The 57,671-nt window shown below is 71.5% G+C and carries 37 protein-coding genes and 2 pseudogenes (2 of these 39 only partly in view); 23 read left to right on the forward strand and 16 right to left on the reverse strand.

The features are described from left to right. The 6 genes and pseudogenes from ACF062_RS24940 to pulA form a co-directional block, all read left to right on the forward strand. On the forward strand, positions 1 to 269 hold the end of the coding sequence (locus ACF062_RS24940; RefSeq protein ID WP_392141361.1) for a carbohydrate ABC transporter permease. The gene continues 760 nt to the left of window position 1, outside the view; 269 of the gene's 1,029 nt are visible here — the last part of the coding sequence; its start codon lies off the left edge, out of view; the stop codon is at positions 267 to 269. 5 nt (positions 270 to 274) lie between these two features. Beyond that, complete coding sequence (locus ACF062_RS24945; RefSeq protein WP_392141363.1) at positions 275 to 1,153, forward strand: sugar ABC transporter permease; 879 nt, start codon at positions 275 to 277, stop codon at positions 1,151 to 1,153. 103 nt (positions 1,154 to 1,256) lie between these two features. Continuing rightward, positions 1,257 to 2,963 (forward strand): glycoside hydrolase family 13 protein, encoded by a 1,707-nt coding sequence (locus tag ACF062_RS24950; protein ID WP_392141365.1) that lies wholly within the window; start codon positions 1,257 to 1,259, stop codon positions 2,961 to 2,963. Then, a complete protein-coding gene (locus ACF062_RS24955; RefSeq protein ID WP_356572845.1) occupies positions 2,951 to 4,018 on the forward strand; it encodes a LacI family DNA-binding transcriptional regulator in 1,068 nt (355 codons plus the stop codon). The genes ACF062_RS24950 and ACF062_RS24955 overlap by 13 nt, the downstream gene beginning before the upstream one ends. A 332-nt stretch (positions 4,019 to 4,350) precedes the next feature. Beyond that, positions 4,351 to 5,748 (forward strand): annotated as a pseudogene (locus ACF062_RS24960) (alpha-amylase family protein); the annotation flags it as partial. A 101-nt stretch (positions 5,749 to 5,849) separates the two neighbouring features. After that, positions 5,850 to 8,558: a pullulanase-type alpha-1,6-glucosidase gene (gene pulA, locus ACF062_RS24965; RefSeq protein ID WP_392141367.1), complete on the forward strand. Its 2,709-nt coding sequence runs from the start codon at positions 5,850 to 5,852 to the stop codon at positions 8,556 to 8,558. A 15-nt stretch (positions 8,559 to 8,573) separates the two neighbouring features. Here the strand turns inward: pulA and ACF062_RS24970 are convergent, their stop codons facing one another. From ACF062_RS24970 to ACF062_RS24985, 4 genes are all read right to left on the reverse strand, one after another. Further along, positions 8,574 to 10,430 (reverse strand): helix-turn-helix domain-containing protein, encoded by a 1,857-nt coding sequence (locus tag ACF062_RS24970; protein ID WP_392142010.1) that lies wholly within the window; start codon positions 10,428 to 10,430, stop codon positions 8,574 to 8,576. An 80-nt stretch (positions 10,431 to 10,510) separates the two neighbouring features. Then, the gene (locus tag ACF062_RS24975) at positions 10,511 to 11,911 is read right to left on the reverse strand and encodes an MFS transporter (RefSeq protein ID WP_392141369.1); all 1,401 of its coding nucleotides are present in this window, start codon (positions 11,909 to 11,911) and stop codon (positions 10,511 to 10,513) included. Positions 11,912 to 12,028: 117 nt separating this feature from the next. Further along, a complete protein-coding gene (locus ACF062_RS24980; RefSeq protein WP_392141370.1) occupies positions 12,029 to 12,841 on the reverse strand; it encodes a 3-hydroxybutyrate dehydrogenase in 813 nt (270 codons plus the stop codon). A 106-nt stretch (positions 12,842 to 12,947) separates the two neighbouring features. Further along, positions 12,948 to 14,339: a 3-hydroxybutyrate oligomer hydrolase family protein gene (locus ACF062_RS24985; RefSeq protein WP_392141372.1), complete on the reverse strand. Its 1,392-nt coding sequence runs from the start codon at positions 14,337 to 14,339 to the stop codon at positions 12,948 to 12,950. A 459-nt stretch (positions 14,340 to 14,798) separates the two neighbouring features. On the opposite strand from ACF062_RS24985, the gene ACF062_RS24990 reads away from it, so the two are divergent. From ACF062_RS24990 to ACF062_RS25000, 3 genes are all read left to right on the forward strand, one after another. After that, positions 14,799 to 15,581, forward strand: coding sequence for a CoA transferase subunit A (locus tag ACF062_RS24990; RefSeq protein WP_392141374.1), 783 nt, complete (start codon positions 14,799 to 14,801; stop codon positions 15,579 to 15,581). Position 15,582: 1 nt separating this feature from the next. After that, positions 15,583 to 16,242 (forward strand): 3-oxoacid CoA-transferase subunit B, encoded by a 660-nt coding sequence (locus ACF062_RS24995; RefSeq protein WP_392141375.1) that lies wholly within the window; start codon positions 15,583 to 15,585, stop codon positions 16,240 to 16,242. A gap of 188 nt (positions 16,243 to 16,430) precedes the next feature. After that, positions 16,431 to 17,750, forward strand: coding sequence for an alpha/beta hydrolase family esterase (locus ACF062_RS25000; protein WP_392141377.1), 1,320 nt, complete (start codon positions 16,431 to 16,433; stop codon positions 17,748 to 17,750). Between the two features lie 13 nt (positions 17,751 to 17,763). Here ACF062_RS25000 and ACF062_RS25005 read toward each other — a convergent pair whose 3' ends face one another. Genes ACF062_RS25005 through ACF062_RS25015 form a run of 3 tightly spaced genes read right to left on the reverse strand, consistent with a single transcriptional unit; the run spans position 17,764 to position 22,283 of the window. Further along, the gene (locus ACF062_RS25005; protein WP_392141379.1) at positions 17,764 to 19,224 is read right to left on the reverse strand and encodes an APC family permease; all 1,461 of its coding nucleotides are present in this window, start codon (positions 19,222 to 19,224) and stop codon (positions 17,764 to 17,766) included. Next, positions 19,221 to 20,789: a GMC family oxidoreductase gene (locus tag ACF062_RS25010; protein ID WP_392141381.1), complete on the reverse strand. Its 1,569-nt coding sequence runs from the start codon at positions 20,787 to 20,789 to the stop codon at positions 19,221 to 19,223. Before ACF062_RS25010 ends, ACF062_RS25005 begins: the two co-directional genes overlap by 4 nt. Before the next feature lie 27 nt (positions 20,790 to 20,816). Then, on the reverse strand, positions 20,817 to 22,283 hold the full coding sequence (locus ACF062_RS25015; protein WP_392141382.1) for an aldehyde dehydrogenase family protein: 1,467 nt from the start codon (positions 22,281 to 22,283) through the stop codon (positions 20,817 to 20,819). Positions 22,284 to 22,606: 323 nt separating this feature from the next. On the opposite strand from ACF062_RS25015, the gene ACF062_RS25020 reads away from it, so the two are divergent. Further along, positions 22,607 to 22,849: a DUF6480 family protein gene (locus ACF062_RS25020; RefSeq protein ID WP_356572825.1), complete on the forward strand. Its 243-nt coding sequence runs from the start codon at positions 22,607 to 22,609 to the stop codon at positions 22,847 to 22,849. 81 nt (positions 22,850 to 22,930) lie between these two features. Here ACF062_RS25020 and ACF062_RS25025 read toward each other — a convergent pair whose 3' ends face one another. Further along, positions 22,931 to 23,803 carry an esterase/lipase family protein gene (locus ACF062_RS25025; protein ID WP_392141384.1) on the reverse strand — a complete coding sequence of 291 codons (873 nt, stop codon included), beginning with the start codon at positions 23,801 to 23,803 and terminating at the stop codon, positions 22,931 to 22,933. 507 nt (positions 23,804 to 24,310) lie between these two features. Here ACF062_RS25025 and ctaD point away from each other — a divergent pair. Both ctaD and ACF062_RS25035 read left to right on the forward strand, forming a co-directional pair. Next, on the forward strand, positions 24,311 to 25,945 hold the full coding sequence (gene ctaD, locus ACF062_RS25030) for a cytochrome c oxidase subunit I (protein ID WP_392142012.1): 1,635 nt from the start codon (positions 24,311 to 24,313) through the stop codon (positions 25,943 to 25,945). 66 nt (positions 25,946 to 26,011) lie between these two features. Continuing rightward, positions 26,012 to 26,701, forward strand: a complete 690-nt coding sequence (locus ACF062_RS25035; RefSeq protein ID WP_392141386.1) for a PepSY domain-containing protein — start codon at positions 26,012 to 26,014, stop codon at positions 26,699 to 26,701. Between the two features lie 138 nt (positions 26,702 to 26,839). Here ACF062_RS25035 and ACF062_RS25040 read toward each other — a convergent pair whose 3' ends face one another. The 3 genes and pseudogenes from ACF062_RS25040 to ACF062_RS25050 form a co-directional block, all read right to left on the reverse strand. Beyond that, positions 26,840 to 27,457 carry a hypothetical protein gene (locus tag ACF062_RS25040; RefSeq protein ID WP_392141388.1) on the reverse strand — a complete coding sequence of 206 codons (618 nt, stop codon included), beginning with the start codon at positions 27,455 to 27,457 and terminating at the stop codon, positions 26,840 to 26,842. 136 nt (positions 27,458 to 27,593) lie between these two features. Further along, positions 27,594 to 27,839, reverse strand: a pseudogene (locus ACF062_RS25045) (MMPL family transporter); the annotation flags it as partial. A 160-nt stretch (positions 27,840 to 27,999) separates the two neighbouring features. Next, the gene (locus ACF062_RS25050) at positions 28,000 to 29,043 is read right to left on the reverse strand and encodes a sulfotransferase (RefSeq protein WP_392141390.1); all 1,044 of its coding nucleotides are present in this window, start codon (positions 29,041 to 29,043) and stop codon (positions 28,000 to 28,002) included. Positions 29,044 to 29,194: 151 nt separating this feature from the next. Between ACF062_RS25050 and ACF062_RS25055 the strand changes: the two genes are divergently transcribed. Together ACF062_RS25055 and ACF062_RS25060 are read left to right on the forward strand one after the other, a co-directional pair. Beyond that, a complete protein-coding gene (locus ACF062_RS25055) occupies positions 29,195 to 29,890 on the forward strand; it encodes a HEAT repeat domain-containing protein (RefSeq protein ID WP_392141392.1) in 696 nt (231 codons plus the stop codon). Positions 29,891 to 29,893: 3 nt separating this feature from the next. Further along, complete coding sequence (locus tag ACF062_RS25060) at positions 29,894 to 30,904, forward strand: HEAT repeat domain-containing protein (RefSeq protein WP_392141394.1); 1,011 nt, start codon at positions 29,894 to 29,896, stop codon at positions 30,902 to 30,904. 21 nt (positions 30,905 to 30,925) lie between these two features. Here the strand turns inward: ACF062_RS25060 and ACF062_RS25065 are convergent, their stop codons facing one another. After that, complete coding sequence (locus tag ACF062_RS25065) at positions 30,926 to 31,651, reverse strand: nucleotidyltransferase domain-containing protein (RefSeq protein ID WP_392141396.1); 726 nt, start codon at positions 31,649 to 31,651, stop codon at positions 30,926 to 30,928. A 112-nt stretch (positions 31,652 to 31,763) separates the two neighbouring features. Here ACF062_RS25065 and ACF062_RS25070 point away from each other — a divergent pair, with 112 nt between their 5' ends. After that, complete coding sequence (locus tag ACF062_RS25070) at positions 31,764 to 33,119, forward strand: ankyrin repeat domain-containing protein (protein WP_392141398.1); 1,356 nt, start codon at positions 31,764 to 31,766, stop codon at positions 33,117 to 33,119. Positions 33,120 to 33,130: 11 nt separating this feature from the next. On the opposite strand, the gene ACF062_RS25075 is transcribed toward ACF062_RS25070, so the two are convergent. Further along, on the reverse strand, positions 33,131 to 33,898 hold the full coding sequence (locus ACF062_RS25075; RefSeq protein WP_392141400.1) for an NPP1 family protein: 768 nt from the start codon (positions 33,896 to 33,898) through the stop codon (positions 33,131 to 33,133). A 126-nt stretch (positions 33,899 to 34,024) separates the two neighbouring features. Continuing rightward, complete coding sequence (locus ACF062_RS25080) at positions 34,025 to 34,972, reverse strand: methionyl-tRNA formyltransferase (RefSeq protein ID WP_223778509.1); 948 nt, start codon at positions 34,970 to 34,972, stop codon at positions 34,025 to 34,027. Between the two features lie 248 nt (positions 34,973 to 35,220). On the opposite strand from ACF062_RS25080, the gene ACF062_RS25085 reads away from it, so the two are divergent. From ACF062_RS25085 to ACF062_RS25110, 6 genes are all read left to right on the forward strand, one after another. Beyond that, the gene (locus ACF062_RS25085; protein WP_392141402.1) at positions 35,221 to 36,573 is read left to right on the forward strand and encodes a lysine N(6)-hydroxylase/L-ornithine N(5)-oxygenase family protein; all 1,353 of its coding nucleotides are present in this window, start codon (positions 35,221 to 35,223) and stop codon (positions 36,571 to 36,573) included. 120 nt (positions 36,574 to 36,693) lie between these two features. Continuing rightward, a complete protein-coding gene (locus tag ACF062_RS25090; RefSeq protein ID WP_392141404.1) occupies positions 36,694 to 37,737 on the forward strand; it encodes an iron-siderophore ABC transporter substrate-binding protein in 1,044 nt (347 codons plus the stop codon). A 182-nt stretch (positions 37,738 to 37,919) separates the two neighbouring features. Continuing rightward, positions 37,920 to 52,229 (forward strand): amino acid adenylation domain-containing protein, encoded by a 14,310-nt coding sequence (locus tag ACF062_RS25095; protein ID WP_392141406.1) that lies wholly within the window; start codon positions 37,920 to 37,922, stop codon positions 52,227 to 52,229. Further along, the gene (locus tag ACF062_RS25100; RefSeq protein ID WP_223778513.1) at positions 52,226 to 52,435 is read left to right on the forward strand and encodes an MbtH family protein; all 210 of its coding nucleotides are present in this window, start codon (positions 52,226 to 52,228) and stop codon (positions 52,433 to 52,435) included. The genes ACF062_RS25095 and ACF062_RS25100 overlap by 4 nt, the downstream gene beginning before the upstream one ends. Positions 52,436 to 52,650: 215 nt before the next feature. Continuing rightward, on the forward strand, positions 52,651 to 53,337 hold the full coding sequence (locus tag ACF062_RS25105) for a hypothetical protein (RefSeq protein WP_392141407.1): 687 nt from the start codon (positions 52,651 to 52,653) through the stop codon (positions 53,335 to 53,337). Between the two features lie 112 nt (positions 53,338 to 53,449). After that, positions 53,450 to 54,286 (forward strand): hypothetical protein, encoded by an 837-nt coding sequence (locus tag ACF062_RS25110; protein ID WP_392141408.1) that lies wholly within the window; start codon positions 53,450 to 53,452, stop codon positions 54,284 to 54,286. A gap of 8 nt (positions 54,287 to 54,294) precedes the next feature. Here the strand turns inward: ACF062_RS25110 and ACF062_RS25115 are convergent, their stop codons facing one another. After that, entirely contained in the window at positions 54,295 to 55,023 is a 729-nt protein-coding gene (locus tag ACF062_RS25115) for a helix-turn-helix domain-containing protein (protein ID WP_392141410.1), read from the reverse strand. Positions 55,024 to 55,241: 218 nt separating this feature from the next. On the opposite strand from ACF062_RS25115, the gene ACF062_RS25120 reads away from it, so the two are divergent. Beyond that, positions 55,242 to 56,204 (forward strand): ATP-binding cassette domain-containing protein, encoded by a 963-nt coding sequence (locus tag ACF062_RS25120; RefSeq protein WP_392141412.1) that lies wholly within the window; start codon positions 55,242 to 55,244, stop codon positions 56,202 to 56,204. Continuing rightward, the gene (locus tag ACF062_RS25125; protein ID WP_392141414.1) at positions 56,201 to 57,016 is read left to right on the forward strand and encodes an ABC transporter permease; all 816 of its coding nucleotides are present in this window, start codon (positions 56,201 to 56,203) and stop codon (positions 57,014 to 57,016) included. The genes ACF062_RS25120 and ACF062_RS25125 overlap by 4 nt, the downstream gene beginning before the upstream one ends. A gap of 157 nt (positions 57,017 to 57,173) precedes the next feature. Here the strand turns inward: ACF062_RS25125 and ACF062_RS25130 are convergent, their stop codons facing one another. Continuing rightward, positions 57,174 to 57,671 carry the 3' portion of an ABC transporter ATP-binding protein gene (locus ACF062_RS25130; protein WP_392141416.1) on the reverse strand. It continues 1,287 nt past the right edge of the window, so the window shows 498 of its 1,785 coding nt (coding positions 1,288–1,785); its start codon lies off the right edge, out of view — the gene reads right to left on this strand; its stop codon occupies positions 57,174 to 57,176.

Here is a 57,671-nt window from a genome sequence, read left to right on the forward strand (position 1 = left end):
TGCCCGGCCTGCGCTCCGTCAGCAGCACGGTGATCCTCATCAGCGGCATCTGGACCTTCAACATGTTCCCGGTGATCTTCCTGCTCACCCGGGGCGGACCGGGGGACGCCACCGAGATCCTGGTGACGTACGCCTACCGGCTCTCGTTCGTCGTGAGCCCCCGCGACTTCGCGGGATCCGCGGCCTGGGGCGTGATCATTCTGCTGCTCCTCTCGCTCTTCGCGGTGGTCTACCGCCGCGCGCTCCGCAAGCAGGGAGAAGTCTGGTGACGACCATGACGAACCGACCGACCAAGACCCGGACCGCGCCGAAGCCGAGGACCAGGCCGCGCGGCGAACGCGGGCCGCTGGCCTCCGTCGGGCTCCACCTGACGCTGCTCGTCGCCTCGGCCATCGCGGTGCTGCCCCCGCTGTGGCTGCTCGTCACGTCGTTCAAGCCGGAGAGCGAGGCGTTCTCCACCGCCCTGGTGAAGGACTTCACGCTCGGCAACTACGACCACGTCATCAACGACACCGAGTTCCTGAGCTGGGTCGCCAACTCCCTGCTCGTCGTCGGGCTGACCACCGTGATCGGCGTCTTCATCTCCGCGACCACCGGCTACGCCGTCAGCCGCTTCCGGTTCCCCGGCATGCGCCCGCTGATGTGGCTGCTGCTGATCACCCAGATGTTCCCCGTCGCGGTGCTCATCGTGCCGCTCTACAACCTCCTCGCCAACCTCGGCCTGCTCAACCAGCCCATCGGCCTCGTCGTCACCTACCTCACGATCGCCGTGCCCTTCTGCGCCTGGATGATGAAGGGGTACTTCGACACCATCCCGGTGGAGATCGACGAGGCGGGACGGGTGGACGGCCTCAATCCGTTCGGCACGTTCTGGCGGCTCATCGTGCCGCTGGCCAAGCCGGGGCTCGCCGTCACCGGCTTCTACAGCTTCATCACCGGCTGGGCCGAGGTCGCGTACGCGTCCGCGTTCATGACCGGCGAGGAGAACCTCACCCTCGCCGGCGGCCTCCAGACGTTCGTCAACCAGTACACCAGCGACTGGGGCTCGCTGACGGCCGCCGCGGTCATCGTCGCGGTCCCCGCCGCGGTGATCTTCGGCTTCGTCCAGCGCCACCTGGTCGGTGGACTCACCGCCGGCGCGACGAAGTCCTGACCGCCCGCCTCGCGGCTCACCGGAACGTCCGGACCACCGGACCCTCCGTGCCACCGGTTCTCCCCGCCCATCGATCTCTCGATCCCTCGATCCCAGGGAAGACATGACCCAGCATCTCGCTGCCCCCACAGCCCCCGCCCGCGGCACCCACCCGGACTGGTGGCGCGACGCGGTGATCTACCAGGTCTATCCGCGCAGCTTCGCCGACGGCGACGGCGACGGCATGGGCGACCTGGCGGGCATCCGCGCCCGGCTGCCCTACCTCAGGGACCTCGGCGTCGACGCCGTCTGGCTCAGCCCCTTCTACTCCTCGCCGCAGGCCGACGCCGGATACGACGTCGCCGACTACCGCGCGATCGACCCGATGTTCGGTGACCTGCACGACGCCGACGCCCTGCTGCGCGACGCCCACGCCCTCGGCCTGCGCGTCATCGTGGACCTGGTGCCCAACCACTCCTCCGACCGGCACGACTGGTTCCGGCGTGCCCTGCGCGAAGGGCCGGGCTCACCGCTGCGCGAGCGCTACCACTTCCGCCCCGGCAAGGGCGCGGACGGCGAACTCCCGCCCAACGACTGGGAGTCCATATTCGGCGGCCCCGCCTGGACCCGGGTCGAGGACGGCGAGTGGTACCTCCACCTCTTCGCCCCCGAACAGCCGGACTTCAACTGGGAGCACCCGGCCGTCCGCGACGAGTTCCGTTCGATCCTGCGGTTCTGGCTCGACATGGGTGTGGACGGCTTCCGCGTCGACGTCGCCCACGGTCTGGTCAAGGCCGAGGGCCTGCCCGACATCGGCACACACGACCAGCTCAAGCTGCTCGGCAACGACACCATGCCGTTCTTCGACCAGGACGGCGTGCACGAGATCTACCGCAGCTGGCGCGGCGTCCTCGCCGAGTACGCGGCGAACGACCTCGGGCCCGCGGGCTCCTCTTCCCTGAAGGACCGGGGCCAGGGGACGGGCGGGCGCATCCTCGTCGCGGAGGCCTGGACGCCCACCGTCGAGCGCGCCGCCGCCTACGTGCGCCCCGACGAGATGCACCAGGCGTTCAACTTCCACTACCTCGGCACGTACTGGGACGCCGCCGAGCTGCGGGCGGTCATCGACGCCTCACTGGCCGCCATGCGGCCCGTCGGCGCCCCCGCCACCTGGGTGCTCTCCAACCACGACGTCACCCGCCACACCACGCGCTTCGCCAACCCGCCGGGGCTCGGCACCCAGCTGCGCACCGCCGGCGACCGCGAACTCGGCCTGCGCCGCGCACGCGCCGCGACCCTCCTGATGCTCGCGCTGCCCGGGTCCGCCTACATCTACCAGGGCGAGGAACTCGGCCTGCCCGATGTCACCGACCTGCCCGACGAGGTGCGCCAGGACCCCTCCTTCATCCGGGCCAGCGGCCAGGACGGATTCCGCGACGGCTGCCGGGTGCCCATCCCCTGGACCGTCGACGGGCCGAGCCACGGCTTCGGCGCCGGTGGCAGCTGGCTGCCCCAGCCCGCGGGCTGGGGCGAGCTGAGCGTGCAGGCCCAGACCGGCGACCCCGACTCGACCCTGGAGCTGTACCGGCGCGCGCTGCGCGTACGGCGGACACAGCCGGGCCTCGGCGCGGGCGACTCGCTGGAGTGGCTCGAAGCACCCGAGGGGGTCCTCGCCTTCCGCCGTGACGGTTTCGTGTGCACCGCGAACACCACGGGCTCAGCGGTGCGGATCCCGGCTCCCGGGCGGGTCCTGCTCGCCAACGCCGCCGTGGAGGCCGTGGACGGCAAGGCCGAGCTGCCCGCCGACACCACCGTCTGGTGGGCGGTGTGACCAACTCCCCGCCGCGCGCCCCGGACTGGGCCGACCGCGGTGCTCCGCGCCTCGCGGACATCGCCGTCCAGGCCGGGGTGAGCGAGGCCACCGCGAGCCGGGTGCTCAACGGCAAGCCGGGGGTGGCGACGGGCACGCGGCAGCGGGTGCTCGCGGCCCTGGACATCGTGGGCTACGAGCGCCCGCTGCGGCTGAAGCGGCACAGCGCGGGCCTGGTCGGACTCATCGTCCCCGAGCTCAGCAACCCGATATTCCCCGCCTTCGCGCAGGTCGTCGAGCAGGTCCTCGCCGGGCACGGCTACACCCCCATGCTGTGCACCCAGATGCCGGGCGGCGCGACCGAGGACGAGCTGGTCGAGCAGCTGGAGGAGCGCCGGGTCAGCGGCATCGTGTTCCTCTCCGGGCTGCACGCCGACACCACGGCGGATCCCACCCGCTACCTCGAACTGGTCGGCCGGGGCACGCCGTTCGTGCTGATCAACGGCTACAACGAGAACATCCCGGTGTCCTTCGTCTCGCCCGACGACCGCGCGGCGGCCCGGATGGCGGTGCGCCACCTGGTCGACCTGGGGCACGACCGGATCGGTCTGGCCATCGGACCGACCAGGTACGTCCCCTCCCGGCGCAAGGCGGAGGGGTTCACCGCGGCGCTGCACGAGTTCCTCGGCCCGGCACAGGGGGAGGCCGAGCGGCTCGTGCAGCGCACCCTGTTCACGGTCGAGGGCGGCCACGCGGCGGCCAGCGCGCTGCTGGACGAGGGGTGCACGGCGATGGTCTGCGGCAGCGACATGATGGCGCTGGGCGCCGTCCGCGCGGTGCGTGAGCGGGGGCTCTCGGTACCGGGGGACGTCTCCGTCGTCGGCTTCGACGACTCGCCGCTGATCGCGTTCACGGACCCGCCGCTGACCACGGTGCGTCAGCCGGTGCAGGCGATGGCGACCGCCGCGGTGGGTGCCCTTCTGGAGGAGATCCAGGGCAATCCCGTACAGCACACGGAGTTCGTCTTCCAGCCGGAGCTGGTCGTCCGGGGCTCCACGGCGCAGGCGCCGCGCTGAGGGCCCGCGCTCCGGGGCCTGCCGGCTCCAGGGCCCCGGTCCGAACCGCCGGGCGCGTGGGGCCCGTTGCTCCGGGCCCCCGGCGGCCCGGACCGGAGATGTGGTTGAACGTAACATCGTCGCAATCTCTTGCGAAAGACCTTGCGGGGCATGAAATCGAGGGAACCGCAGTGTGACGCCCAGTTGTGCCCGAAGGGTTGACCGCGGTTACAGGGGGTCGTACGGTCTCGACCGATATCGGCGTTGAAATGTTGCTGCAACATCCTTCAACGGCCTTACGGGCACGGCGCGTTGCCGCACAAGGCCATCCCCCACCCCCGCAGGAGGCCCTCATGGCACGTCGTAAGACCGGAGTCCGCAGACCGCTGGCCGCCGCCCTCGCCCTCGCCGCCGGAGCCGCCGGCAGCCTCGTCGCGGGAGCCCCGCAGGCCCAGGCCGCCCCGCCCGGTGGCAAGGACGTGACCGCCGTGCTCTTCGAGTGGAAGTTCGCCTCGGTGGCAAAGGCGTGCACGGAGCAGCTCGGCCCCGCGGGGTACGGTGCCGTCCAGGTGTCGCCGCCCCAGGAGCGACTCCAGGGCGAGGCGTGGTGGGCCGCGTACCAGCCCGTCAGCTACCAGATCGGCACCCGGCTCGGCGACCGGGCCGCCTTCCGCAGGATGGTCGAGACCTGCCATTCCGCGGGTGTCAAGGTCATCGCCGACGCGGTGATCAACCACATGACGAACGCCTCCGGCACCGGCTCCGCGGGATCCCGCTTCACCAAGTACGACTACCCGGGCACGTACTCGGCCGCCGACATGAACAACTGCCAGGCCCCGATCAGCGACTACCGGGACCGCTGGAACGTCCAGAACTGCGAACTGGGCGGTCTTGCCGACCTCGACACCGGTGAGGAGTACGTCCGCGGCAGGATCGCGGCCTACCTCAACGACCTCCTCTCCCTCGGCGTCGACGGTTTCCGCGTCGACGCGGCCAAGCACATGCCCGTCGAGGACCTCAAGAACATCAAGTCGCGGCTGACCGAGCCGGACGTCTACTGGAAGCAGGAGACGCTGTACGGCGCCGGCGAGGCGGTCTCGCCGAGTGAGTACACCGGCGTCGGCGACGCGCAGGAGTTCCGGTACGCCTGGGACCTCAAGCGCGTCTTCAACGACGAGAAGCTCGCCTACCTCAAGAACTACGGCGAGGGCTGGGGCTACCTGCCCGGCTCGAAGGCGTCCGTCTTCGTCACCAACCACGACACCGAGCGGCACGGCCAGACCCTCAGCTACAAGAACGGCGCCAACTACACCCTCGCGCACGTCTTCATGCTCGCCCTGCCCTACGGCTCGCCCGACGTGCACTCCGGCTACGAGTTCAGCGACGCCGACGCCGGCTCACCCGACGGCGGCCACGTGAAGGCCTGCTACAGCGACGGCTGGAAGTGCCAGCACGCCTGGCCCGAGATCAGGAGCATGGTCAAGTTCCGCAACTCCGCGCGGGGGACGGGGATGACCGACTGGTGGGACAACGGCAACGACGCCATCGCGTTCGGCCGGGGCCACAAGGCGTACGTGGCGATCAACCACGAGGACCACACCGTCAACCGCACCTTCCGGACCTCCCTCGCCGCCGGCAGCTACTGCGACGTCCAGAGCGGCAGGACCGTCAAGGTCGACGGCTCGGGGCAGTTCACGGCCGCCGTGGCGTCCAACACCGCGCTGGCTCTGCATGTCGGAGCCAGGAAGTGCTGACCGCCCCACGGCAGGGGCCGCCCGGCTTCCGCTTCCCCGCCGCCGGGCGGCCCACCCCGCCCCGCACCCCCTCCCGCCCTCGACAAGGAGAAGCCCTCTTGACCGGCTCCCGCCGCCGCACCCTGGTCACCACCGCCCTCGCCCTGCTCGCCGCCGTCGCGCCGTTGACCTCCTCCGCCGCCGCCACGCCCAGTACCCCGGCCACCGCTGAAGCGGCCGACGAGCTCGACCTGACCAAGGCCAGAGCCCAGTGGATCGACCGGGACACCGTCGCCTGGGACCTCCCGGACGCCGCCGCCACGACCCACGAAGTGGTGTACGCGCCCGACGGGCGGCTCACCGCTCGGGACGGGCGGCTCTCCGGCGCGGGACGCCACATACGCCTGAGCCAGGCCGAGGGAGGCCTCACCGACGCCCAGCGCGAGAAGTACCCGCACTTGAAGGACTACGCGGCCTTCACCGTCGACCCGCGCGACCGCGATCAGGTACGCCGTGCCCTCACCGGCCAGGTCATCGCGGTCCGCAAGGACGCCGACGGCAAGCCCCTCACCGCCACCGGCGTCCAGACGCAGGGTGTCCTCGACGACCTCTACAGCGCGGCCGCGACCAAGGCCGACCTCGGCCCGCGGTTCCACCACGGCCGCACCTCGCTCGCCGTCTGGGCGCCCACCGCCCAGTCCGTCGCACTCGAACTGGGCGGCGAAACCGTGCCCATGCGGCGCGACGACGCCAGCGGCGTGTGGTCCGTCAGCGGCCCCAAGGCCTGGGCGGGCACGTCGTACCGGTACGCGGTGAAGGTATGGGCGCCCAGCGTCCAGAAAGTCGTCACCAACAAGGTGACCGACCCCTACTCCACCGCCCTCACCGCCGACTCCGCCCGCAGCCTCGCCGTCGACCTCGGCGACCCGAAGCTCGCCCCCGCGGGCTGGGAGCGGCTGAGGAAGCCGAAGGCGACGCCGCTGCGGGACGCGCAGATTCAGGAGCTGCACATCCGCGACTTCTCCGTGGCGGACCGCACCTCCCGCCACCCCGGCGAGTACCGCGCGTTCACGGACACGGCGTCCGACGGCATGAAGCACCTGCGGAAGCTCGCCAGGGCCGGTACGTCGTACGTACACCTGCTGCCCGCCTTCGACTTCGGCACGGTCCCCGAGCGCGCCGGTGCCCGGAGCAGGCCCGACTGCGACCTGGAGGCGTTCGCCGCGGACTCCGACGAGCAGCAGGCGTGCGTCGCCGAGACCGCCGCCAAAGACGGTTACAACTGGGGCTACGACCCGGTGCACTACACCGTGCCGGAGGGCAGCTACGCGAGCGACCCGGACGGGACCCGGCGCACGGTCGAGTTCCGGCAGATGGTCCAGGGCCTGAACGGAGCGGGCCTGCGCACCGTGATGGACGTCGTCTACAACCACACCGTCGCGAGCGGACAGGCCGACAAGTCCGTCCTCGACAAGATCGTGCCCGGCTACTACCAGCGGCTGCTCGCCGATGGCACGGTCGCCACCTCGACGTGCTGCGCCAACACCGCGCCCGAGAACGCCATGATGGGCAGACTCGTCGTCGACTCCCTGGTCACCTGGGCCAAGGAGTACAAGATCGACGGCTTCCGCTTCGACCTGATGGGCCACCACCCCAAGGCCAACATCCTCGCCGTCAGGAAGGCCCTCGACGCGCTGACGCCCGGCAAGGACGGCGTCGACGGAAAGAAGATCATCCTCTACGGAGAGGGCTGGAACTTCGGCGAGGTCGCCGACGACGCCCGCTTCGTCCAGGCCACCCAGAAGAACATGGCCGGCACCGGCGTCGCCACCTTCTCCGACCGGGCCCGCGACGCGGTCCGCGGCGGCGGCCCCTTCGACGGGGACCCCGGCGTCCAGGGCTTCGCCAGCGGCCTCTACACCGACCCCAACTCCTCCGAGTCCAACGGCACGTCCGCCGAGCAGAAGGCCCGGCTCCTGCACTACCAGGACCTGCTGAAGGTGGGCCTGACCGGCAACCTCGCCTCGTACACCTTCACCGACTCCGCCGGCCGCCGGGTCAAGGGCTCGCAGGTCGACTACAACGGCGCCCCCGCCGGATACGCGGCGGCGCCCGGCGACGCCCTCTCCTACGCCGACGCCCACGACAACGAATCGCTGTACGACGCCCTCGCCTTCAAGCTCCCCGCGGACACGAAGCCGGCCGACCGGGCCCGCATGCAGGTGCTCGCGATGGCGACCGCGACCCTGGCCCAGGGCCCGTCGCTCTCCCAGGCCGGCAGCGACCTGCTGCGCTCGAAGTCCCTGGACCGGAACTCCTACGACAGCGGTGACTGGTTCAACGCCATCCACTGGAGCTGCCGGGACGGCAACGGCTTCGGCCGCGGGCTGCCGCCGGCCGCCGACAACAAGGACAAGTGGACCTTCGCCAAGCCCCTCCTGGGCTCCTCCGCCCTGACCCCCGGCTGCCGGGAGATCGACGGAGCGTCCGCCGCGTACCGCGACCTGGTCCGGCTGCGCGCGACCGAGCCCGCCTTCTCCCTCAAGACGGCCGCCGAGGTCCAGTCCCGGCTCTCCTTCCCGCTCTCGGGCACCACGGCGGAGACACCCGGCGTCGTCACGATGCGCCTCGGTGACCTCGTGGTCGTCTTCAACGCGACCCCGGACATCCGGACCCAGCGGGTGCCGGCCCTCGCGGACACCGCGTACCGGCTGCATCCCGTACAGGCCGAGGGCGCGGACACCACCGTCAGGCAGGCTTCGTACGAGCGGAAGTCCGGCACCTTCAGCGTCCCCGCGCGTACGGTCGCCGTCTTCGAGCGGCGCTGATACCGCCGGGCACCGTCAGTGGCCGTGGCTGCTCAGGCGGTGCAGCCGCAGGGCGAGTTGCAGTTCGAGGGCCCTGGTGGGGCTGTTCCAGTCGGGGCCCAGAAGCTGTGCCACCCGGTCCAGCCGCTGCACCACGGTGTTGACGTGCACGTGGAGGGCGTCCTTGGCCTTCGACAGGCTTGCGCCGTAGGTGTAGTAGGTGTCGAGGGTATGGGCCAGCTCGGTGCCGCGCTGCCGGTCGTAGGCGAGCACGGGGCCGAGGAAACGCTCCACGAAGCCGTTGAGGTCCGACCGGTCGCCGAGCAGGACGCCGAGGAAACCCAGCCCGGCGATGTCGGCGCCGTCCCCGGTGCGGCCGAGTGCGTGCAGGGCGTCGAGACAGCGTCGGGCTTCGGCGTACGTGCCCGGGAGCTGCCCCGGCCCGGTGGACGGCCCGGCGGATCCCACGGTGACCGGCGCCCCGGCCGCCTGCCCGAGGTCCCTGGCCAGCTCCGCGGCGAGCGCGCCGGGCTCCGACGACGGTACGAGGAGGACGACGTGACCGTCACGGACTCCCGCGAGCCCGCCCAGCGAGCGGGCCCGGCGCACGGCTTCCGCGAACAGCTGGGCACGCGGTTCGGTGTCGGCGTCCAGGGCGAGCACGGCGTAGGGCCGGGAGAGATTGAGGCCGAGCTTGCGGGCGCGGATGGTGAGGCTTCCGGTGTCGTGGCGGCCGTCGTGCCGGTCGAAGGTGAGCAGATCGTCGAGGAGCTCCCCGCGGACGCGGTCCTCCGCCTCGGCGACGGTACGGCGCAGCAGCAACAGCAGAGCGGCGACCAGGGCGGCGCGTTCGAACAGGCGCCGGTCGGCGTCGGCCAGGTCCGCGCGTCCGGTCAGGACGATGCTGCCGAGGAGTTCGGAGCCGGCCAGTACGGCGCATACCCAGGTGCCGTCCACCGGGACGGCGTGGCCACCGGCGCGGGAGGCGGCGACGCCCTGGGGTGACGGGGCGAGGGGGCCGGTGCCTGCCCGGGCCATTTCGGTGCCGTCCGAGTCGTGGAGGGCGAGGCCGCCGCCGAGCAGGGCGGCGATCTCGCGCACCAGGTCGTCGACGCTCCCGCCGCGCAGCACCAGGTCGGTGAGGCGGTCGTGGGCGTCGGCGGCACGCCGGAGGGCCGTGCTGTGGGCACGGGCGGTCTCGTTGGCCGTGTTGAGTTCCACGAGGGCGGAACGGGTCTCCTCCAGCAGGCGGGCGCTGTCGATGGCGACCGCCGCGTGGTCGGCGAGCGAGGTGAGCAGCGCGATGGCGTCCGGGGGGAAGTCCCGCGTGGTGCGGTCCGCGGCGAAGAGCACGCCGATGACGCGTTTCCCGACACGGAGAGGGACCCCGAGGATGCCGCGCAGTCCCTCCTCCCAGACCGCTTCGTCGATGGGGCGCGTGTGGGTGAAGCGGGAGTCCGTGCGGTAGTCGGCGCTGGCGTACGGGCGGGCGGTCTGGGCGACAAGGCCGCCGAGGCCCTCGCCCATGCCGAGCCGCAGTTGCTGGAAGCGGGCGGAGACGGAGCCGTCGGTGACCCGCATGAAGGTGTCCTTGGCGACGGGGTCGTTGAGGGACAGATAGGCGATGTCGGTGCCGAGCAGTGTCCTGGCCCGGTGGACGATGGCGCGCAGGACCGCGTCCAGGTCACGCAGTGCGGCGAGGTCGCTCGCGGTGTCGAAGAGCGCGGCCAGTTCGGCCTCCCGTCTGCGGTGCTGGTCGAGGGTCCGCCGGATCTCAAGCGCGGCTCGGGTGGCTTCCTCCAGGAGGGACCGCTCCGCGGGCGAGAGGTGCTCGGTGGACGCGTCGGCCGACGGGCGGGTGAACTGCTCGGCGGGCGCTCCGGAGGCCAGCATGGTCAGCAGCCGCCCGAGGGCCGCGATCGTGCCGTGTGCCGCTGCGCGGTGCGTCGGGTCGTTCACGGCGGCGTCTCGGCTCACACGGTGTCCCTGCCGACGGCCGCCGGCTCTGGCCCGCGCGCCTGGTCGGAGGAGCCGGCCGCCAGGGTGGCGGTGAGGTCCCGGCCGCGGGTCTCCCTGGCGAGGGCGACCGTCACCGTGGTGACGAGCGCGGCAAGGCACAAGTACAGGGCGACGGGGGTGGCGGAGTCGTACTCCTTGAGGAGTTCGACGGCGATGATCGGGGCCAGCGCGCCGGCGATGATCGAGGCGAGCTGGGAGCCCATCGACGCGCCGGAGTACCGGACCCTGGTGTCGAACATCTCCGAGATGAAGGCGGCCTGCGGGCCGTACATGGCGCCGTGCAGCAGCAGGCCGACCGTCACCGCGAGGGTGATCACGGCGAATGACTTGGAGTCGAGCAGGGCGAAGAAGGCGAAGGCCCACAGCGCCATGCCGACCGAGCCGATCAGGGTGACCGGCCTGCGGCCGACGCGATCGGAGAGCGCGCCCCACAGGGGGATGGTGACGAAGTGGACCGCAGAGGCGATCAGTACGGCGTTCAGCGCGGTGCTCTTGGGCAGTTCGAGGTGGTTGGTGACGTAGACGAGGAGGAAGGCGGTGAGGACGTAGTAGGAGATGTTCTCGCCGAACCGGGTGCCGATGGCGGTGAGGACCTCCCTCCAGCTGCGGCGGAACACCTCGATCACCGGGGCCTCCTCCTTGACGCCGCGGGCGGCGTCGGCTTTGGTCTTGGCCTGGGCGGCGAGGAAGACGGGGGACTCGGAGACGGAGACGCGGATCCACAGGCCGAGCAGCACCAGGACGCCGGAGAGCAGGAACGGCACGCGCCAGCCCCATGACATGAACGCCTCCTCCGACTGCACGGCGGCGAGCAGGGCGAGGACACCGGTGGCCAGGAGGTTGCCGCCCGGGGCTCCGGCCTGCGGCCACGACGCCCAGAAGCCACGCTGCTTGTCGCCGCCGTGCTCGGAGACGATGAGTACCGCGCCGCCCCATTCGCCGCCCAGCGCGAAGCCCTGGACGAGGCGCAGCACGGTGAGCAGGATCGGCGCGCCCACGCCGAGCGTTTCGTATGTGGGCAGCAGACCCATGGCGAAGGTGGCGCCGCCCATCATGAGCAGGCTGATGACGAGCAGCTTCTTGCGGCCGACCTTGTCGCCGAAGTGCCCGAAGACCACACCGCCCAGCGGCCTGGCGGCGAAGCCGATCGCGTATGTGATGAAGGCGATCAGGGTGCCCACGAGCGGGTCGGCGGTCGGGAAGAAGAGGGTGTTGAACACCAGTGCGGCGGCGGACCCGTAGAGGAAGAAGTCGTACCACTCGATGGTGGTGCCGATGAGGCTCGCGCTGACGATGCGGGCGATCCCGGTGGAGCGGCCGGAAGCGGCTGGAGCGGTGGCCGGTGTCTCGGACATGTGTCACCAGTTTCGTGTGCGGGGACGGGAGTTTCGTGTGCGGGGACGGGAGCGCTGGGCGAGGAACGGACGTGCGGGGAGGGGTGTGCGGGGCGAGGGAAGAGGAGCGCCCGGGGCTCAGTTCGCTCCCCAGCCGCCGTCCAGGGGCAGGGAGGCGCCGGTGATGTAGCTGGTGTGCGGTCCGCACAGCCACAGCGCGGCGGCGGCGACCTCTTCGGCCTCCAGGAGCCGCTTGACCGGGGCGCGTGAGAGCAGGACGTCGGAGAGGACGTCGCCGGCGCTGATGCCGTGGGCCGCGGCCTGGTCATGGATCTGGCTCTCCACCAGAGGGGTGTGGACATAGCCGGGGTTCACGCAGTTGCTGGTGACACCGTGCGGGGCGCCCTCGATGGCGGTGACCTTGCTCAGACCCTCCAGGGCGTGCTTGGCCGTGACGTAGGCGGATTTGTAGGCGCTGGCACGCAGTCCGTGGACGCTGGAGATGTTGATGACCCGGCCCCATCCGCCGGCGTACATGTGTGGCAGCACGCGGCGGATCAGCAGGAAGGGGGCGGTGACCATCACCTGCTGCATGAGGGCGAAGCGCTCCGGCGGGAATTCGGGGAGCGGAGCGACGTGCTGGAGTCCGGCGTTGTTGACGAGGAGGTCGATGTCCTCGGGCAGGGTGTCGATCACGGCGGGATCGGCCAGGTCGGCGATGTGCGCCTTTCCTCCGATGGCGTCGGCGACCGCAGTGGCCTTCTCGGCGTCCACGTCGACCACATGGACATCGGCGCCGGCCGCCGCGAGGGCGGTGGCGCACGCCAGCCCGATGCCGCTGCCACCGCCGGTCACCAGTGCGGCGCGGCCCGACAGGTCCACGCCGCGCGCGGCCGAGTGGGGCGAGGCGGCCGGCCTCGGCGGCTGCGGGAAGGTGAATTCGCTGGTCATGGCCGGAAACAGTAGGGACACCGCGTCGGCTCGCCTATGGGGGCGACCACCACAATGAGCTGCCCGAAGATGGCGGACTCCGCTACACACGGCGGCCCTTGGCGCGTCAGCGGCCGAGCGGACAGGTGGTCAGGAGCGTGGCCGCGTCGGCCGCGGGCGGACGCGGCACGGTGCGGCCGGCCGGCGGCACGTGGGAGCGGGCCAGCCACCCCTCCAGGGCGGTGAAGGCCGAGCGGTGGCAGGGGACGAGCGGCCTCAGCCGGTCGGGGAAGGCGTCCACCAGGGAGTCGGTGTGGGTGCCGTCCTCGACGCGGTAGTAGCGGTGCAGCGCGCCACGGCCCGCCCGGCGCACCATCCTGGCGTACACGTCGGAGCTCCGGCCGATGGGGAGCAGTACGTCCAGGGTGCCGTGAATGGTGATCATGGGCTTGCCGATGCGGCCGGTCAGGGCGATCCGCCCGACGGCACGGTGGACTTCCGCGGGCCGTGAGGCGTAGTCGTAGTCCGCGTCGCAGGCCGGGCTGCCGGGGGTGCAGTACGGGGTGCCCGCCTCCGTCGGGCCGTCGAAGCCGGGATCCAGTTCCTCGCGGTGGACGCGCTGCGTGAGATCCCAGTACGCCTTGTGGTGGTAGGGCCACAGGAACTCCGACCCGGCCGGGTAACCGGCGGCGCGCATCGCCCGGCCCGCCCGCTCGGCGCCGGGTCCGCCGGCCGCGTACACCGGGTAGTGGCGCAGCGCCGGGGGCAGGAACGTGAACAGATTCGGCCCGTCGGCGCGCCACAAGGTGCCTTCCCAGTCGACGCCGCCGTCGTACAGCTCGGGATGGTTCTCCAGCTGCCAGCGCACCAGGTAGCCGCCGTTGGACATGCCGGTCGCCAGGGTCCGGGCGGGCGGGCGGTGGTAGCGCTGGGCGACCACGGCGCGGGCGGCGCGGGTGAGTTGGGTGAGGCGTGAGTTCCACTCGGCGATGGCGTCACCCGGCCGGTCGCCGTCGCGGTGGAAGGCGGGCCCGGTGTTTCCCTTGTCGGTGGCGGCGTAGGCGTAGCCACGGGAGAGAACCCAGTCGGAGATGGCCCGGTCGTTGGCGTACTGCTCACGGTTGCCGGGGGTGCCCGCCACGACCAGGCCGCCGTTCCAGCGGTCGGGCAGGCGGATGACGAACTGGGAGTCGTGGTTCCAGCCGTGGTTGGTGTTGGTGGCGGAGGTGTCGGGGAAGTAGCCGTCGATCTGGATTCCGGGCGCGCCGACGGGGGTGGCGAGGGACTTCGGGGTCAGTCCCGCCCAGTCGGCGGGGTCGGTGTGGCCGGATTCCACCGTCCCCGCCGTGGTGAGCTCCGCCAGGCAGGCAGCCCGCTGGTGCGCGGCTCCAGGGACGACGATGCGCTGCCGCCCGGCGCACGCGGTGGTGGTCGTGGCCGCCGACGGCGGCACGGCGAGGCACAGAACGGCCAGGGACAGCAGCGTGGCCGAAGCGGCCCGCCGACAGGGACGTGACATGGTGACGAGGTGCGAGAGCATGCAGGACCTCTGGTTCCGAAGGCAGTGACGGGCGGAGAGTAGGCGGCCGCGACAGGCTTCCGACATGGTCGCGTCCACCACGGTCGCGGCGGTCGGAACGGGTTCCGGCCCCATGCGGAGCGGCGGGACGAACGCTGACCTCCCGGCCCGGACAGGCCCTGTATCGACTCACTTCGAGCGCCCCGCCATATGGCCTGAAGACAGCCGGACCGGCGCCGAACGGCCCGCCGCCTCCCAGGGCCCCCCGAGGCGGAGCGACGACAACGCCCATCCAGGCGCCCCTCGATGTGTGGGTCACGTCCATGGTCAGGGTCTGGGCGCCTTCCTAGGGTCGACGCCAGTTGGCCGAGCGGACACCGGCCGCGGCGGCGGTCCAAGGCGGTCGAGCCGAGCCGTCGGCGAGCAAGGCGGCCGGTGTCCCCGATGGAGAGGGACCGAATGGGTCTGGACAAGACGGTCGCGGACGCGGCCGAGGCGGTGGCGGACATCCCTGACGGGGCGTCACTCGCCGTCGGCGGCTTCGGGCTGTGCGGCATACCGAGCGCGCTGATCGAGGCCCTGCTGCACCGGACGACCTCAAGGCTCGCGGTCGTCTCCAACAACTGCGGTGCGGATGACTGGGGGCTGGGACTGCTGCTGCGCGCGGGCCGGATCGCCAGGATGACCAGCTCGTACGTGGGAGAGAACAAGGAGTTCGCCCGGCAGTACCTCAGCGGTGAGCTGGAGGTGGAGCTGGTGCCGCAGGGCACTCTCGCCGAGCGGCTGCGCGCGGGAGGGGCCGGAATCCCCGCCTTCTACACCCCGGCGGGGGCCGGCACCCAGGTCGGCGAGGGCGGCCTGCCCTGGCGGTACGGGGCGGACGGGAGCGTCCTGGTCGCCTCACCGCGCAAGGAGGCCCGTGTCTTCGGCGGGCGCGAGTACCTGCTGGAGCACGGCATCACCACCGACTTCGCGCTGGTGCGCGCCACCATCGGTGACCGGCACGGCAACCTGGTCTTCCGTTCCTCGGCCCGCAACTTCAATCCACTGGCGGCGATGGCCGGCCGGATCACCGTCGCGGAGGTCGAGCACCTGGCCGAACCCGGGGAACTCGACCCCGACGAGGTCCACCTGCCCGGCGTGTTCGTCCAGCGCGTGGTCCGTGTCCGCCCCGGCGACCCCGCGGCCGAGCGGCGCGTCGAACGCCGCACGGTCCGGACCGCGCGGGAAGGCGGTGTCTGACATGGCCCTCACCCGCGAGCGGATGGCCGCCCGGGCGGCCAGGGAACTGGTCGACGGTACGTACGTCAATCTCGGCATGGGCCTGCCCACCCTGATCCCCAACCACCTGCCGCCCGGCGTCGAGGTGGTGCTCCAGTCGGAGAACGGCATCCTCGGCGTGGGGCCCTACCCGGATGAGGACGAGATCGACGCCGACCTGATCAACGCGGGCAAGGAAACCGTCACCGTGCTGCCGGGCGCCTCGTTCTTCGACTCGGCGCTGTCCTTCGGCATGATCCGCGGCGGCCACATCGATACCGCGGTCCTCGGCGCCATGCAGGTATCGGCCACCGGCGACCTCGCCAACTGGATGATCCCGGGCAAGATGGTCAAAGGCATGGGCGGCGCCATGGACCTCGTCCACGGTGCACGCCGGGTCATCGTCCTCATGGACCACACGGCCAGGGACGGCAGCCCCAAGCTGGTGCCGGAGTGCACCCTGCCGCTCACCGGACGGGGGATGGTCCAGCGCGTCATCACCGACCTCGCCGTCCTCGACGTCACACCCGCGGGATTCCGGCTCGCCGAGCTCGCGCCCGGCGTGACGGTCCCGGACGTCCGTGCGGCCACGGCGGCCCCACTGACCGTGCCCGACCGCCTCGCTTCGTGGCCGTCCGGCTGAGCCGATAGCACCTGCCGGGCCGGTGACACAACCCCTCGGGAGTCCACCGGGAGTTGCCCCGACTGTGGTGATCGCTGCCATGTCGCGCGCACCTGACCGCCGCCTACGGTTCCGGACACCGGGCCGCTTCCGGCCCCCACACGCCGGAAGCGGCCCGGGACCCCCCGCAGGCCACCCGAGGAGTCGCCATGCCGTCACATCTCACCGGTCCCACCGGACCCGCGGCAGAACCCGGAAGCGGGCTCGCCCGCCGAGCCGCTCGCCGCGCCGCCGACCCGTCGCGGTCCGAGGCCCGGCGCCGACCGGCCGCCGTACTCACCACGGGAGTCGCCGCGGGCATGGCCGTTCTCCTGCTCGCCGCGCTGTCCGTCGTCGCCATGTCCCGCCCGGCGCGCGCGGCCGCGACACCTCAAGAGGTGACGGGATTCGGCTCCAACCCGGGCAATCTGCGCATGTTCCGCTACACGCCCCCGGGACTGCCCGGCGGACGCCCCGTCGTCGTGGCCATGCACGGCTGCACCCAGAACGCCGCGGGCTACGCGGCGGGCACCGGCTGGATGCGGCTGGCCGACACGTACGAGTTCTCCGTCGTCTTCCCGCAGCAGCAGACGGCGAACAACATGAACGCGTGCTTCAACTGGTTCGAAGCGGGTGACACCCGGCGGGACTCCGGAGAAGCGCTGTCGGTCAAGCAGATGGTCGACCGCACGAAACGGGACAACGGCTCGACTAGCGCCTACGTCAGCGGCCTCTCCGCCGGGGGCGGGATGACCTCCGCCATGCTGGCGGCCTATCCCGACGTCTTCTCGGGCGGGGGCGTGATCGCCGGGCTGCCCTACGGCTGCGCCGACTCGGTGTCCTCCGCCTTCACCTGCATGAGCCCCGGCGTCGGCAAGAGTCCCGACGAGTGGGGGGCCAAGGTCAGGGCGGCCTTCCCGGCGTACTCCGGGCCGCGCCCGAAGGTCTCGATCTGGCACGGCACCACGGACTCGACCGTGAGACCGATGAACGGCACCGAGCTCATGGAGCAGTTCACCGACGCCAACGGCACCGATCAGACACCGGACACCACGGACACGGTCGGCGGCTACCCCCACCGCGTCTACGGCGGCACCGTGGAGACCTACCAGATCACCGGCATGGGGCACGGCCAGCCCGTCGACCCCGGCACGGGTCCCGCCCAGTGCGGTACCGCGGCCGCCTACATCCTGGACGTGAACATCTGCTCCGCGTACCACCTCGTCCGCTTCTGGGGCATCGACGACAACGCCTCACCTCAGCCGACCCCGGTCCCATCCGGCACGAACACGCCGACGCCGACGCCCACCAGCACGCCCCCGCCCTATTCCGACGCCGTCACCGGCACCGCGACCGACCACTACGTGGCCCGGCGCGTCTCCGTGGAGGAGTACAACAAGCTGGGCGCCGCCCACGGTTACACCACCCCCTTCCCCCTCTACCGGTGCGAAGCGGGATGGACCGACAAGGCCGACTGCTCGCCGGTCTGACCCGCGGATACGCCTAGTCGGGGATCGCGTTCGCCGAGGGGGCGTCGCTGCGTCCGTAGTGGTGCGTGGTGAACATGTACAGGAGCCCCACGGCCACCACGACACCGCCGCCGAGCAGCACGATCCAGTTGTCGTACCAGGGAGCCTGCGGAGTACGGGGCCACGCGATGGTGACGATGGCGAAGATCCCGTAGACCAGCGCCCCGATGTTGACGATCAGACCCCACCGGCCGAGCCGGTACTCGCCGCTCGGCTTCCACCCCTTGACGCGGGCTCGCAGCGCGGCAAGGACCACCATCTGGAAGGCGGCGTAGATGCCGAGGATCGCGAAGGACACGATCTTGGTCAGGGCGTCCGTCGAGATCAGCGAGCCGACGGCGATCAGCGCCGGGATCACCGCGGCGACCAGCAGCGCGTACTCCGGCACCGCACGGGTCGGCGAGAACTTCCGCAGGAAGCGGTGACCGATGATCATCTCGTCGCGTGCGTACGAGTAGATCAGCCTCCCGGCTGCCGCCTGGAGGCTGATCGTGCAGGACAGGAAGGAGATGAGTACGACGGCCATCACGATCCGCGCGCCGGCCTCGCCGAGGGCGTCGAAGAGGATCCTGACGGCCGGGTCGGGGTCCCTCCCCGAGATCACCGCCTGGTAGTCGACGACGGCGAGGAGCAGTGTCAGGCAGGTGAACGTCGCCGCCGCCCCGCCCACGTAGATCGTGCGGCGCATCGCCTTGGGGATCACCTTGCCGGGGTTCTTCACCTCCTCGGCGACGTCACCACAGGCCTCGAAACCGTAGTACTGGTAGAAGCCGATGATCGCCGCGCCGAGGAAGACCGGCAGGTAGGAGCCGTCACCACCGGCGCCGTAGTCGTCGAAGAGCACGCCGAGGCCGTGGAAGCGGTGCGTGACCAAGAGGATGACGCCGACGACGATGGCGCCGATCAGCTCCGCGCCGAAGCCGATCAGCGCCGCCCACGAAAGCGACTTCGTACCGGCGTAGTTGATGAGTACGGCGACGAGGATCAGCCCGATCGTGCACAGCACGGTGGTGTGCACGGTGGCGTCGAAGCCGAGCAGGATGGCGATGTAGGGCCCGGCGCCGTACGCGACACTGGTGATCGTGATGAGCAGCGCCCACATGTAGACCCACCCGGTCATCCAGGCCCAGCGCTTGCCCCACAGCCGCCGCGCCCACGGGTAGACCCCGCCGGCGACCGGGTACTGCGCGACGACCTCGCCGAAGACCAGCGCGACGAGGAACTGCCCGCAGCCCGCCATGACGAAGGCCCAGATCATCGGCGGGCCGCCGTCGGCGAGCGCCGTGCCGAAGAGCGTGTACGTGCTGACCACGGGGGAGAGGTAGGTGAATCCGAGGGCGAAGTTCGCCCACGGCCCCATGTCCTTGCGGAACTCCGACTTCTCTTCCCCGTGGTCGGTGCCCGCGGCACCGCCCGGCGTCGCGGGAACGGTCATCGGCCGTACCCTTCCGTACCCAACGGCTGCGGGGCCGGCCGGGCGCTGATGAGATCCGCCGCGCGCTCGGCGGCGAGCAGCACGGTGACCATGGGGTTGATGGTCGGCATGGTGGGGAAGATGGACGCGTCCACGATGCGCAGCCCGTCGTGCCCGCGCAGCCGCAGCTGTGGATCGACCACCGCCATCGGGTCGTCCTCCGCGCCCATCCGGCAGGTCCCCGCCGGGTGGTAGACGGTGTGCGCGGCGCGGCGCCCGTACTCGGACAGGTCCGCGTCCGACCGCACCTCAGGGCCCGGCGCCACCTCCCGCAGCAGCCAGTCGCTGAGCGGCTCGGCGGCGGCGACCTCGCGGGCGATCCGCAGGCCGTCGACGATCGTCCGTTCGTCGTGCCCGTCCGGATCGGTGAAGTAGCGGAAGTCCAGGGCCGGTTTGTCGGCCGGGTCCGCACTGCGCAGCCACATGCGGCCGACCGAATGGGCACGCGGCACGTTCGGGGTCATGCAGACGCCGTGCTCGGGCACGGGATAGCCGAGCCGCTCAGTATTGACCGTGAACGGCACCTGGTAGAAGTGGAACATCAGGTCGGGACGCGGGCCGCCCGCGGGGTCGCGCCGCAGGAAGAGCCCGGCGTCGGAGTCCATGGCCGAGTTGGGCGGCAGCGGACCACGGGTCTCCCACACCATCACCGACTCGGGGTGGTCGAGGAGGTTCTCGCCGACCCCGGGCAGGTCCGCGCCCACCTCGATGCCCAGGTCGCGCAGCTGGTCGGCCGGTCCGATGCCGGAGAGCATGAGCAGCCGAGGCGTGTCGATCGCCCCGGCACACAGCAGCACCTCCGCCTCGGCCTCCAGCGTCGACAGGGAGCCGTCGGGGTTGCGTACCTGGACGCGGGTGAAACGGCCTTCGCTGTCGCGCAACAGGCGGTACGCCCAGGTCTCCAGACGCAGCGTCAGGTTCGGGCGGTCCATCACGGGGTGCAGGTAGGCGACCGACGCGGAGGAACGCGTGTTGGTCTGCGGATCGTAGGCGAGGGAGAAGAAGCCGGTGCCGTCGGTGAAGGGCCGGGCGTTGAAGTCGTCGATGACCGGGACACCGAGGCGGGTGGACGCCGCCGTGACGAAGTCCTGGGCGATCGCGTTGCGGTCGGCGGCGCCGACGGGCACGATCGTGTTCTGCAACCGCGACCGGTACGGCAGGATCGTCTCCGGCCCCCAGCCCTCGCAGCCGCGCTCCACCCACTCGTCGAGGTCCTGCGGGAACGGCAGGAAGCTGATCAGCGTGTTGTGCGAGGAGCAGCCGCCCAGTACGCGGGCCCGGGAGTGCAGGATGTGCGAATTGCCGCGCGGCTGCTCCTCGGTGGTGTAGCCGTAGTCGAACTCGGAGCCGAGCAGATTGATCCAGTTGCGCAGCTTCAGGATGCGCTCGTCGCCGACGTCGCTCGGCCCGCCCTCCACCACGCACACACGGCAGGCCGGGTCCTCGCTCAGCCGAGCGGCCAGCACGGAGCCCGCCGTGCCGCCGCCGATGATGAGGTAGTCGTAGGTCGTCGTCTCGTCGTCCATGCCGTCGCCTTCCCTCGCCCTGCCCGCTCAGCCCTTGAACCAGCCGGAGACGCCCGGCCGCAGGTTCTGGTAGATGTGCTTGGCCTCCTGGTACTCGCGCAGACCGGTGGGCCCGAGCTCCCTGCCGAAACCGGAGCGGCCGAAACCGCCCCACTCGGCCTGGGGCACGTAGGGGTGGAAGTCGTTGATCCAGACCGTGCCGTGCCGCAGCAGCCCCGCCACCCGCTGGGCGCGGCTCGCGTCGTTCGTCCAGACGCCGCCGGCGAGACCGTAACGGGTGTCGTTGGCCAGCTCCACGGCCTCCTCCTCGGTCCGGAAACGCTCCACGGTGACGACCGGGCCGAAGACCTCCTCCTGCACGATCCGCATGGAACGGTCGCAGTCCGCGTAGATGGTGGGCAGCAGGAAGAACCCGCGGGACAGCTCGGCGTCGTCCGGGCGGCGGCCGCCGCAGACCAGCCGGGCGCCCTCGGAGCGGGCGATGTCCAGGTAGCCCTCGACCTTCTCGCGGTGCTGTGCCGAGCTGAGCGGTCCGCTCTCGGTCGCCGGGTCGAGGCCGCTGCCGAGCCGGATGGCCTGCGCGCGCTCGGCAAGGCGCTCCACGAACCGGTCGTGCAGGCCGTCCTCGACGATGAGCCGGGAGCCGGCCGAGCACACCTGCCCCGAGTGCAGGAACGACGCCTCCAACGCGTGGTCGACCGCGGCCTCGAAGTCGCAGTCGGCGAAGACCACGTTGGGGTTCTTGCCGCCCAGTTCGAGCGCGAGGTTCTTCACGCCCGGCGCGCACGCCTCCATGATGTGGCGTCCGGTGGCCAGGCCGCCGGTGAAGGAGACCAGGTCCACGTCGGGGTGGGCCGACATGGCCGCGCCGACGGTGGCGCCCGGGCCGAGCACGAGGTTCGCCACGCCCGCCGGGGCTCCCGCCTCGGCGATCAGACGCATCATGTGGATCGTGGAGAGCGGTGTCGTCTCGCTTGGCTTGAGCACGAAGGTGTTGCCCGCGGCCAGCGCCGGGGCGACCTTCCACGAGGCCTGCAACAGCGGGTAGTTCCACGGCGCGATGAGAGCGCACACCCCGATGGGGTGGTAGGTGACGCGGCTGAGCACGTCGGGCCCGACGTCCACGACCCGGCCGCCGTCCTTGTCGGCGATCTCCGCGAAGTAGCGGAACGCGTTCGAGACGTCCTCCACGTCGATCCGCGCCTCGGCGAGCGTCTTGCCGGTGTCGAGGGTCTCGACACGGGCGATCTCCTCCTGGTCGCGCAGGAGGAACCGCGCCACCCTGAGCAGTACGTCAGCCCGCTCCCGGGTGGGCGACGAAGACCACTCGCCGCGGTCGAAGGCCCGCCGGGCGGCCCGTACGGCGAGGTCGACGTCGGTCTCGTCCGCGTCGTCGACGTCCTGGATGACGGACGCGTCGAACGGGTTGACCACGTCCCGCCGCGCGCCCCCGGTGGCACTGGTCCACTTCCCGTCGATGAACAGTTCCGGCATCGCGGTCTCCCTCGCTCTCGTACCCGTCCGGCGCCGACACGACTACCGCACGGCACACAGGCACCAACATCGTCCGCCCGGCCCGCACCGGCCATGCGGACGCACCGGCCAGGGGCGGGTTGGGCGCAGATGTGACCTGGTTGGGCTAGGTAGTCCCGGGCGGCTTGCGGACCGTGCCGGGCTCCGCATGTCGTCTCCGGTGCTGCCCTCGCGCGTCCGGGAGACGGGGCCGACTGGCCCGTCCGGGGTGCAACCAACCGCTCCGTGTGCGCCGTCCGGGCGTCGCTCCAGCTCAAGGGGGAGCACGTGGGAACGTGGATCACATGACTTCTTCCCCACACCCGGACCCGGATCCGGATCCGCAGCCGCGCGACACCCCAGGACGTGAGTCCGACGGGAGCTCGCCACCGGGCGAGACCCCACCCGCGGAGGGCGGCATGTCGGGGGCCGGACCCGCCCACGACCCGCCGAAGGGGTGGGCGAAGGGCCCGCTGGCCCTGATCCTCGGCCTCGCGGTGCTGATCGCCGCGTTCTTCCTCGTCTACGCGCTCGTCCTGCTGCTCTGACCGGGCAAAGGGCGCCGCCCCGGTCACTACCGGGACGGCGCCCCCATCACACTCTCCCGCTCGCGCGGCTCCTGGGCCGGTTCACCACCGACTGTGCCAGTACAAGGCGTTCATCGTGACGCGCAGGGGCGCGGCCCCATCCCGCTGCCCTCCCCAGGCCCCACCGTTGTTGGTGTACCGGAGCGGGAACGGGGCCACCCTGCGGATGGTGCGCAGCTGGGTGTGGTCAAGGCCCGCCCGCGCCGAGTAGCGCACCAGGTGCTGCGCCCCGATGTCGGTGGGGGCGCCGTTCCCGGCGCTGACGGAGAAGTCCGCGTTCGAGCTGACGAGGGTCCAGTCCGTTCCGCCTTCCGCCTGGTGGAGCTTCGGCCCGAGCCAGCGCCGGAAGGTTCCGTTCGGGTAGTACATCTCCTGGCATTGCAGGTTGGACAGGCAGAGGGCGCCCAGCCAGGCGGCCTTGTGCGGAGCGCCCAGGGTGACGACGTCTTCCACGTACAGCGTGTCCGGCCAGGTCCGGTCGCCCTTCGCGTATCCGGCCAGCGCCGCACGGATGATGAGCCCGCCCATGGAATGCCCGACGAGGTCGACGGTCTGCCCCTTGGAGGAGTACATGTCGTGGATCTTCCACGCCAGCTCGCGGCCCAGATCCTTCAGGGACGTGTCGACGGTGCCCTTTCCGTCCCGGTCGATACGAACGTCGCACCCGGCATCGTCCTCTTCGTAGAAGCCGACGCGGTGCAACGTCCCCTTCCAGTTCGATCTGTCGAACAGTTTGCCGGCGGAGTCCCACTTGCTGCCGCACGCGTGGCCGGGCGTGTACCCCTTGACGAGGAAGACGGGACGCTGCGTGCTGTCCTCCCGTGGAGGCGCCGTGGCCGCGCCGGCCGTGGTGGTGGCGGTGAGTGCGAGTGTGGTGCTCAGGAGGAGCGCCGCGAAGGACGAGCGGAGTCTCATGCGTCGCACTCCTGTCGGTCGAATGCCGGGATGCCAAGTGCGGGCTCCGCGGCGCGAATTGTGGACGTATGGGCATTTCGCATGAAGGTCCCCCTCGTTCCTTTGCCGACTGGCCTGAGGTACTGCGTGCTGCGTGCTGGTGGTGCCGCGTGTTGAGGTGCTGGGTGCTCACAGATTGCGGATGCGGGTCGGGCGGGGCAACAGCAATCGGCTGTCCCGGACAACCCGGCTCTTGTCCCACTCTTGTCCGACCTGGTCAGCGCCCGTCTCGCGGCGACTCCTCGCGCGCCGCGGTGCGCGACGCGGGTGCGGGAAGCGGGGTGTGTGAGATCTGCCGTGGCGCTCCACAGCGCGTCAGCGTGCCAACGCCGCACACATACGGGAGTTTGGTACCGAATCGCGGCGTTTGCTCTTGATGTAAGGAAACTGATGACTGCTCAAGCGGATCCGGTCACGCTGGTACCGACCGAAGGACGTCGCAGCAGGGGCCGTGTGGTCGTCTCCTGGATGACCACGACCGATCACAAGAAGATCGGTCATCTGTACCTGATCACGTCGTTCGCGTTCTTCCTGATCGCCGGGGCACTGGCCATGGCCATCCGGGCGGAACTGGCCCGCCCCGGGATGCAGTTCCTCTCGGCCGAGCAGTACAACCAGTCGTTCACCATGCACGGCACGATCATGCTGCTGCTCTTCGCCACCCCCACCTTCGCCGGCTTCGCCAACGCGGTCATGCCCCTCCAGATCGGCTCCCCGGACGTCGCCTTCCCCCGCCTGAACATGCTCTCCTACTGGCTGTTCCTCTTCGGCGGGCTGATCGTGCTCGGCAGCTTCCTCACCCCCCAGGGCGCCGCCGACTTCGGCTGGACCGCCTACACGCCCCTCAGCGGCGGCGAGCGCACCCCGTACATCGGCGGCGACCTGTGGATCATGGGCCTGGCACTCTCCGGCTTCGGCACCATCCTCGGTGCGGTCAACTTCACCACCACCATCATCTGCATGCGCGCGCCGGGCATGACCATGTTCCGGATGCCCATCTTCACCTGGAACGTCCTGCTCACCTCGGTCCTGGTGCTGTTCGCCTTCCCCGTCCTGGCGGCGGCGCTGCTCGTCCTGGAGGCCGACCGGCGCTTCGGCGCCCAGGTCTTCAACCCCGAGAACGGCGGGGCCCTCCTGTGGCAGCACCTGTTCTGGTTCTTCGGCCACCCCGAGGTCTACATCCTGGCGCTGCCGTTCTTCGGCGTGATCACCGAGATCCTCCCCGTCTTCTCCCGCAAGCCGATCTTCGGATACATCGGACTGGTCGGCGCCACCATCGCCATCACCGGCCTGTCCGTCACCGTGTGGGCACACCACATGTTCGCCACCGGCGGGGTACTGCTGCCCTTCTTCTCCTTCCTGACCTATCTGATCGCCGTGCCGACCGGGGTGAAGTTCTTCAACTGGATCGGCACCCTGTGGAAGGGCTCGCTGTCCTTCGAGCCGCCGATGCTGTGGGCGGTCGGCTTCCTGGTCACCTTCCTCTTCGGCGGCCTGACCGGCGTCATCCTCGGCTCCCCGCCCCTGGACTGGCACGTCACCGACACCTACTTCGTCGTCGCCCACTTCCACTACGTACTCTTCGGCACGATCGTCTTCGCGATGTTCGGCGGCTTCAGCTTCTGGTGGCCGAAGATGACCGGGACCATGCTCGACATGCGCCTGGAGAAGATCCACTTCTGGACGCTGTTCATCGGCTTCCACACCACTTTCCTCGTCCAGCACTGGCTCGGCGCCGAGGGCATGCCCCGCCGCTACGCCGACTACCTGGACGCCGACGGCTTCACCGCCCTCAACACCGTCTCCTCCATCGGCGCCTTCCTGCTCGGCCTGTCCACCCTGCCCTTCCTCTACAACGTGTGGAAGACCGCCAAGTACGGCGAGCGCGTACAGGTCGACGACCCCTGGGGCTTCGGCCGTTCCCTGGAATGGGCCACGTCCTGCCCCCCGCCCCGGCACAACTTCGTCACGCTGCCCCGCATCCGCTCCGAATCCCCCGCCTTCGACCTGCACCACCCGGACGTCGTCCAGCTCGACCAGAAGGAGAACACCGGCAAGCGCGACATCGTGGACGCCAGCGGTCACGAAGGCGACCGGTCATGATCGCCCCGTCCCTCCTGCGGCGTATCGCTCCAGGCGACAGCCGGGCATATCGCTTAAAGTAACTTTATGATCACAAAAAGGAATGGCTCTGCCTCCGGGCTGAGGCGTCTGCCGGCCTCGCGAGGCACCGGCCTGCTCTGCGCCGCGGCTGCGGCGGCTGCCCTGCTCACGGGCTGTGGCGACGACGGCGATGACGGCGCCGCGAAGACGGGCTCGGCCGAGGCCGCCCCGGTGCCCTCCGCGCCGGCCGCCACCGCGACGGGCAACCTCACCGAGGACCAGTCCGAGCGGAAGGCCCTCATCCCGAAGGCCAAGGTCGGCTACGAGGACGCGCTGCGCACCGCGGTGGCGGCGGTGCCGAAGTCGAAGCCGGTCTCCATCGAACTGAAGGGCCCTGTCGACAAGCCCACTTGGGAGACCGAGGTGGCGACGACCGACGGCGCCGCCCACACGGTGCGCGTCGACGCGGTCACCGGCAAGGCCGACAAGGCGCAGGCCAAGAAGGACGAGGACGCCGACGACAAGCGCGAACTGGCGGACCGCCTGCGCAAAGCCACGGTGACCGCGCAGCAGGCCGCGGAGACCGCCACGGGCAAGACCAAGGGGACCGTCAGCTCCATCGAACTTGAGGACTCCGACGCGGGCGCGCCGAAGTGGTCCGTCGACGTCGTGACGACCGACGACTGGAACAAGACGACGTTCGACATCGACGCGACCAACCGCAAGATCGTCCGGGAACACGTCGACAAGGACTGACGACCGGCCCGCGCACTCGTGTGCGCGGGGCGGCCCTCGGCAACGGACCGGTCGAGTGGGCTTGTGGACGTGGGCGCAGGGCGTTGGACGACATCCGGGTGTCCCGTCCACCCGCGGCCTGCCCCGCGCCCCGCTCCGCTACTCCGCCCCGTGACGCGGGCTTTGGCCGGGCGCGGTTTGCTCTTTCCTCGGTCGGGGCCGGGCGAGGGTCCACGCGCCCAGCGCCACCAACACGGCCGCCCCGGCCGCGTAGACCGGGAGCCACAGGGTCGTGGTGGCGGACAGGCAGTCGGCGACGGCGTCATGGCTCTGGATGTCCTGCGCGTCGGCCAAGGCGGCCCGGTCGCGGTCGGCCAGGTCCGCCAGCGCCGCCTCCGTCCGGATGCTCTCGTAGGTGCCCAGCGCCGGACACCGGTCACGGGTGCCCGGCATCGGGAACAGCCACGGCCAGCGCTGCATCATCGGGGCCAGTGCGATCGCCACGCACAGGCCGACGACCAGGGAATACGCCGCCAGGTTCCGCGGGTACGCGGACCGGAGACCAGGCGTCCACCTCGGCAACCGGTAGAAGGAGAAGATCACCGCGAGAAGCGTCACGCCGATGTACGTGGCGAACCACTGCCAGGAACCTTGCGCGAGGGCGGCCGTGAGCACGGCGGCGAGGCCGATGCCGATGACACCCGCCTGGCCGGGGGCGTCATGGTTCGCCGCGGTGGACGACGGGCTCGGGGCGCTTTGGGGCCTGGGTTGGTCCACGATCTCTCCTGCCTTGTCCGGCCACCAGCATCCGGGCCCGTGGCGCCGCCTGCCCCGCAGCCATGCCGGGCGGCCCGGAAGCCCGGCCCGGTTGGCGGATCGCGGACTCCCGGCGGCTCGTGGCGGCTCCCGGAGGTCAGTCCTCCGTCGAGCCCTTCGCGTACGCAGGCGCGGCCGCCGCGGGCCCAGGCCCTCCTTCGCTGAGGCCGAATCGCGCGTGGAACCTCCGCAGGAAGCCGGGGGCGTATCAGGCCGAGCCGCCCAGCAGGCGCATCGCGGCAGGCAGGAGGATGCCGCGTACGGCGAGGGCGTCGATGAGGATGGCCGGCCCGCTGCCCAGACCGAACAGCTGGAGGAAGCTGATCTCGGCAGTGCCGAAGGCGGCCGACACCCCCGCCCTCTCACCGTCGCTCCGGGCACACCCGGCACAGCTGCCGCCCAGCGGCCTGGAAGACCTGCCGCTTCGAGGACGTCCGCGGTCGGATCCCCGTCGCCGAGCAGGGCACGACGGCAACGGATCCCCATCCGCATACGTGTGAGGCCTAGTGACGTGAGACATGGGCGAGTGAGCGGGTGCCCGGAGCGCAGCTCTTGCGCAGGTCGTCGAGTTCGACGGCCGTCAGCTGCTTCCGGGCGGAACCGCGGCGGCCGGTGTCGAGCAGGGCGCACGCGCTGTCCAGCCACTGCGGGGAAGGCTCGACGCCGACGAACGCGGCGAGACGGGAGAGTTCCTCCCGAGGGGCGTCGAGGAGATCCTCGTAGGCCAGTGTCATGCGCTGGGCGGCGGGCAGGCCGTCGAGGAAGCGCGTGCCCTCGGCGACGAGTTCGGACCACAGGGCGCCGAACCGCCGCAGGGGAAAGGCCCGGTCACGTACGAGAGCGGGATCGAAGCGCTCTTCGAGCAGGGGTGCCAGGTCCGGCGGCAGGGAGCGTACGTGCTCGTCCGTCAGGTCTCCGAAGCTGTCGACGCCCGTCCGTTCCCTGATCTCCCGCATCAGGGTGATCATGCGGTAGCCGGGGTGGCGGCTCATGGACAGCGCGCAGTCCGGTCCGTCGCGGAAGAGGTGCACGAACTTGGCGTACGGGAAGGCGGCCCGCAGCCCCGGCGCCCACCCCGTCGAGTAGCCGGAGCGCTCCACGACGGCGGTCCGCCCGAACCGTGCGCGGAGCAGCTCGAAGAGCGCTTCGTGGTGCTCGGCGGCGGCCCGGCCCGGCCAGTCGAGGACCGCTGCGCGGATCTCGTCGAGCAAGCCGTCGGGGTCGTCGGTGAGGTGGGGCAACACCATGAGGGACAGCGCGGGGATGCCGGTGGTCTCCGCCGTGTACCGGCCCGGGCGGCGTGTGTAGAGGAACTCCGGCATCAGCACGCCGCTGCGGATCATGGCCGCGAAGTACGGGGTGGGCCGGAAGAGGGCGTCCCAGAACTCCGCGCCCGACACCCGGCCCTCGGGGAAGGCCGTGTCACCGACCGACGCCATGTACTCGTTGAGGCTGAGGACGTCGGGGTGAGTGTTGAGGATGCGGGACAGCGCGGTGGAGCCGCTGCGGCCCGTACCGATGACGAAGGTCAGACTGCGCAAGGTCACTCTCCGAGGGCACGGGGCGAGTACTGCGGGGCGGCGTCGCTGCGCAGCTCAGCACATCCGGGCCGAGGGCACCAGATGGCCGCCCGACGGCGGCCCCGCTTGACCTTGACACGGTGACAACGTCTTCACTGCGTCGAAGGAGGTGGTCCCGATGACCCTGCCAAGACCGGACACAGACGAGGTTCGCGCGCGCCAAGGGCGGCTTCAAGACATGCTCCAAGGCTTGGAGGACAGCCGTCCGTCCGTGCGGCTGCGGGCGGCGATGGCGGTCGGCACGAGTCCTGACCCGCGGTTCATCGACAAGCTCGTCGAACGGTGCGCGGTCGAGCCCGAGTTCCAGGTCCGCGAAATGCTCACATGGGCGCTCACCCGCCACCCGGCGTCAGCGACGGTCCCGGTGCTCGTCGGCGAACTCCGTTCGGGGTGCGCGCAGGCCCGGAGCCAGGCCTTGCACACGCTGTCCAAGATCCGGGACCGGCGGGCGTGGCCGGCGATCACCAGGGCCCTGCTGGCCGACGCCGACGACGAGGTGGCGCGGAGCGCCTGGCGGGCGGCGGTCGTGCTCGTACCCGAAGGCGAGGAGCCCGAGCTGGCCGCAGTATTGTCGACACAGCTCGGGCGCGGCGACCGCGAGACGCACCTGAGCCTCAGCCGGGCGCTGGTCGCGCTCGGTGACGTGATCGTGCCGGTTGTGCGCGCCGCGACGACGGATCCCGACCCCCGCGTACGGGCGCACGCGCTCGCCACGGAACGGCTGTCGCGCGACCCGGACGCAGGCTTCGAGTTCGCGATCGAGGAGGCGAAGCGCGTCGTCGCCCTCGGCGGGGCCGACCGGGGAGGGGGATAGGCAGTGCTGATCGGTGAGGTGGCACGACGCTCCGGGGTCAGCGCCCGCATGCTCAGGCATTACGAATCGCTCGGCCTGGTGCGGCCGACGGGCCGTACCGACACCAACTATCGGGAGTACTCCGGCGACGACATCCAGCGGATCTTCCATATCGAGAGCCTGCGGTCACTGGGGCTGTCCCTGCGTGAAGTCGGGCGCGCGCTCGACGACCCCGGCTTCACGCCCTCGGGGCTCGTCGACGACCTCATCCGCCGGACGCGCGAACGCATCGCGGCCGAGACGGAACTGCTCACGCGGCTCCGCCGGATCGGCGCCGCGGAACCCGACGGCTGGGAGGACGTCCTCCAGAGCGTCGCCCTCCTCCAGGCCCTGGGGTCCAAGAGCCCCGAACAGCGCCAGCGAGCCGCCCTGTCCTCGGTCGAAGAGGTTCCGGTGCCGGTGGAAGCGCTGGTCGAGGCGGCGCTGAGCGAGACGGATCCGAACGTCGCCGGAGCCCTCCGATGGGCGCTGGCGCGGTCGGGCGACGAGGGACGGCCTCTGCTGGCGAAGGGCCTCGGCTCACCGGCGGCCGAGGTCCGCGAGCGCGCCGTCCAGGCCATCGCCGAGATTCCGAACGACGAGGCGACCGCACTGCTGCGGGAGGCGCTCGCCCACTCCGACGTCGTGGTCCGACGGCACGCGGCGCTGGCGCTCGGGGCCCGTGGAGTGGCCGAGGCGGTGCCTACGCTCATCGACATGGTCGTCGAGCAGGCGAACGACGTCGATGCCGCCGACGCGCTGAGCGCCCTGGCGAGCTGTCATCCGGCGTCGGCGGACGAGATCGCCACCGGGCTCATCGCCCGCCTCGCCCACAACACCCCTGGCTCCCCGTTCCGCAGGCGACGGCTGACCGAGGCGCTCGCGGAGATCCCGGGGGTCACGGCATCGCGTGCGCTGGCGGATCTGTCGCATGACGACGACCGCGCCGTGGCCGTGACGGCGACGTACGTCCTCGGGATACGGGAGGCCCGCTAGCGCACTGACGTCGTCGACCGGTCAGGCGCGCCAGCGGTGGGAGTAGCCCTCCCGCAAGGGCCCGCCGAGCAGGTCGAGCACCTGCTCCACCGCGGTGGCCAACGGCCTGGCGTCGGCGTGCTCCGCCACGGCCTGGTGACCGTCCAACAAGGCTTTGCCGATGGACGGGTCCGCGCTGAGCAACCTGCGCGGGAGCCACTTGCCGATGCCGGTCCAGGCGCCGTGATGGGCGGTGACCAGGTCCGCTGCCGTGCGCAGGGCGTGATCGGCGAGGGAGAGCTGTTCGTACCGGTTGTCCGGCGGGGCGTCGACCAGGTCGTCCAGGAAGCACGTGAGGACGTAGCGCCCGTGTTCCCACTCCGCCGCGGTGAGCGGAGGCGGCCCGGCGGCGAGGGTGTCCCGGGCCAGTCGGCACATGCGGGCCATGTGCCCGTGCGGATCGGCCAGAGGCAGGCCCTGGGCGTAGATGAAGAGGACCGTCGCGCGACGCCGGGCCCTGTCCCACGCGAAGAACTCCGGCACGTCCTCAAGGGTGTTGAGGAACAGTTCGACTATGCGACCGTCGTGACGGACCACCTCCCGACGGCTGGTGTCCGAGTCGGGAAGGAGGACGGCCACGTCCAGGTCACTGGCCCGGGTCGCCCGACCTTGAGCGGCGGAGCCTCCGAGGACGGCGCCCAGAGCGTGCGGAAAGAGCTCCGTGACCACACGGAGAGCGTGGGCCTCGACGGTTTCCTGATCATCCATGGGTGCTTATCGTGCCACTGTTGGGCGCGCGATCCGCAGTACCTCCATGGCGGTTGGCGTCAGGCGGGGGATGGGCGGCGGGTGTCGGCGCGCTTGTGGTCGAGGGGGATGGGTGAACGAGGACGGACTCGGTGGCCGGCTCTTGACGGCGGTCCGGGCGGGGGACGCCGACGCGGTGCGGACGCTGCTGGCCGACGGTGCGGATCCGGACAGCGCCGGTGCGGACGGACTGCCCGCGCTGTGCGTCGCGGTGGCCGCGTACGACGAGGCGGTCACCGAAGCGCTGGTGTACGGCGGAGCCGACCCCGACCGGGTGCTGCCGGACGGCACCACGCCCCTGTGGCGGGCCGTTGACGGCGGCTCACCGGCGGTCTTCGGCGTCGTGCTGGGAACGGACGCGCGGGAGCGGCTGCCGGAAGCTGCCCGTGAGCGGCTGCTCGCCCTGGCGCGGGGCTGGTACGAGATGGGGGCGGCCGAAGAGCTGCGGCGCCGGACCGGCGCGACGGGCCCCGCCACCACGACCCGGGTCCCGGGGGGCGCGTACGACTGGGTGGAGGAGGTCTCACTCGGCGGACGCGTCGTCAGGGCCGGGCACGGCGCCATCCTCACCTGGCTCGAATGGGCCTTCCGCGTCCTGACACCCGTCGACGAACTGGTCGCCCGCGCCGTCCGGCGGCGGGACGAGGACCATGTCGACTGGACGGCGGCCCGCTGGATCCTCGTCCAGCGGCGGAGCGACGAGACCTGGTCGGCCGTGGCCGCCCACCGCCACCACCCGGACCCGGCGTACCGCCGCTTCGTGACGGACTACGTGCGGATGCGGTCGCTGGTGGACTCCGGGCACCGCTCCTACCGGAAGAAGGAGGGCGAACTGCTGGCCGCCTGGGCCGCCGAGGAGACGGACGCCGAGATGCTCGCCGAGGTTCTCACCGCGCTCGCCGAGTACGAACACCCCGGGCAGGAGGCCGTCGGGCTCCGCCACGCCGACCACCCCGACCCGCGCGTACGCCGCGAAGTGCCCTGCCTCCTCATGGCCGATGACGCGGGCCCGCGCTCACCGGCGGCCAGGGACGCGGTGCTCGCCCTCATGAGCGACACGGACGCGGAGGTGCGGCTCAGTGCGTGCTCCGCGGCGGCGGAGCACGACGACCTTCTCCCGGCGGCGATCCGGACGCTGCTCCTGCTGGCGAAGAGCCCGGTCGTCCCCGTGCGCCACGGGGCCGCGGTGACACTGGCCGCTTCCCGTGACCACACGCCCGCCGTCGCGGACGCCCTCGTCACACTGCTGAACGAGGACGAACAGCTGGTGCGTCTTGAGGCCGCCTGGGGGCTGGCCCGGCGCGACGACCCGCGCACCGAAGAGGCGTACGAGCGCGTGGGCCCCCTCGGCCCGGGCTTCGAGCACGACCACCGGGCCCACGCGCTCGGGGAGTGGAGAGGACGCAGGAGGGGCCGGGCCGCCGGGTGAGGGCCTTTCGGTCAGGCGTTGACGTCGAAGGGCACGCCGGAGGGCAGCGCCGAGGCCAGATGACCGGGGAAGCTCGCGTCCTTCAGACCGAAGGTGGCACTGCCGAAGTCCTGGGCGCTCAACTTCTCCCGTACGCCCGCCGGATAGCCGTTCCAGCCGACGAGGGACGGGAACTGCCATGCGCCGCGGTGGTTCTCGGGCGGCTCGTCGGCCGCGTTCGCGGGGCGGAAGCAGTGCGTGCCGATGCCGTCCTTGTGAGAGACGACCTTGGGGTGGGTGCCGTCCCAGCGGATCCGGTCGCGCGGGTAGATGTCGAAGCGGCCGTGGGCAGAGGTGGCGACGTACTCGGCGCGGCCGTCCTTGACCCACACCACCACGTGCTCCCAGTCGTGCCGGTGACCGCCGAGTCCGCTGCCGGCGACTGCCTGGTCCTTCTCGAAGTAGAGGCCGTAGAGGATGGCGCACCAGCCGTTGTCGCACTTGGCGCGGGCGTAGCCGTTGGTGTTCGCGAGGTCGCTCGCGTCGTGGCACTGGCCGTTGAGAGCGCCGCCCGGCTTGAGACCGCCGTTCACGGTGCCGTCGGGGGCGATGGCGGGAGTCGGGTAGCAGCCGTCGCCGTCATAGTCGTACGCGGGCTGGAACGTCTGCTCGATGGCGTCGGCGTTCGCGGGCAGGGCCGGTGGCGGGGCGGCGACGGCCGTGCCCGCGAGGGCGATCACCAGGGCGAGGGCGCCGGTGGCGGACACGGACGTTCTGCGGATGGCTCTGCTCGGCTTCACTGCGGTCTCCTGCGTCACGGTGGGGGCACGACAGATTTGTCATGCCCCCACCATCAGCAGGTGACGCTTACGTTCAACGTCTGTGAACAGACGCGGAATTGAGCGGTGGGTTGCGGAGCCCGGCCGTCAGGGGCGGCTGGTGAGGTAGCCGCCCATCGACGTGAAGTACTCCGTCGCGGGCAGCTCGCGGCCGTCCTCGGTCCGGACTCGGGTGATGGCGAGGCCGTGGTTGCGGCCGGTGCGGGCGTCGGCGCCCGCGACGATCACCACGCCGTCCCCCTCGCGGTAGAAGACGCGGCCCGGGGTGCCGCCGTAGCGGTTCTCGGAGACGACCGCGGAGACGACTTCGAGCCGCTTGCCCTTGTGGAAGGTGAAGGCGCTCGGGTAGGGGGCGGACTGGGCGCGGACGAGACGCTCCAGATCCTCGGCGGGCCAGTCCCAGTTGATGCGGATGTCTTCCTCGGCCCGCTTGTGGAAGAAGCTCGCCTGCGACCGGTCCTGCTTGGTGAACTCGGTCTGCCCGGAGGCGATCAGGTCCAGGGCGCCGATCGTCACCGGGGCGATGAGGTCGACCGTCTTGTGGAACAGGTCGGTCGCCGTGTCCGTCGGCTCGACCTTCACCGCGCGCTGCATCACGATGTCGCCGGCGTCGAGCTCCTCGTCCATCATGTGGCCCGTGACGCCGACCTCGCTCTCGCCGTTGATGAGGGCCCAGATCAGCGGGGAGAAACCGGCGTACTTCGGCAGCAGCGAGTCGTGGATGTTCAGCGTGCCGTGGCGGGGCAGCGTGTAGATGCGCGGCGGGATCCACGTACGCCAGTTGTTGGCGACGATGATGTCGGGGTCGGCCTCCTTGAGGCGGTCGAACAGCTCCTCGTCGTCGGGGCGGTTGCGGATGACCACCGGGACGCCGTGCTCCTCGGCGAGGTCGGCGACCGAGTCGCTCCAGATCTTCTCGTACGCGTGCTCGCTCTTCGGGTGGGTCACCACCATCACGACGTCGTGCTCGGAGTCCAGGAGAGCTTGCAGGGTCCGATGACCCCAGGTCTGGTAACCGAACATGACGACCCGCATGTGTTTCCTCCTCGGAGAGCAAAATGAATCGCACTTAGTAAAGCAAGCCTTACCTAACGGTGCAACAAGTGCTCTTCTGTGGTGAGTTCAGTGCCCGTAACTCGCACTCTGTCCGATTTGTCGGGTCGACAGGTTGGCCGGATCAGGTTAGCTTTACCTAAGTTCCGCTGGTCGCCGCCTTCGGTGTGCCCGGTCCCCTTGATTTCATCCACGCCTGACAGGCGGCTGTCCCGCACGATGGGAGTGACATGTCTCAGGTTCTTCCTGGCGACGCACCTCTGATTCACGACCTCATTGGAATCGGCTTCGGGCCGTCCAATGTGGCCATGGCGCTTGCGCTCAGCGAGCACAACGCGAAGGTCGGCAGGCAGGAGACCGTCACCGCTCACTTCTTCGAGCGCCAACCCAGCTTCGGCTGGCACCGCGGCATGCTCATCGACGACGCGACGATGCAGGTCTCCTTCCTCAAGGACCTGGTGACGCTCCGCAACCCGTCGAGCGAGTACACCTTCCTGCGCTACCTGCAGAGCAAGGGCCGCCTGGTCGACTTCGTCAACCACAAGAACCTCTTCCCGCTGCGCGTGGAGTTCCACGACTACCTGGAGTGGGCCGCGGCGAAGGTCGACGACATGGTCTCCTACGGCCACGAGGTCATCTCCGTCGAGCCCGTCGTACGCGACGGAGTGGTGGAGTACGTCGACGTGACGGCCCGCTCCGGGGCGGAGACGGTGGTCCACCGCGCCCGCAACCTCGTCATCGGCACGGGACTTCGCCCCGTCGTCCCCGAGGGCGTCGAGCGCACCGACCGCGTCTGGCACAACTCCGACCTGCTCGCGAAGGTGGACGGCCTGGAGGGCACCGACCCCACCCGCTTCATCGTGGTCGGCGCCGGCCAGAGCGCCGCCGAGAACGTGGCCTACCTCCACCGCCGCTTCCCCAAGGCCGAGATCTGCGCCGTATTCTCCCGCTACGGCTACAGCCCCGCCGACGACAGCAGCTTCGCCAACCGCATATTCGACCCGCAGGCGGTCGACGAGTACTTCACCGCCCCGGACGACATCAAGCGGCAGCTGATGGACTACCACGGCAACACCAACTACTCCGTGGTGGACATCGACCTCATCGACGACCTGTACCGCCAGGCCTACCAGGAGAAGGTGCTCGGCACCGAACGGCTGCGGTTCATCAACGTCTCGCGGCTCACCGGCGTCAAGGAGGGCGACGGCAAGGTCCGCGCCACCATCAAGTCGCTGGTCACCGGCGAGGCGAGCGAACTGGACGCCGACGTCGTCGTGCTCGCCACGGGATACAGCCCCGCCGAGCCGCTCGGCATCCTCGGCGAGGTCGGGGACCGCTGCCACCGCGACGAGCGGGGCCGGGTGCGGGTCGAGCGCGACTACCGCCTCACGACCGATCCCGAACTGCGCTGCGGCATCTACCTCCAGGGCGGCACCGAGCACACCCACGGCATCACCTCGTCGCTGCTCTCCAACACCGCGATCCGGGTCGGCGAGATCCTCGACTCGATCATCGACCGGGGCCTGAAGTCCGCTCTGGACGAGGCCCGGCCGGTCGCCGACGGCGTCGGTTCCGGGCGCTAGAGCCCTACTCCCCAGGGGCTCTCCGCCCGAGTCACCCCCCACACGCCTTGCCCCGCCGCAGCGCCGTCGTACGCCGCGGGCCTCGGCACGCACTGTGAAAACCCCGTGAAAGGAACAACCGTGTCCACTGGTACACGCCCCGCGCTGACGCGGCTCGTCAGAAACGTCCCCCGCGTGGCCGTCGCAGCGGTCGCCGCGCTCACCCTGGCCGCCTGTGGGGGCGGCGACGGGAACTCCGAGACGAAGTCCTCGGGCGAGAGCGGCGCCAAGTCCGGCGCCTTCCCCGTGAAGGTGGAGCACAAGTACGGCACCACGACGATCGACTCCGAGCCGAAGAAGGTCGTCACCCTCGGCCTGTCGGACCAGGACGCGGTGCTCGCGCTCGGCGTGAAGCCGGTCGGCGCGGTCGACTGGTTCAAGGAGAAGCCGTACGGCAAGTGGCCCTGGGCCAAGGACAAGTGGGGCTCCACGAAGCCCACGATCGTCGGTGAGCGCGACGAGTACAACATGGAGAAGATCGCCGCGCTGAAGCCGGACCTCGTCATCGCCCAGTACTCGGGGATGAAGAAGGAGCAGTACGACACGCTCTCCAAGTTCACCAAGGTCGTCGCGCAGCCCAAGGGCTCGCCCGACTACGGCGCGTCCTGGCAGGTCATGACCCGCCAGATCGGCAAGGCGCTCGGCAAGGAGGCCGAGACCAAGAAGCTGATCTCCGGCATCGACGCCCGCTTCAAGGCCGTCCGCGACAAGCACCCCGAGTTCGCGAAGAAGACCCTCTCCGTGGCCGACAGCTTCGAGGCGGGCAAGTACTCGGCGTTCACCAAGACGGACCCCAAGTCGATCTTCTTCTCCGAGCTCGGCTTCAAGCTCAAGCCCGAGATCGACAAGCTCGCCAAGCCGGGCGCGAACGTCGCCGACCTCAGCGCCGAGAAGCTGAACGTCCTCGACGTCGACCGGCTGGTGTGGGTGACCTCCAGCACCGAGGCGAACGACCGGATCAAGGCCGAGCCGCTGTACAAGAAGCTGAAGGTCCACCAGGACAAGCGCGACCTGTTCGTGCCGTACCAGGACCCGGACGTCGGTGCCGCGTTCTCCTTCAACACCGTCCTCTCCATCCCGTACGCGATCGACGAGATCGAGCCGATGCTGGCGGACATCAAGTAACACCCCACCGCCGAGGCGGGGCCGGCTGACGAGGGACCAGGAGAGACCACCACGCGACGGCGCGCCGGACGGCGCGCCGTCGACGGCGCGGCTCCTGGTCCCTTCTCGCTCCGCGCGCGGGCCCGCTCAGGGCGCGGGACCACCTTCACCGACGTACCACCAGGGAAAGGCCATTTCGTACGATGTTTGATGTCGAGTCGGACCGGACATCCGCTTCCGGGATACCCGTGACCGGCGGGCAATCCGGCATCTGGCTTGCCCAGCAGATCGAGCCGGACAGCTCCGCCTACAACATCGTCTTCGCCCTGGACCTGCACGGCGACATCGACCTCGACCGTCTCGGCACCGCCGTCCGGCAGGCCGTCGGTGAGGCCGGATGCCTCCACGTGAGCGTCGTCGGCGAGAACGGCCGGGCCCTCCAGCGTCCCCAGGCCGCCTCCGTGGACGTCCCCGTCGTCGACCTGCGCGACGCGGCTGCCCCCGAGGAGGCCGCCGCCGCGTGGATGGCCGCCGACCGCGACCGGCCCGCCGACCTCGCCCGAGGCCCGCTCTTCGCCCAGGCGCTGCTGCGCCTCGCGGACGACCGCGTCTGGTGGTACCAGCGCTACCACCACATCCTCATCGACGGCATGGGCGTCGCCCTCGTCACCCGCCGCGCCGGTGACCTCTACACCCTCGGCGAGAAGGCCCCCGCGCCGAAGGACTGGACGCCCGCCCGCCTCGTCGCCGCCGACGCGGACTACCGCGCTTCCGAGCAGTACGCCGAGGACCGCGCCTGGTGGCGCGCGCGGATGGCCGACCGGCCCGAGCCCGTACGTCTCGTCGAGCGCGCCCCCTCGCTCATGGCGCGCCGCCTGCGGCGCTCCGTCGAACTGCCCGCAGCCGACGTCGAGTCCCTGCACACGGCGGCCCGCGGCGCGGGCGTCCGCACGTCCCGTCTCCTGATCGCGGCCGTCGCCGCCTACCTGCACCGCGTCACCGGCGAGCAGGACCTCGTCATCGGCCTGCCGATCGCCGCCCGGGGCGACGCCGTCTCGGCGGACGTCCCCGGCATGGTCTCCAACATCGTCCCGCTGCGCGTCGCCGTCCGCCCCGGCACGACCGGCACGGCCCTCGTCGCCGAGGTGCGCAACGCGGTCTCCGAGGCCCTCGCGCACGGGCGCTACCGCGCCGAGGACCTGGCCAGGGACCTCGGCCTCGTCGACGGCGTGACCGAACTCGTCGGCCCCACCGTCAACATCCTGCCCCGCGGCGAGCTGCGCTTCGCCGACCACGACGCCGAACTCCTCCCGGTGTGGCTCGGCCCGGTCAGCGACCTCGGCATCAGCTTCGGCGAGGCAGGCGGCGGCAGCGGCATACACGTCCACCTCGACGCGGACGCCGACGTCTGCGACGAGGCGACGCTCCGCTCCCACGAGCGCCGGTTCCTCGGCCTGCTCCGCGCCTTCGCCGCGCACCTCGACCGCCCCGTCGGCCACCTCGAACTCACCACCGACGGCGAACGCACCCGCCTGCTCGAAGAGTTCGGCGTCTCGCCGCGCGAGGTCACCGACCTGTCCTGGCCCGCCGCCTTCGAGGCACAGGTGCGCCGCGCACCCGACGCCGTGGCGCTCGTCTGCGAGGACGAGGAGCTGACGTACGCGGAACTCGACGCCGAGACCAACCGGCTCGCCCGCCTCCTCGTCTCCCGAGGCGTCGGCGCCGAGGACGTCGTCGCGGTGGCCCTGCCCCGCTCCCCGCAGCTCGTGGTGGCCCTGCTCGCGGTGATGAAGGCCGGCGCGGCCTATCTGCCGCTCGACGCCGACCATCCGCAGGACCGCATCGCCTACATGCTGTCCGACGCCGGGGCGCGCACCGTGCTCACCGTGCGGGAACTCGCGGGCGAACTGCCCAAGGCGCCGGACGTCACCCACATCCTGCTCGACGACCCCGCCACCGCCGAGGCCCGCGCCGCCCTGCCCGGCACCGCCCTCGGGGTGCCGGTCGCGCTCGACCAGGCCGCGTACGTCATCTACACCTCCGGTTCCACGGGCCGCCCCAAGGGCGTCGTCGTTCCCCACGACGGCGTCGGCAGCCTCATCGCCACGGCCACCGACCGCATCGGCATCGACGCGACGAGCCGTGTCGTGCAGTTCGCATCCGTCGGCTTCGACGTGACGGTGTGGGACCTGATCATGTCGCTGTGCGTGGGCGGCCGCGTCATCGTCGTCCCCGCCGAGCGCCGCGTCGCGGGCCCCGCCCTGACCGACTACATCGCCCGGCACCGCGCCACCCACATGATCCTGCCGCCCTCCCTCGTCTCCGCGCTGCCGCAGGAGTGCGAACTGCCCGAGGGTGCCGTCCTGGTGGTCGGCACCGAAGCGGTACCGGGCGAACTCATCGCCCGCTGGTCCGGGCGCGTCCAGGTCGTCGTCGCGTACGGCCTCACCGAGGCGAGCGTCAACTCCACCCTGTGGCGCGCCGAGCCCGACAGGCCCGGCGCGACCCCCATCGGCGAACCCGACCCGAACACCCGCGCCTACGTCCTCGACGCGGCGCTGCGCCCCGTTCCCGTGGGCGTCGAGGGCGAGCTGTACGTCGCCGGACGCGGCCTCGCCCGGGGCTACCTGGGTCGGCCCGCGCTGACGTCGGAACGTTTCGTCCCCGACCCGTACGGCGAGCCCGGCACCCGTATGTACCGCACCGGCGACCGTGTCCGCTGGGCCGCCGACGGCAACCTGGAGTTCCTCGGCCGCTCCGACGGCCAGGTCAAGATCCGCGGCCACCGCATCGAACCGGGCGAGACCGAGAGCGCGTTCATGGCCTGCCCCGGCATCGCGCAGGCCGCCGTCCTCGTCCGCGACGACCACCGGGGCGTCAAGCGGCTCGTCGCCTACCTCGTCGGCGACGGCCGCACGGCCGCCGAGAACGACGCCGCCGTGACCGCGGCCCGCGCCCGGGTCGCCGACACCCTGCCGGACTACATGGTGCCGTCCGCCGTCGTCGTCCTCGACGGCCCGCTGCCGCTGACACCCAACGGCAAGCTCGACCGCCGCGCCCTGCCCGAGCCCCACTGGACGGCCGTGAGCGGCGCCGACGCGCCCGCCACCGAGGCCGAGACGACGCTCGCCGCGCTCTTCGCGGACGTGCTCGGCCTGCCGTCGGTCGGCGTCCACGACAGCTTCTTCGAGCTGGGCGGCGACAGCATCGTCGCCGTCCAGCTGGTGAACCGTGCGCGCGAGGCCGGTCTGCGGATCAGCCCGCGGGACGTGTTCCGCCTGCGTACGGTGGCGGCGCTCGCCCGGGCCGGGGAAGCGGTGTCTTCCGTGCCGGTGCCCCGGATCGAGCTGGACGCCGACGCCCTGCCCGTCTCCCCGCTCCAGGAAGGCTTCTTCTTCCACGCGGAGTTCGACGCCGACGCCCAGGACCTCTACGTCGTCCAGGAACTGCTCGACCTGGCCGGGCCCGTCGACCCGGACCGGCTGCGCCAGGCGCTGCAACTGCTCCTGGACCGGCATCCGTTGCTGCGCGCCGCCTTCCGCCAGCTGCCCGGCGGTCAGGTCGTCCAGCGCCTCGCCGACCATGTCACGCTGCCGTGGCGGCAGGCCGACCTCGCCGACACCGGCCGCGCCGACACCGGTCTCGACGACCTGCTCGAAGCCGACCGTGCCGAGGGCTTCGACCTCACCCGGCCGCCGCTGCTGCGCGCCACCCTGATCCGCGACGGCGCACGCCACCGGCTCCTGCTCACCCTGCACCACATCGTCGCCGACGGCTGGTCCGTCTCCGTCCTGCTGCGCGAACTGACCGCCGCCTACCGGGGCGATGAACTGCCCGAGCCGGTCGCCCCGCACGCATACCTGGCGTGGCTGGCGGCCCGGGACCAGGACGCGGCGCGCGACGCGTGGCGCCAGGCCCTGGCCGGCCTTGACGAGCCGACCCGGCTGCCGGACCTCGTGACCTCCGACGGCCTTGCGGCCGACGACGCGACCGGGCAGGCCAGGACCGCCCACGTCGACACCCGCCTCCCCGAGGGCCTCACCGCCGAACTGGCGTCCTACGCCCGCAGGCACGGCCTCACCCTCAGCACCGTCGTCCACGGCACCTGGGGCCTGCTCCTCGGCGCCCTCACCGGCCGGCGGGACGTCGTCTTCGGCACCACCGTGTCCGGCCGGACGACCGAGGTCGCGGGCCTGGACTCCGCCGTCGGCCTGTTCATCAACACCGTGCCCGCCCGCGTGGGCCTGCGCCCCGACGAGTCCCTCACCGACCTGCTGCGGCGCGTCCAGGACGAGCACTCGGCGCTCCTGGACCACCAGCACCTCGGCCTCGCCGACATCCAGAAGACCGCGGGCGGCGGCGAACTCTTCGACACGCTCGTCGTGTTCGAGAACTACCCGACCGGCGACGTGTCCGGCGCCGACGAGCCGGACGCACCGCGCGTCACCGCCGCCGAGGTGTACGACGCCGTGCACTACCCCCTCGCGCTCGTCGTCGAGCCGGGGGAGAGCCTGCTGCTGCGGTTCAAGCACGACGCGGCCCGCCTCGACGAGGCGACCGTGGCCGTGCTCGCCGAGCGGTTCACGGCGCTGCTGCGCACCCTGGTCGCCGAGCCCGGCCGCACGGTCGCCCGCACCGGCCTGCTCTTTGACCGGGAGCACGAGCGGCTCGGCGAGCTGAACGCCACCGCACGGCCGGTCTCCGACGCCACGCTCGCCTCGCTCTTCGCCGCGCAGGCCGCCCGCACCCCGCGGGCCCCGGCCGTCGTCTTCGAGGACACCACCCTCACGTACGAGCAGCTGGACGAGCGCGCCGAAGCCCTCGCCCGGCGGCTGCGGGCGCGCGGCGCCGGTCCCGAGCGGTACGTCGCGGTGGCCGTGCCCCGGTCGGCGGAGCTGATGGTCGCCCTCCTCGGCGTCCTCAAGTCGGGCGCCGCCTACCTGCCGGTCGACCTCGACTACCCCGCGGACCGGGTGGCGTTCATGCTCGGCGACTCGGGTACGCGCACCGTCGTGACCACGGCGGAGTCGGCCGGACGGCTGCCCGCCGTGCCGGACCTGGAACACCTGGTCATCGACGAGGCCGAGCGGAGCGGTGGTGGCGCAGAAGCGCCGCCGGTCCAGCAGGCCGCGCCCGACCACCCCGCCTACCTCATCTACACCTCAGGCTCCACCGGCCGCCCCAAGGGTGTCCCGGTCACCCACCGCGCCATCGTCAACCGGCTCGCGTGGATGCAGGGGGAGTACGGCCTCACCGCCGACGACCGGGTGCTCCAGAAGACCCCCGCCAGCTTCGACGTATCCGTGTGGGAGTTCTTCTGGGCGCTGATCGAGGGCGCGACCGTCGTCCTCGCCCGCCCCGAGGGCCACCGCGACCCGGCCTACCTGGCCGACCTGATCCGGGCCCGGCGCATCACGACCCTGCACTTCGTGCCGTCCATGCTGGCTGCCTTCACGCAGGTCATGGAGGCCACCGCCGACCGGCGTGACTGGGCGGCGAGCCTGCGGCGCGTCTTCTGCAGCGGTGAGGCGCTCACCGGCGCGGACGCCCGGCGCTGGAGCGAGCTGACGGCGCGAACCGGGCAGGGCACGCCCGTGCCCCTGCACAACCTCTACGGGCCCACCGAGGCCGCCGTCGACGTGACGTACTTCCCCTACGAGGGCGCCGCCGAACTCGCCGTCCCCATCGGCCGTCCCGTCTGGAACACCAGGCTGCACGTCCTCGACGCCTTCCTGCGCCCGGTGCCGGACGGCGTGCCCGGCGAGCTGTACCTCGCCGGTGTGCAGTTGGCGCGCGGCTACCACGACCGGCCAGGGCTGACCGCCGAGCGGTTCGTCGCCGATCCGTTCGGTGCGCCCGGTGAGCGCATGTACCGCACCGGTGACCTGGTGCGCCGCCGCGCCGACGGCACCGTCGAGTACCTCGGCCGCACCGACCGCCAGGTCAAGATCCGCGGCAACCGCATCGAACTGGGCGAGATCGAGGCGGCTCTGGCGGGCTTGCCGGGCGTCGCCCGCGCCGCAGTGATCGTCCGCGACGGCGCCCTCGTCGGCTACGTGGTCCCGGCCCCCGGCACCACCGCCCCGGACACCGGCGCCCTGCACGCCGCGCTCGCCGACGCGCTGCCCGCGACCATGGTGCCGAGCGCCGTGGTGGCCCTCGACGAGCTGCCGCTGACGCCCAGCGGCAAGCTCGACCAGAACGCCCTGCCCGCACCCGACGTGTCGGCGCGAGCCGGCGGGCGCGCGCCCCGCGACGAGCGTGAGCGCGCCCTGTGCGACATCTTCACCGCCGTACTCGGGCTCGACGGGATCGGCGCCGACGACGACTTCTTCGTCCTCGGCGGCGACAGCCTGACCTCGATCGCCGTCGCCACCCGCGCCCGCGAGCGGGGGCTGACGCTCAGCCCCCGCGACGTCTTCGAGCACCGCACTCCCGCCGCGCTCGCCACCGCCGCCGCCGAAGCGGCCCCGGCCCCCACCCCCGAGGCACCCGTGCCCAGCGAAAACGTGACCGTCTCCGCCACCGACGCCGGACAGGCCGCCGCCGCCCTTCAGGCCATGCTGGCCCAGCAGGACCAGTCCGGCGCGGCCGTCGACCCCGCCCTGCGGGCGCTCCTCGACCAGCTGACCTCCGCCGCCGGGGTGCCCCAAGAAGCCCCAACACAGCGCCCGCTGGGCGGACTTGAACTGTCTCCCGAGGAGACGGCCCGCGTCGAAGCCGTCGCCGGGCACCCGGTCGCGGACGTGTGGCCACTCTCCCCGCTCCAGGAGGGCATGTACTTCCATGCCACCTACGACGCGGGCGACGCGCTCGACGTCTACCTCTCCCAGGAGACCCTGGACCTCGACCGGCGCCTCGACGCCGACCGGCTGCGCGCCGCCTGCCGCACACTGCTGGAGCGCAACGTCAGCCTGCGCGCCGGTTTCACCAGCGACGGCCTGCCGAGCCCCGTCCAGTTCATCGTGGACGGCGCGGAGATCCCGCTCGTCGAGGTGGACCTCTCCGATCTCCCCGCCGGCGAACAGCGCGCCCGTACCGAGGAGTTGCTCGCGGCCGACCGGCGGCAGCGCTTCGACCTGTCGGCGGCCCCGCTGTGCCGCCTGCTCCTGATCCGCCTCGGTGACGGCCGGGACCGGCTCGTCGTCACGCACCACCTGATCGTCTGGGACGGCTGGTCGGCGTGGCTGTTCCTGGAGGAGCTCTTCACGCTGTACGAGCGTGGCGGCGACGCCACCGGCCTGCCCGCCCCCGGCTCCTACCGCGACTACCTCGCGTGGCTGGACGAGCAGGACACCACGGCCGCCCTCGACGCCTGGCGCACCGCCCTGTCCGGCTTCGACGAGCCGACGCTGCTCGCCCCCTCGGGACGGGACGCGGGCCCCGTCATCCCGGCCGACTTCGACGCCGTGCTGACCCCGGAGACGAGCGACAAGCTGCGCGCCCTCGCCCGCCGCCACGGGCTCACCCTCAACACCGTGCTGAACGCCGCCTGGGGCCTGGTGCTCTCCGCGATGACCGGCCGCGCCGACGTCACCTTCGGCACCGCGGTCTCCGGACGGCCCGCCGACGTGGCGAACGTCGCCGGAATCATCGGCATGTTCCTCAACACCGTCCCCGCCCGCGTCGCCTTCTCGCCGGACGAGCCCCTGCTCGACCTGCTGCGGCGCATGCAGTCCGAGCGCGCCGCCGTCATGCCGTACGAGTACGTGGGCCTCGGCACCCTCCAGCAGGAGACCGGCCACCGGCGGCTCTTCGACACCCTGTTCGTGCTGCGCTCGGCCGACGGCGAGGACCGCGCGGCGGCCCTGCGGCAGCAGCACGGCATCACCGGTGTCACCAACGTGGACGGCACGCACTTCCCGCTCACGCTGATCGTCACGCCCGGCGCCCGGATGCGGGTCACCCTCGCGGCCCGGCCCGATCTGTTCGACGCGGCCGAGGCGCAGACGATCCTCACCCGCTTCACGGCCGTGCTCGACCGGCTGGCCACGGCTCTCGAAAGCGGCACCACCGGCGCCAACGGTCCCGCCCGGACCTTCGGCGTCGACCTGCTGCTGCCCGCCGAGCGCTCCTCGCTGGTCCGCGAGTGGGCGGCCAGCCGGGAGCCGGTGCCCGACGAGACCGTCGCCGACATGCTCGCCGCCCAGGTCGCCCGCACCCCCGACGCGGTCGCCCTTGTCTTCGGCGAGCGCTCCCTCACGTACGCCGAACTCGACGCGCACATCAACCGGCTCGCCCGGCTGCTGCTCGCCCGCGGCGCCGGGCCGGAGAAGGTCGTCGCGCTCGCGCTGCCGCGCTCCATCGAGATGGTCGCCGCGCTCTTCGCCGTCCTGCGCACCGGCGCCGCGTACCTGCCGCTCGACCTCGACCACCCCGCCGACCGGCTGCGCCTGATGGTGGAGGACACCGGCCCCCTGTGCCTGGTGTCCACGGCCGCCGTCGCCCCGACCCTGCGCGGCGCCGAGGGTCCCGTCGCCCCCGAACTCCTCCTGGACGACGAGACCGTGGCCGCCGAGCTGGCGGCCCTGCCCGGCGGGGAGATGTCCGACGCCGAGCGGCCCGCCTTCGCGCACGGCGTGCCGGGCCGCCTGGAGCACCCGGCGTACGTCATCTACACGTCCGGCTCGACGGGTCGCCCGAAGGGCGTCGTCACCCCCTACCGCGGGCTGACGAACATGCAGCTCAACCACCAGAAGGAGATCTTCGACCCGGCCATCGCCTCGGCGGGCGGACGGCGGCTGCGCATCGCGCACACCGTCTCCTTCGCCTTCGACATGTCCTGGGAGGAGCTGCTCTGGCTCGTCGAGGGCCACGAGGTCCACGTCTGCGACGAGGAGCTGCGCCGCGACGCCGAGGCGCTGGTCGCGTACTGCGACGAGCACCGCGTCGACGTCGTCAACGTGACGCCCACCTACGCCCAGCTCCTCATTGAAGAGGGACTGCTCGACCAGGACGAGACGGCCGGCAGGCACCGGCCCGCGCTGGTCCTGCTCGGCGGCGAGGCCGTCCCCGACACGGTGTGGACGAAGCTGCGCCGCACCGAGGGCACCTACGGCTACAACCTGTACGGCCCGACCGAGTACACGATCAACACGCTCGGCGGCTCCACCGCCGACAGCGCGACCTCCACGGTCGGCGTGCCGATCCGCAACACCCGCGCCTACGTGCTCGACACGATGCTGTGCCCCGTCCCGCCGGGCTGCCCCGGCGAGCTGTACATCGCCGGCACCGGCCTGGCCCGCGGCTACCACGACCGGGCCGGCCTGACGTCGGAGCGGTTCGTCGCCGACCCGTTCGGCGCGCCCGGAGAACGCATGTACCGCACCGGCGACCTCGTACGGCAGCGCCCCGACGGACTCCTCGACTTCCTCGGCCGCACCGACGACCAGGTCAAGATCCGCGGCTACCGCGTCGAGCTGGGCGAGATCTCCACCGCCCTGTCCGCGCACCCGCAGATCGCGCACGCCGCGGTCGTCGTGAGCGATAGCGCGGGCACCAAGCGCCTCGTCGGCTACGTCGTACCCGAGGAGGGCGCGGATCGGGGCGAGGAGCTGACCCAGCGGCTGCGCGAGCACCTCAAGGCAGGACTGCCGGACTACATGGTGCCCTCCGCGCTCGTCGCCGTGGACACGCTGCCGCTGACCGTCAACGGCAAGCTGGACGTCAAGGCCCTGCCTGCCCCCGACCTCGGCGCCACCGGCCCGAGCCGCGCGCCCCGCACCCCGCAGGAGGAGACGCTCTGCGCGCTCTACGCCGAGGTGCTCGGGCTGCCCGAGGGCGGCGTCGGCATCGACAGCGACTTCTTCGAGCTCGGCGGCCACTCGCTGCTCGCCACCCGCCTCGTCAGCCGGGCCCGCACCGCGCTCGACACGGAGCTGGCGATCCGCGACCTGTTCGAGGCGCCCACCGTCGCCGAACTGGTGGAGCGCGTCCTGCGCGCCGACGGCCCCGCACGCCCGGCGCTCACCGCGGGCGAGCGGCCCGACGAGCTGCCGCTCTCGCACGCCCAGCAGCGCCTGTGGGTCATCCAGCAGATCGAATGCACCTCGGCCGCGTACAACTTCCCGCTGGTCATGCGGTTGCGCGGAGCCCTGGACACCGAGGCCTGGCGCACCGCGCTCGCCGACGTGACGGCGCGGCACGAGGCGCTGCGCACGGTCTTCGTCACCGCAGCCGACGGCCGTACGTTCCAGCGCGTGCTGCCCGCCGAGCAGGCGCACCCTGTGGTGGAGTGCCTGCGCGCCGGTGAGGACGAGGTGCCCGGCATCATCGACGCGGCAGTCAACCGGCCGTTCGACCTCGCCGCCGAGCTGCCCCTGCGGGCGACCATCGTGGAGTTGGCGCCCGAGGACCACGTCGTCGTGCTGCTGCTGCACCACATCACCACCGACGAGTGGTCGGACCGGCCGTTCCTGCGCGACCTGGCCACCGCGTACGCCGCCCGCCTCGCAGGCACGGCCCCCGACTGGGAGCCGCTGCCCGTCCAGTACGCCGACTACGCGCTGTGGCAGCAGCGGCTGCTCGGCGAACCGGAGGACGAAAGCAGCCTGGCCGCACGGCAGTTGGAGTACTGGCGCACGGCGCTCGCCGGAGCTCCGGAAGAGCTGGAGCTGCCCACCGACAGGCCCAGGCCCGCGCGCCCCGCGTTCTCCGGCGCCGAGCTCGACATCGCGTTCGGCGCCGAGCTGCACGAGGGGCTGCGGCGGCTCGCCCGCGAGAGTGGCGCCAGCATGTTCATGGTGGTGCACGCCGCCGTGGCCGCCCTGCTCCACCGCATGGGCGCGGGCACCGACATCCCCCTCGGCTCGCCCATCGCGGGCCGGAGCGACGAGGCGCTCGACGAACTGGTCGGCTTCTTCGTCAACACGTTGGTGCTGCGCACCGACGTGAGCGGCGACCCCAGCTTCACCGAACTCCTGGCCCGGGTCCGGGAGACCGACTTGGCCGCGTTCTCCCACGCCGACGTGCCCTTCGAGGCGGTCGTCGAGAAGCTCAACCCGACGCGCTCGCTCTCCCGCAACCCGCTCTTCCAGGTGATGGTCGGCTACCACGCCCGCACCGGCGACGAGCTGGAACTGCCCGGCGTACGGCCCGAGTACGTGCCGTTCCGCACCCGCTCCGCCAAGTTCGACCTGGTCTTCAGCTTCACCGAGCACACCTCCGCCGACGGCGGCGCCGACGCGCTGAACTGCCGCCTGGAGTTCGCCACCGAACTGTTCGACCAGGGCACCGCCGAACGCCTCGGCGACCGGCTGCGCAGGCTCGTCGCCGCGCTGGTCTCCGCTCCCGAGCGGCCCCTGTCGCAGGCGGAGATCCTCGCCGCCGACGAACGGCAGCTGGTCCTCGAAGGCTTCAACGGCGCGCCCCGCGAAGTCGACGAGGAGACCTTCCCCGCGCTGTTCGCGCGGCGGCTCGCCGAGCGGCCCGACGCGGTCGCCGTCGTGGACCGCTCCCGGTCGGTCAGCTACGCACAGCTCGACGCCCGTGCCAACCGCGTCGCCCGGCTCCTCGCCTCGCGCGGGGTGGGCGCCGAGAGCGTGGTCGGTGTGGCCGTGCCCCGCTCCGTGGACATGGTCGCCACCGTGCTCGCCGCGCTGAAGCTCGGCGCCGCGTTCCTGCCGCTCGACCTGGTCCACCCCGGTGACCGCCTCACGTACATGATCGAGGACTCCGGAGCGGCCCTCGTGGTCGGCACCGAGCCGGTCGCGGGGAAGATCCCCGACGTGGCCGGCGCCCCCGTGGTCCTGCTCGACGAGCCGGACACCGCCGCCGAGTTGGCGGCCCTGCCCGACACTCCCGTCGCCGGCGAGCCCATCGGCCTGGACCAGGCCGCGTACGTGATCTACACGTCCGGCTCGACCGGCCGCCCCAAGGGAGTCCTCGTGCCGCACGAGGGCATCTCCAGCCTCGTCGCCACCGCCGTCGACCGCATGGGCCTGCGGCCCGACAGCCGGGTGCTCCAGTTCGCGTCGATCGGCTTCGACGTCTTCGTCTTCGAACTGGCCATGGCCCTGTGCCACGGCGGGCGGCTCGTCCTCATCACCGACGAGGCGCGCGTCGCGGGCCCCGCGCTCACCGACTTCCTCGCCGACCAGCGGATCACCCACATGATCCTGCCGCCGTCCCTGGTGTCCGCGCTGCCGCCCGGCTGCCAGCTGCCCGAAGGGTCGACCGTCCTGGTCGGCACCGAGACCGTGCCGCCGGACCTCTTCGAGCGGTTCGGTACCACGGCCCACCTGATCTGCGCGTACGGACTCACCGAGGCGACGGTCAACTCCACCCTGTGGCCCGCCCGCGAGCACGGCGGCCCGACCGGCGGCCGGGTGCCGATCGGCCGCCCCGACCCCAACACGCGCTGCTACGTCCTCGACGAGCACCTGCGCCCGGTCCCGCCGGGCGTGGTGGGCGAGCTGTACGTCTCCGGGCGCGGCCTCGCGCGCGGCTACCTCGGCAAGGCCGCCCTGACGTCGGAGCGGTTCGTCGCCGACCCGTTCGGCGCGCCCGGCAGCCGCATGTACCGCACAGGGGACCGCGCCCGCTGGTGGGCCGACGGCAACCTCGACTTCCTCGGCCGGGTCGACACCCAGGTCAAGGTGCGGGGCTTCCGAATCGAGCTGGGCGAGATCGAGGCCGCTCTCGCCGGGCACCCCGCGGTCGCCCAGGCCGCCGTGGTCCCCGACCGGGACGGCGACATCGTCCGCATCATCGGCTACGTCGTACCGGAGCGCGAGGGCCACGTCGCACCGGAGCGTGAACTCGACCCGCAGGAGGTCCGCGCACACGTGGCGGGCCTGCTGCCCGAGTACATGGTCCCCGCGATCGTCGTACCGCTGGACGGGCCGCTGCCCCTGACGCCCAACGGCAAGCTGGACCGCAAGGCGCTGCCCGCGCCGGACTGGTCCGCGATGACCGGCGAGGCCCGCCCCGCCACCGAGACGCAGGCCCGGCTCGCGGAGCTGTTCTGCGAGATCCTGAAGCTCGACAGCGTCGGCGTGCACGACAACTTCTTCGCGCTCGGCGGCCACTCCATGGCCTCGATGCGGCTCCTGAGCCGCATCCGCGCCGAGTTCGGCGCCGAGCTGAGCATCAGGGACGTCTTCGACGCGCTGACCGTCGCGGGGATCGCCGGCAAGCTCGACGGGGCCGCGGCCGCCCGCCCGGCACTGCGCCGCGCCGACAACCGCGCCGACGGCCACGACGGGCCGTGGGAAGCCGCACCCGTCCAGCGCCGCCAGTGGCAGACGTACCGCCGGGGCCCCGGCTTCGACCACGCGCTCGTGCTCCGCTCCCCGGGCGGGCTCGACACGGACGCGCTGCGTGCGGCGCTCGCCGATGTGGTGAGCCGCCACGAGCCGCTGCGCACTGCGTTCGTCGAGCGCGACGGCACCCTGCTCCAGCGGCCGGCCGGGGCCCCCGCCCTGACCGTGGAGCGGTGCGCGGACCTGGACGGCCGCCTGGCCGAACTGGCCGCGCAGGCACCGGACCTGGAGGCGGAGGCGCCGCTGCGGGCCCACCTGCTCACCGGCCCGGACGACCGCCAGGCCGTGCTGCTGACCATGCACTACCTCGCGGTGGACGAATGGTCGGTGGTCCCGCTCTTCCGCGACCTCACCTCGGCGTACGCCGCTCGTACGCGAGGCGGGACACCGGAGTGGGAGCCGCTGCCGGTCACGTACGGCGACTACGCCGACTGGGCCCGCGATGTCCTCGGCGACCTCACGGACCCCGGCAGCAGGGGCGGGCAGCAGCTCGCGTACTGGCGCCAGGCTCTCAGCGACGTACCGACTGATCTGGCCCTCCCGGCGGACGGCCCGCCCGCCTCCGTCGCGGATGGCGTCGGCCGGCCCGGCGGCCATGTCGGCTTTGTCCTCGACGAGGAGCTGCACGCGGCCGTGGACCGGCTCGCCCGCGCCACCGGCACCAGCATGTTCATGGTGCTGCACTCGGCGCTCGCGGCCCTGCTCACCGCCCATGGCGCGGGCACCGACCTGCCCATCGGCACGATGGTCGCGGGCCGCACCGACGACCAACTCGCCGACCTGGTCGGCTGCTTCCTCAACACGGTGGTCCTGCGCACCGACACGGCGGGCGACCCGACCTTCGCGGAGCTGCTGACCCGGGTGCGGGAGACCACGCTGAGCGCCCTGGACCGCCAGGAAGTACCGTTCGACGAGGTCGTCCGCGCGACCGGTCTGCCTCCGCAAGGACCGCAGGTCATGGTGATCCACCACGAGCAGGCCGACCTGGAGCAACTGGAGGGCGGCATCGGCTCGCTGGAGGCGGTGCCGACCGGCACGGCCCGGGCGGACCTGACCTTGAGCTTCTACGAACCCCGCGGCGACGGCCCCGTGCACTGCGGGCTGATCCACGCGACCGACCGGCTCGGCACCGCCAAGGCGCGGCAGCTGGCCGACGAACTTCAGACGCTGCTGCGTACCGTGGCAGCCCAGCCCGAACAGCCGCTCTCCGAGCTGTTCACCGTACCGTCCACGAGGAGTGACAACGCATGAGCACCAACCCGTTCGAGGACCCGCAGGGCACCTTCCTGGTCCTGGTCAACGACGAGAACCAGCACTCGCTGTGGCCGTCCTTCGCCGAGGTCCCCGCCGGCTGGCGTGTCGCCTTCGGCGAGGACACCCGCGAGGCGTGCCTGTCCTATGTGGAGACCCACTGGACCGACCTGCGCCCCGCGAGCCTGACCGCGGCCCAGGGCTGACCACCGCCCGGCACAACTGACCGCCGCCCCGGGGACTTCCTCTCCGGGGCGGCGGTCTCGTAGGTGTGGCTGGTGTGCCGCGTGCGCGTGCCTCGGGGAACCTTCCGGGGCGCCCTCACTCTTCGTGCGCGCAGGCCACCTGAGTACGCGTACTCACGCCGAGCCAGGTCACCGCGCCCATCCGCCGCGCGGCCACGCCTGCCTAGGGTCCTCGTATGCCCGACGAGACCGTGCCCAGCCCCGCCACCATCCCCGACGCGCCCGAGCCCAGGGCCTCCTCGCGCGCCCTCGGCGCTCCGGGATGTGTCGGCGCCACGCTCGTCGGCATGTTCCTTCTCGTCGGCACGCTCGCATGGAGTTCATGGGCGTCGACGGACTTCCCGCGCGTCGCACCCGAGGAGATGGCGGACCGCGCCCTCCAGCGTTCCCAGGAGGCCTACACCGCCATGGGCTTCCAGCGCACCATAGACCCCGGGGTCGAGGACATCGGCGTCAGCACGGAGAACACGTTCGGCTCCGACTTCTGCTACGACGGCGGCCTGCTGGGACTTGCGGACGAGACCGTCGACGGCGCCTACGCGATGAGCCACAGGTGGGCACTCGACCACGTGCCGGCGAGCCAGGCGGTCCCTGGCCTCCGGCGCCTCCACCGGTACCTCAAGGACGAGGGGTGGAACGTCACGTCCTACCGCGAAGGCGAGCGGGGCGGGTCCTGGGACCTGTTCGTCCAGCGGGACGACGGCGACGAGCGGATGTCCTTCACCTGGTACCCGGACCGCGAGTACTTCACCGGTGGTGCCACCGTGCCCTGCGCCTACGACCCGGAGTGGGAAACCGGCCACGTCGGCCCTGCCGGGGACGACCAGAGGCCGCCCGCCTTCGGACCCGCACGGCGGGAGTAGTGTGCGGGCCTGGTCGGCTGGAACCGTGCATGACGGGCGTCATGCCCTCGCCCGTGCGGGCGCGTCTTTCCAGGGCTGGCAAAATGGGTGGCCCTGATTGAGGAGATGCACCATGACCGCCCGCCCCAGCCTTCTGTACGTGACTGATCTGGCCTACCAGGCCCGGGGGCGGCGCTACTGCGACGAGGACATCGTCCTGTCCACTCGCCTTCGCGCGGACTTCGACATCGCGTTGTGCCACCCGCTCGACGCCGCGGCTTTGATGGATCGTTTCGACGCCGTCGTGGTCCGCAACAGTGGACCGGTGCTGCACTATCAGAAGGAGTACGACGCCTTCCGTGACCAGGCCGTGGCGCGCGATATCCGGGTCTACAACCCGCTGACCGGCCGGGCCGACATGGCGGGCAAGCAGTACCTGCTCGAGCTGACCGAAGCCGGATACCCGGTCATCCCCACCATCGACCGGGCCCAGGACCTGTACCGCCTGCCCGCGGCGGACCAGTACGTGGTCAAGCCGAAGGCCGGGGCGGACTCCATCGGCCTGGACTTCGTGTCCCGGGAGCGACTTGACGGCTTGGGCTACGGCAACATCCTGGTCCAGCCGCGCATCGACTTCCGCTACGAGGTGTCCTTCTACTACATCGACGACACCTTCCAGTACGCCCTCCACGCTCCCGACCCCAGTCGGCGCTGGGTCCTTGAGCCGTACTCGCCCACGCGAGCCGATCTGGTCTTCGCCGGCCGCTTCATCGACTGGAACACGCTCGACCACGGCATCCAGCGCGTGGATGCCTGCCGTACCCAGGAGGGTGACCTGCTCCTGGTCGAGCTGGAAGATCTCAACCCCTACCTGTCCCTCGAGCACGTCAGCGACCAGGCCCGGGACACCTTGGTCACCAGCATGACGGCTTCCCTCCACCGGTTCCTGGACGCCGCGGCCCACGCCTGACCGGTCGGTCAGACAGGATGCGCGGGGTAGACCTTGTGCCAGTGCTGGGCCGACCGGACGAGGTCGTCGATGACGTGAAGGAGGAACTCGCTCGTGTTCTCCAGCCTGGCACCGGCGGGGGTGGTGGGGCCGAGCTTCCGGGCCGCGATCTTGCAGGCCTCGGCGATCCGGGTCTGGGCGCGTGCGCCGGCCATGATGGACTGGAACGCTACGTCGTCGTCGATGACGTAGCGTTCGGCGCGGCTGTGGGGGTCGCGTTCGCGTCTGATGAGCGCCTGGGTTTCCAGGTAGCCGATGGCCTTGGAGATGGAGGCAGGGCTGACGTGCAGACGTCGCACGAGTTCCGCGGAGGTGAGGCTGCCGCTGTCGGTGGTGAAGAGCGCGGCGAGCACCCTGGCCATCATCTGCGGGAGCCCCGCCTGAACCATCAACTCCATGCTCTGCGCGTCCACATCGTCCACGAGTCGTGGATCGCGCCCGCCGAGGTCGTTCCGTCCTGGTGACGGCGACGGTGACGGTGTCGGCGGAGTGGTCTTGCGCTGACGAGTGTGGCGTGCGCCGGCCCGGTGGGCCGCCTCGGCGTGGTAGGCGAGCGGCCCGCCGTTGCGCATCACTTCGCGGGTGATGGTGGAGGTCGGCCGCCCGATGCGGCGGCCGATGGCCGCATAGGTCAACTCCCCGCGCAGCCCCGCAGCGATCTGCTGTCGGTCGTGGAGGGTGAGTCTGTCACCAGGCATCGCGTGTCCTCCGCTGTCGGCGTCGGCGCCAGCTTAATGCAACGCAACGCCGTTGCATTAGTCACCATGGGCGATGCAACGATTCGGGCTCGCTGACCTGCCTTTACGCAAGTTGCATCACGTGAGCGTGATTGACCGCCTTGTGTATGCAACGTAACTTTCGCCGGGTTGTAAAGGCGCTCGCGTGGCGCCGGATCTCACCGACGGGAGTGATGCGCATGGCTACCGATCCAGCCCGACTCGCGGTCGCGGCGACTGCCGTACGCAAGGCGTACGGCGACCACGTGGTGCTCGACGGCATCGACCTCGACATCCCCGCGGGATCCGTCTTCGCGTTGCTCGGCCCGAACGGCGCCGGCAAGACCACCGTGGTGAAGATCCTGTCGACGCTCATCAGCGCCGACGCCGGCGAAGTGCGGGTCGCCGGTCATGACGTGGTCCGGGATCCGGACGCGGTCCGTGCCGCGATCGGCGTCACCGGCCAGTTCTCGGCCGTTGACAGCTTCCTCACGGGCGAGGAGAACCTGATGTTGATGGCCGACCTGAACCGCCTCCCTCGCGGGGAACGGCGGCAACGGGCAGCGGACTTGCTGGCGCGGTTCGATCTGGTGGACGCGGCCCGGAAGCCTGCGGCGATGTACTCCGGCGGGATGCGCCGACGCCTGGACCTCGCCATGACACTGGTCGGCCGGCCCCGTGTGATCTTCCTCGATGAGCCGACCACCGGTCTTGACCCGCGCAGCAGGCGGACCATGTGGGAGATCGTCCGCAGGCTGGTGACCGACGAGGGCGTCACGGTCTTCCTCACCACCCAGTACCTCGAGGAGGCCGACCGACTCGCCGACCGAATCGCGGTCCTGCACCAGGGACAACTGGTCGCGGAAGGCTCGCCGGAGGAGCTCAAACGACGGGCGGGCGGGGGACACATCACCCTGCGCTTCGCCGACCCACGCGGTTACGACCACGCGGCCCGGATGCTGGACGTGGTGTCCCGCAACGACGAGACACGCACCCTGCAGATCCCCGGCCAAGGCGATGTCCGGTCGTTGCGCGCGCTCCTCGACCGGCTCGACCGCGCGTCGCTCACCGTGGACGAACTCCGGGTCCACACCCCCGACCTCGATGACGTCTTCTTCGCACTGACGGGCAACCCGGTCACGGAACAGGAGCCCGCCCGATGAGCACCGCTTCCAGCAGCGTTTCCAGTTCTGTTTCCAACGGCTTTGCCGACTCGGCGACCATGTTGCGCCGCCAGTTGCGGCACATGCTGCGTTATCCGACGCTCATCCTGACGGCCGCCGGGGTTCCGGTGATCTTCCTGCTGCTGTTCGTTTACGTTCTCGGCGGCACCCTCGGCAGCGGCCTTGGCGGGGCTTCGGGCGGCCGGGACGCCTACGTGAACTACGTCGTGCCCGGCGTCCTCCTGATGACCGTGGCGACCGCGGCCCAGGGCACGGCGATCTCGGTGGCCATCGACATGACCGAGGGCATCGTCGCCCGCTTCCGCACCATGGCCATCGCCCGGGTCTCGGTGCTCACCGGCCATGTGCTGGGCAGCCTGATCCAGACCCTGCTGAGCATCGCTGCCGTGACCGGCGTCGCGCTGCTGGTGGGATTCGAGCCGACCGCGGACCTCGGCGAATGGATCGGCGCGATCGGTGTCCTCGTGGTGGTCATTCTCGCGCTCACCTGGCTGTCGGTCGCACTGGCCATGGTCGCCAGGAGCGTCGCCACGGCGAGCAACATGCTGACGCCGCTGATGATCCTGCCCATGATGGGCAGCGGGTTCGTCCCCACCGACTCGATGCCGGCTGGGCTGAAGTGGTTCGCCGATTACCAGCCGTTCACCCCGTTCATCGAAACCCTGCGCGGTCTGTTGATGGGCACCCCTATCGGCGACAGCGCGATCCTGGCCATCGGCTGGTCCACCTTGATCGCGCTGGGCAGTTACCTGTGGGCCAGGAAGCTCTACAATCGCGAGCCCACCAAGTGAGTGTCCTGACGGCCCCACCGGCGCACACCGGCTCAGCGCCGGACCGCACTGGAAGACCGAGAACAAGCCCAGGCCGACGGCGGCCTGCGGGACAGCGGAAAGGGGCTCGGCCCGGTGAGCGGGTCGAGCCCCTGTCGTGTCGGCGGAAGCCGTGTGCTCAGGCCCCTTCGGGGGCCTCCCGGCGGCTGTCGGACCAGGCTGCCCACAGCGCGGCGTAACGGCCGCCGGCTGCTACGAGTTCGTCGTGGGTGCCGGTCTCCACCACGCGGCCCTGGTCGAGGACGACGACGCGGTCCGCGGTCGCGGCCTGGGGGAGGCGGTGCGCCACCATCAGGCCCGTGCGTCCCTCCAGCGCCCGTACGGCCGCCGTCTCCAGGACGCGTGCGCCCGCGCTGCCCGCGTCGGCGGTGGCCTCGTCGAGGATGGCGATGGGCGGGTCGGCCAGCACCAGGCGGGCCAGGGCCAGGTGCTGTGCCTGGGTCACCGTGAGCCGGTGTCCTCCCTCGCCGACGACCGTGGCGAGGCCCTCGGGCAGGGCCTCGGCCCACTCCAGGGCGCCCACATGGGTCAGGGCGGCACGCAGTTCGTCGTCGGTGGCCTCGGGCCGGGCCAGGCGCAGGTCCTCGGCGAGCGGCCCGGCGAACACGTGCACCTC

The sequence above is a fragment of the Streptomyces sp. NPDC015345 genome, assembly GCF_043078805.1.
GTDB lineage: Bacteria > Actinomycetota > Actinomycetes > Streptomycetales > Streptomycetaceae > Streptomyces.

Bases quoted from the DNA above. Each gene is read 5' to 3' on its own strand.
- ACF062_RS24945 (WP_392141363.1), top strand. From the start codon at position 275: ATGACGAACCGACCGACCAAGACCCGGACCGCGCCGAAGCCGAGGACC.
- ACF062_RS24950 (WP_392141365.1), top strand. From the start codon at position 1,257: ATGACCCAGCATCTCGCTGCCCCCACAGCCCCCGCCCGCGGCACCCAC.
- ACF062_RS24970 (WP_392142010.1), bottom strand. From the start codon at position 10,430: ATGCTGGCCTCCGGAGCGCCCGCCGAGCAGTTCACCCGCCCGTCGGCC.
- ACF062_RS24975 (WP_392141369.1), bottom strand. From the start codon at position 11,911: ATGTCCGAGACACCGGCCACCGCTCCAGCCGCTTCCGGCCGCTCCACC.
- ACF062_RS24980 (WP_392141370.1), bottom strand. From the start codon at position 12,841: ATGACCAGCGAATTCACCTTCCCGCAGCCGCCGAGGCCGGCCGCCTCG.
- ACF062_RS24985 (WP_392141372.1), bottom strand. From the start codon at position 14,339: ATGTCACGTCCCTGTCGGCGGGCCGCTTCGGCCACGCTGCTGTCCCTG.
- ACF062_RS24990 (WP_392141374.1), top strand. From the start codon at position 14,799: ATGGGTCTGGACAAGACGGTCGCGGACGCGGCCGAGGCGGTGGCGGAC.
- ACF062_RS24995 (WP_392141375.1), top strand. From the start codon at position 15,583: ATGGCCCTCACCCGCGAGCGGATGGCCGCCCGGGCGGCCAGGGAACTG.
- ACF062_RS25000 (WP_392141377.1), top strand. From the start codon at position 16,431: ATGCCGTCACATCTCACCGGTCCCACCGGACCCGCGGCAGAACCCGGA.
- ACF062_RS25005 (WP_392141379.1), bottom strand. From the start codon at position 19,224: ATGACCGTTCCCGCGACGCCGGGCGGTGCCGCGGGCACCGACCACGGG.
- ACF062_RS25010 (WP_392141381.1), bottom strand. From the start codon at position 20,789: ATGGACGACGAGACGACGACCTACGACTACCTCATCATCGGCGGCGGC.
- ACF062_RS25015 (WP_392141382.1), bottom strand. From the start codon at position 22,283: ATGCCGGAACTGTTCATCGACGGGAAGTGGACCAGTGCCACCGGGGGC.
- ACF062_RS25020 (WP_356572825.1), top strand. From the start codon at position 22,607: ATGACTTCTTCCCCACACCCGGACCCGGATCCGGATCCGCAGCCGCGC.
- ACF062_RS25025 (WP_392141384.1), bottom strand. From the start codon at position 23,803: ATGAGACTCCGCTCGTCCTTCGCGGCGCTCCTCCTGAGCACCACACTC.
- ctaD (WP_392142012.1), top strand. From the start codon at position 24,311: ATGACCACGACCGATCACAAGAAGATCGGTCATCTGTACCTGATCACG.
- ACF062_RS25035 (WP_392141386.1), top strand. From the start codon at position 26,012: ATGATCACAAAAAGGAATGGCTCTGCCTCCGGGCTGAGGCGTCTGCCG.
- ACF062_RS25055 (WP_392141392.1), top strand. From the start codon at position 29,195: ATGACCCTGCCAAGACCGGACACAGACGAGGTTCGCGCGCGCCAAGGG.
- ACF062_RS25065 (WP_392141396.1), bottom strand. From the start codon at position 31,651: ATGGATGATCAGGAAACCGTCGAGGCCCACGCTCTCCGTGTGGTCACG.
- ACF062_RS25080 (WP_223778509.1), bottom strand. From the start codon at position 34,972: ATGCGGGTCGTCATGTTCGGTTACCAGACCTGGGGTCATCGGACCCTG.
- ACF062_RS25085 (WP_392141402.1), top strand. From the start codon at position 35,221: ATGTCTCAGGTTCTTCCTGGCGACGCACCTCTGATTCACGACCTCATT.
- ACF062_RS25095 (WP_392141406.1), top strand. From the start codon at position 37,920: ATGTTTGATGTCGAGTCGGACCGGACATCCGCTTCCGGGATACCCGTG.
- ACF062_RS25100 (WP_223778513.1), top strand. From the start codon at position 52,226: ATGAGCACCAACCCGTTCGAGGACCCGCAGGGCACCTTCCTGGTCCTG.
- ACF062_RS25105 (WP_392141407.1), top strand. From the start codon at position 52,651: ATGCCCGACGAGACCGTGCCCAGCCCCGCCACCATCCCCGACGCGCCC.
- ACF062_RS25110 (WP_392141408.1), top strand. From the start codon at position 53,450: ATGACCGCCCGCCCCAGCCTTCTGTACGTGACTGATCTGGCCTACCAG.
- ACF062_RS25115 (WP_392141410.1), bottom strand. From the start codon at position 55,023: ATGCCTGGTGACAGACTCACCCTCCACGACCGACAGCAGATCGCTGCG.
- ACF062_RS25120 (WP_392141412.1), top strand. From the start codon at position 55,242: ATGGCTACCGATCCAGCCCGACTCGCGGTCGCGGCGACTGCCGTACGC.
- ACF062_RS25125 (WP_392141414.1), top strand. From the start codon at position 56,201: ATGAGCACCGCTTCCAGCAGCGTTTCCAGTTCTGTTTCCAACGGCTTT.